This is a genomic window from Psychrobacter sp. S4(2024) (genome assembly GCF_036861305.1).
Classification (GTDB): Bacteria; Pseudomonadota; Gammaproteobacteria; order Pseudomonadales; family Moraxellaceae; genus Psychrobacter; species Psychrobacter cryohalolentis.
On sequence record NZ_JAZAQR010000005.1, the window covers coordinates 1 to 57,671 of the forward strand.

At 42.5% G+C, this 57,671-nt stretch carries 47 protein-coding genes (1 of these 47 running past the window's edge); 26 read left to right on the plus strand and 21 right to left on the minus strand.

What is annotated here, in order from left to right; genetic code table 11:
• Positions 1 to 736: 736 nt before the first annotated feature.
• On the minus strand, positions 737 to 1,303 hold the full coding sequence (locus VLA57_RS11750) for a DNA glycosylase (RefSeq protein WP_442968876.1): 567 nt from the start codon (positions 1,301 to 1,303) through the stop codon (positions 737 to 739).
• Positions 1,304 to 1,695: 392 nt separating this feature from the next.
• Between VLA57_RS11750 and upp the strand changes: the two genes are divergently transcribed.
• Both upp and VLA57_RS11760 read left to right on the plus strand, forming a co-directional pair.
• Entirely contained in the window at positions 1,696 to 2,343 is a 648-nt protein-coding gene (upp, locus tag VLA57_RS11755) for a uracil phosphoribosyltransferase (protein ID WP_011281223.1), read from the plus strand.
• A gap of 80 nt (positions 2,344 to 2,423) precedes the next feature.
• Positions 2,424 to 3,176, plus strand: coding sequence for an SDR family NAD(P)-dependent oxidoreductase (locus VLA57_RS11760; RefSeq protein WP_133104880.1), 753 nt, complete (start codon positions 2,424 to 2,426; stop codon positions 3,174 to 3,176).
• Positions 3,177 to 3,200: 24 nt separating this feature from the next.
• Here VLA57_RS11760 and VLA57_RS11765 read toward each other — a convergent pair whose 3' ends face one another.
• Positions 3,201 to 3,857, minus strand: coding sequence for a hypothetical protein (locus tag VLA57_RS11765; RefSeq protein WP_133104881.1), 657 nt, complete (start codon positions 3,855 to 3,857; stop codon positions 3,201 to 3,203).
• Between the two features lie 235 nt (positions 3,858 to 4,092).
• Here VLA57_RS11765 and VLA57_RS11770 point away from each other — a divergent pair, with 235 nt between their 5' ends.
• Both VLA57_RS11770 and VLA57_RS11775 read left to right on the plus strand, forming a co-directional pair.
• Complete coding sequence (locus VLA57_RS11770) at positions 4,093 to 5,049, plus strand: alpha/beta fold hydrolase (protein ID WP_133104882.1); 957 nt, start codon at positions 4,093 to 4,095, stop codon at positions 5,047 to 5,049.
• Between the two features lie 184 nt (positions 5,050 to 5,233).
• Positions 5,234 to 6,070 (plus strand): alpha/beta fold hydrolase, encoded by an 837-nt coding sequence (locus VLA57_RS11775; protein ID WP_133104883.1) that lies wholly within the window; start codon positions 5,234 to 5,236, stop codon positions 6,068 to 6,070.
• Between the two features lie 77 nt (positions 6,071 to 6,147).
• On the opposite strand, the gene VLA57_RS11780 is transcribed toward VLA57_RS11775, so the two are convergent.
• Genes VLA57_RS11780 through tyrS form a run of 3 tightly spaced genes read right to left on the minus strand, consistent with a single transcriptional unit; the run spans position 6,148 to position 8,368 of the window.
• Positions 6,148 to 6,375, minus strand: a complete 228-nt coding sequence (locus tag VLA57_RS11780) for a DUF1653 domain-containing protein (protein WP_133104884.1) — start codon at positions 6,373 to 6,375, stop codon at positions 6,148 to 6,150.
• A 13-nt stretch (positions 6,376 to 6,388) separates the two neighbouring features.
• Positions 6,389 to 7,153, minus strand: a complete 765-nt coding sequence (locus tag VLA57_RS11785) for a TIR domain-containing protein (RefSeq protein WP_133104885.1) — start codon at positions 7,151 to 7,153, stop codon at positions 6,389 to 6,391.
• Complete coding sequence (gene tyrS, locus VLA57_RS11790) at positions 7,154 to 8,368, minus strand: tyrosine--tRNA ligase (protein WP_133104886.1); 1,215 nt, start codon at positions 8,366 to 8,368, stop codon at positions 7,154 to 7,156.
• Positions 8,369 to 8,487: 119 nt separating this feature from the next.
• Between tyrS and VLA57_RS11795 the strand changes: the two genes are divergently transcribed.
• The 3 genes from VLA57_RS11795 to VLA57_RS11805 all read left to right on the plus strand — a co-directional run bounded on the left by VLA57_RS11795 (position 8,488) and on the right by VLA57_RS11805 (position 12,342).
• Positions 8,488 to 9,861, plus strand: coding sequence for an anhydro-N-acetylmuramic acid kinase (locus VLA57_RS11795; protein WP_133104887.1), 1,374 nt, complete (start codon positions 8,488 to 8,490; stop codon positions 9,859 to 9,861).
• A 168-nt stretch (positions 9,862 to 10,029) separates the two neighbouring features.
• Positions 10,030 to 11,361, plus strand: a complete 1,332-nt coding sequence (gene fabF, locus VLA57_RS11800) for a beta-ketoacyl-ACP synthase II (RefSeq protein WP_442968877.1) — start codon at positions 10,030 to 10,032, stop codon at positions 11,359 to 11,361.
• Between the two features lie 126 nt (positions 11,362 to 11,487).
• Positions 11,488 to 12,342: a hypothetical protein gene (locus tag VLA57_RS11805; RefSeq protein ID WP_333955008.1), complete on the plus strand. Its 855-nt coding sequence runs from the start codon at positions 11,488 to 11,490 to the stop codon at positions 12,340 to 12,342.
• An 80-nt stretch (positions 12,343 to 12,422) separates the two neighbouring features.
• Here VLA57_RS11805 and VLA57_RS11810 read toward each other — a convergent pair whose 3' ends face one another.
• The 5 genes from VLA57_RS11810 to VLA57_RS11830 all read right to left on the minus strand — a co-directional run bounded on the left by VLA57_RS11810 (position 12,423) and on the right by VLA57_RS11830 (position 19,820).
• Entirely contained in the window at positions 12,423 to 14,240 is a 1,818-nt protein-coding gene (locus VLA57_RS11810; protein ID WP_333955010.1) for an aminopeptidase P family protein, read from the minus strand.
• A gap of 361 nt (positions 14,241 to 14,601) precedes the next feature.
• Positions 14,602 to 16,164: a peptide MFS transporter gene (locus VLA57_RS11815; RefSeq protein ID WP_333955011.1), complete on the minus strand. Its 1,563-nt coding sequence runs from the start codon at positions 16,162 to 16,164 to the stop codon at positions 14,602 to 14,604.
• Positions 16,165 to 16,476: 312 nt separating this feature from the next.
• Complete coding sequence (locus VLA57_RS11820) at positions 16,477 to 16,902, minus strand: hypothetical protein (protein WP_020444390.1); 426 nt, start codon at positions 16,900 to 16,902, stop codon at positions 16,477 to 16,479.
• 135 nt (positions 16,903 to 17,037) lie between these two features.
• Entirely contained in the window at positions 17,038 to 18,612 is a 1,575-nt protein-coding gene (gene lnt / locus VLA57_RS11825) for an apolipoprotein N-acyltransferase (RefSeq protein WP_020444391.1), read from the minus strand.
• A 308-nt stretch (positions 18,613 to 18,920) separates the two neighbouring features.
• A complete protein-coding gene (locus tag VLA57_RS11830) occupies positions 18,921 to 19,820 on the minus strand; it encodes an HlyC/CorC family transporter (protein ID WP_011514586.1) in 900 nt (299 codons plus the stop codon).
• A gap of 276 nt (positions 19,821 to 20,096) precedes the next feature.
• Between VLA57_RS11830 and VLA57_RS11835 the strand changes: the two genes are divergently transcribed.
• The gene (locus VLA57_RS11835) at positions 20,097 to 21,440 is read left to right on the plus strand and encodes an Lnb N-terminal periplasmic domain-containing protein (protein WP_133104894.1); all 1,344 of its coding nucleotides are present in this window, start codon (positions 20,097 to 20,099) and stop codon (positions 21,438 to 21,440) included.
• Between the two features lie 52 nt (positions 21,441 to 21,492).
• Here the strand turns inward: VLA57_RS11835 and VLA57_RS11840 are convergent, their stop codons facing one another.
• Positions 21,493 to 22,056 (minus strand): YcgN family cysteine cluster protein, encoded by a 564-nt coding sequence (locus VLA57_RS11840; protein WP_133104895.1) that lies wholly within the window; start codon positions 22,054 to 22,056, stop codon positions 21,493 to 21,495.
• A gap of 160 nt (positions 22,057 to 22,216) precedes the next feature.
• On the opposite strand from VLA57_RS11840, the gene VLA57_RS11845 reads away from it, so the two are divergent.
• The 6 genes from VLA57_RS11845 (at position 22,217) to mutY (ending at position 30,235) form a co-directional block, all read left to right on the plus strand.
• Complete coding sequence (locus VLA57_RS11845) at positions 22,217 to 22,954, plus strand: dienelactone hydrolase family protein (protein WP_133104896.1); 738 nt, start codon at positions 22,217 to 22,219, stop codon at positions 22,952 to 22,954.
• A 152-nt stretch (positions 22,955 to 23,106) separates the two neighbouring features.
• The gene (locus VLA57_RS11850) at positions 23,107 to 23,451 is read left to right on the plus strand and encodes a hypothetical protein (RefSeq protein ID WP_333955014.1); all 345 of its coding nucleotides are present in this window, start codon (positions 23,107 to 23,109) and stop codon (positions 23,449 to 23,451) included.
• Between the two features lie 3 nt (positions 23,452 to 23,454).
• A complete protein-coding gene (locus VLA57_RS11855) occupies positions 23,455 to 26,211 on the plus strand; it encodes a DUF2339 domain-containing protein (protein ID WP_333955016.1) in 2,757 nt (918 codons plus the stop codon).
• Positions 26,212 to 26,367: 156 nt separating this feature from the next.
• Positions 26,368 to 27,324, plus strand: a complete 957-nt coding sequence (ylqF, locus tag VLA57_RS11860) for a ribosome biogenesis GTPase YlqF (protein ID WP_133104898.1) — start codon at positions 26,368 to 26,370, stop codon at positions 27,322 to 27,324.
• A 130-nt stretch (positions 27,325 to 27,454) separates the two neighbouring features.
• The gene (locus VLA57_RS11865) at positions 27,455 to 28,846 is read left to right on the plus strand and encodes a KAP family P-loop NTPase fold protein (RefSeq protein WP_133104899.1); all 1,392 of its coding nucleotides are present in this window, start codon (positions 27,455 to 27,457) and stop codon (positions 28,844 to 28,846) included.
• Positions 28,847 to 28,951: 105 nt separating this feature from the next.
• Positions 28,952 to 30,235: an A/G-specific adenine glycosylase gene (gene mutY / locus VLA57_RS11870; protein WP_333955018.1), complete on the plus strand. Its 1,284-nt coding sequence runs from the start codon at positions 28,952 to 28,954 to the stop codon at positions 30,233 to 30,235.
• A gap of 111 nt (positions 30,236 to 30,346) precedes the next feature.
• On the opposite strand, the gene VLA57_RS11875 is transcribed toward mutY, so the two are convergent.
• Both VLA57_RS11875 and rapA read right to left on the minus strand, forming a co-directional pair.
• Positions 30,347 to 31,249 carry an acyl-CoA thioesterase gene (locus VLA57_RS11875; RefSeq protein ID WP_020444398.1) on the minus strand — a complete coding sequence of 301 codons (903 nt, stop codon included), beginning with the start codon at positions 31,247 to 31,249 and terminating at the stop codon, positions 30,347 to 30,349.
• A 244-nt stretch (positions 31,250 to 31,493) separates the two neighbouring features.
• Positions 31,494 to 34,382 (minus strand): RNA polymerase-associated protein RapA, encoded by a 2,889-nt coding sequence (gene rapA / locus VLA57_RS11880; RefSeq protein ID WP_333955019.1) that lies wholly within the window; start codon positions 34,380 to 34,382, stop codon positions 31,494 to 31,496.
• Positions 34,383 to 35,090: 708 nt separating this feature from the next.
• On the opposite strand from rapA, the gene VLA57_RS11885 reads away from it, so the two are divergent.
• The 3 genes from VLA57_RS11885 to VLA57_RS11895 all read left to right on the plus strand — a co-directional run bounded on the left by VLA57_RS11885 (position 35,091) and on the right by VLA57_RS11895 (position 39,580).
• Entirely contained in the window at positions 35,091 to 37,403 is a 2,313-nt protein-coding gene (locus VLA57_RS11885) for an ATP-binding protein (protein ID WP_333955020.1), read from the plus strand.
• Positions 37,404 to 37,487: 84 nt separating this feature from the next.
• Entirely contained in the window at positions 37,488 to 38,456 is a 969-nt protein-coding gene (locus tag VLA57_RS11890; RefSeq protein WP_333955021.1) for a response regulator, read from the plus strand.
• 185 nt (positions 38,457 to 38,641) lie between these two features.
• Positions 38,642 to 39,580 carry a D-2-hydroxyacid dehydrogenase gene (locus VLA57_RS11895; RefSeq protein WP_133104903.1) on the plus strand — a complete coding sequence of 313 codons (939 nt, stop codon included), beginning with the start codon at positions 38,642 to 38,644 and terminating at the stop codon, positions 39,578 to 39,580.
• Between the two features lie 19 nt (positions 39,581 to 39,599).
• Here VLA57_RS11895 and VLA57_RS11900 read toward each other — a convergent pair whose 3' ends face one another.
• Both VLA57_RS11900 and VLA57_RS11905 read right to left on the minus strand, forming a co-directional pair.
• The gene (locus VLA57_RS11900; protein WP_133104904.1) at positions 39,600 to 41,222 is read right to left on the minus strand and encodes a flavin-containing monooxygenase; all 1,623 of its coding nucleotides are present in this window, start codon (positions 41,220 to 41,222) and stop codon (positions 39,600 to 39,602) included.
• A gap of 136 nt (positions 41,223 to 41,358) precedes the next feature.
• Positions 41,359 to 42,072, minus strand: a complete 714-nt coding sequence (locus tag VLA57_RS11905; protein ID WP_133104905.1) for an RluA family pseudouridine synthase — start codon at positions 42,070 to 42,072, stop codon at positions 41,359 to 41,361.
• A gap of 352 nt (positions 42,073 to 42,424) precedes the next feature.
• Here VLA57_RS11905 and trxA point away from each other — a divergent pair, with 352 nt between their 5' ends.
• The 3 genes from trxA (at position 42,425) to VLA57_RS11920 (ending at position 45,130) form a co-directional block, all read left to right on the plus strand.
• Complete coding sequence (trxA, locus tag VLA57_RS11910) at positions 42,425 to 42,751, plus strand: thioredoxin (RefSeq protein WP_133104906.1); 327 nt, start codon at positions 42,425 to 42,427, stop codon at positions 42,749 to 42,751.
• Positions 42,752 to 43,280: 529 nt separating this feature from the next.
• The gene (rho, locus tag VLA57_RS11915; protein ID WP_020444407.1) at positions 43,281 to 44,549 is read left to right on the plus strand and encodes a transcription termination factor Rho; all 1,269 of its coding nucleotides are present in this window, start codon (positions 43,281 to 43,283) and stop codon (positions 44,547 to 44,549) included.
• A gap of 341 nt (positions 44,550 to 44,890) precedes the next feature.
• Entirely contained in the window at positions 44,891 to 45,130 is a 240-nt protein-coding gene (locus VLA57_RS11920) for a hypothetical protein (RefSeq protein ID WP_011514602.1), read from the plus strand.
• Positions 45,131 to 45,418: 288 nt separating this feature from the next.
• Here the strand turns inward: VLA57_RS11920 and ypfJ are convergent, their stop codons facing one another.
• Positions 45,419 to 46,303 (minus strand): KPN_02809 family neutral zinc metallopeptidase, encoded by an 885-nt coding sequence (gene ypfJ, locus VLA57_RS11925; protein WP_011514603.1) that lies wholly within the window; start codon positions 46,301 to 46,303, stop codon positions 45,419 to 45,421.
• Positions 46,304 to 46,844: 541 nt separating this feature from the next.
• Between ypfJ and VLA57_RS11930 the strand changes: the two genes are divergently transcribed.
• Entirely contained in the window at positions 46,845 to 47,198 is a 354-nt protein-coding gene (locus tag VLA57_RS11930) for a hypothetical protein (RefSeq protein ID WP_133104907.1), read from the plus strand.
• 178 nt (positions 47,199 to 47,376) lie between these two features.
• Here the strand turns inward: VLA57_RS11930 and VLA57_RS11935 are convergent, their stop codons facing one another.
• The 5 genes from VLA57_RS11935 to rpmI all read right to left on the minus strand — a co-directional run bounded on the left by VLA57_RS11935 (position 47,377) and on the right by rpmI (position 52,534).
• The gene (locus VLA57_RS11935) at positions 47,377 to 47,676 is read right to left on the minus strand and encodes an integration host factor subunit alpha (protein WP_011514605.1); all 300 of its coding nucleotides are present in this window, start codon (positions 47,674 to 47,676) and stop codon (positions 47,377 to 47,379) included.
• A 248-nt stretch (positions 47,677 to 47,924) separates the two neighbouring features.
• A complete protein-coding gene (gene pheT, locus VLA57_RS11940; protein WP_133104908.1) occupies positions 47,925 to 50,330 on the minus strand; it encodes a phenylalanine--tRNA ligase subunit beta in 2,406 nt (801 codons plus the stop codon).
• Between the two features lie 104 nt (positions 50,331 to 50,434).
• The gene (gene pheS / locus VLA57_RS11945) at positions 50,435 to 51,490 is read right to left on the minus strand and encodes a phenylalanine--tRNA ligase subunit alpha (protein ID WP_133104909.1); all 1,056 of its coding nucleotides are present in this window, start codon (positions 51,488 to 51,490) and stop codon (positions 50,435 to 50,437) included.
• Between the two features lie 339 nt (positions 51,491 to 51,829).
• Positions 51,830 to 52,186: a 50S ribosomal protein L20 gene (rplT, locus tag VLA57_RS11950; RefSeq protein WP_011281252.1), complete on the minus strand. Its 357-nt coding sequence runs from the start codon at positions 52,184 to 52,186 to the stop codon at positions 51,830 to 51,832.
• A 150-nt stretch (positions 52,187 to 52,336) separates the two neighbouring features.
• A complete protein-coding gene (gene rpmI, locus VLA57_RS11955; protein ID WP_011514608.1) occupies positions 52,337 to 52,534 on the minus strand; it encodes a 50S ribosomal protein L35 in 198 nt (65 codons plus the stop codon).
• Between the two features lie 534 nt (positions 52,535 to 53,068).
• On the opposite strand from rpmI, the gene hisIE reads away from it, so the two are divergent.
• The 5 genes from hisIE to VLA57_RS11980 all read left to right on the plus strand — a co-directional run.
• A complete protein-coding gene (gene hisIE / locus VLA57_RS11960; protein WP_133104910.1) occupies positions 53,069 to 53,917 on the plus strand; it encodes a bifunctional phosphoribosyl-AMP cyclohydrolase/phosphoribosyl-ATP diphosphatase HisIE in 849 nt (282 codons plus the stop codon).
• Between the two features lie 189 nt (positions 53,918 to 54,106).
• Positions 54,107 to 54,349: a Sec-independent protein translocase subunit TatA gene (tatA, locus tag VLA57_RS11965; protein WP_011514610.1), complete on the plus strand. Its 243-nt coding sequence runs from the start codon at positions 54,107 to 54,109 to the stop codon at positions 54,347 to 54,349.
• Positions 54,350 to 54,375: 26 nt separating this feature from the next.
• Positions 54,376 to 55,071: a Sec-independent protein translocase protein TatB gene (tatB, locus tag VLA57_RS11970; RefSeq protein WP_133104911.1), complete on the plus strand. Its 696-nt coding sequence runs from the start codon at positions 54,376 to 54,378 to the stop codon at positions 55,069 to 55,071.
• On the plus strand, positions 55,071 to 55,955 hold the full coding sequence (tatC, locus tag VLA57_RS11975) for a twin-arginine translocase subunit TatC (protein ID WP_133104912.1): 885 nt from the start codon (positions 55,071 to 55,073) through the stop codon (positions 55,953 to 55,955). The genes tatB and tatC overlap by 1 nt, the downstream gene beginning before the upstream one ends.
• 218 nt (positions 55,956 to 56,173) lie before the next feature.
• Positions 56,174 to 57,671, plus strand: the 5' portion of a protein-coding gene (locus tag VLA57_RS11980; RefSeq protein WP_333955026.1) for a UvrD-helicase domain-containing protein. Its footprint extends 2 nt past the window's final position; 1,498 of the gene's 1,500 nt are visible here — the first part of the coding sequence; it begins with the start codon at positions 56,174 to 56,176; its stop codon straddles the right edge of the window (only 1 of its three bases is visible, at position 57,671).

The following is a 57,671-nucleotide window of genomic DNA, read 5'->3' on the forward strand; positions in this document are numbered from 1 at the left end:
TTTAAAGAGACTTCTAAACTTGGCTCATCTAATCTGGCAAAATCGCTAAAAATTATGTTCGTAATGAATTAACTTTGAGTTTTTTTACTGTCTTAAATGATAATTTTTATAGTTAGAATCCTATCGAAAAGATAGTCAACCAACTTTATTTTTTAGCATTCTGAATCAGCAAAAATCCACACAAGTTGTTCTTTAGTTATGCTTTTAAATAATGTCTCTACTGTCGTCCAGTAAGAGTATTCTTACTAAATATGCTAAACCAATCTGGCTTATCCTATTTAGCGAGCTGACCATCATATCATGTTTTAATAGTCTGTCAACTTCTTTTCTTAATTTGTTTCATTAAGTTAACTGGTTAGTTATTGTGTAATCACACAGTAGCTGATTCCGGTTCGTCTTAATGAGGTGCGTATTATAGACGCTTTAATTAGTAAGTCAAGAAGTAAATTATTTTAATTTGAGTTAACTTAAAAGTAATTTTTTCGGTTGGCTAAATTCTCTAAGCGATAAACCACTCCAACCCGCCTTCCTCTCCGACTGGGTGGCAGTATACTCGCTTTAGAGAAGGGGTCAAGGGGGTTTGCCTGATATTTTAGCGATTATCTACCCTTATCATCAATACCATCTATTTATCAGTCAGTTAGGGTTAAAAGTAGTTTTGCCTTTACCAAAATCAATTCTTGTCCTTAGTTAGTGCTTATATATAGCCTCATAGCTTCTTCTATATATAACACTTTTATAGCTTACCTATCTTTTTGAAGAAGTCTTTATAAGCAGAGACTTTTTTATCTAATGCTAAAGGATAGGCGCGCGAGGTAGAAGGCAGTCTATATAAGGTTAAACTATTAACATCAGATTTTTTATTATCTTTATCCTGCCACTTATAAGGATAGTCCATACTTTGATTGGTCTTAGGATGCTTTGACTTGGCAGGTGGTTCAGCTAATAAGTTCAGTAAGACCTCTGTTGCCTTACCACCAGTCGTGAATAGTGCCTGCACTTTTGGTACTTGCGGCAAAATTGTGTCTAGATCGACGGTGGTCACGACCGTAAGGTCTTTATCAGACGCATTGCCTGTTTCACGAATCGCTTGTACTACCGTGGGACAAGAGGCTATACCACGCTCAAACATAAAGGCTCGAATACGTTCAGGATCAAAGCGTTTTTCGTCCCCTACTCTAAAATAATCCGCATCATCAAAAAATACGCGTCCATAAATGCGCCACATGTCATTTTGAAAATTGGGATAATGGAACCTCATAGCCCATTTGTCGGCAGTGGGCGGAAAACTGCCCATCATCATGACGGTGGCATCAGGTGGTAGGACAGGACCAAAAGGATGGGTTTCGATATTTGCGCTATCGGTCTTTAATTTCTGTGTCCACACAAAGTCGTTAGCAGCTTTTTGTGGATGGGTGGGATTATTCAGTGAGGTTTTGGTCATAAGATTCTTCATCAGAAAAGCGGTTTTTTTGCTATCATAGCAGGGTTAAACACTACTTCATTTGTTATAGCGCTATATAGTCAAACATAGTCGGCTTAAACAAAACCGATCTCGTTGTAAATGCCTTTGGCTTACTTTTTGTTAAAGTATTAAGCTTACTATTGATGGGCTAAATATAGGGTTGAAATGCAGTAAGTGTTTGTATCTTTTATACTAATCAAGCATCAGACCAAAAAACCAAGAGAATACTTATGAGCGACTTAAAAATCACTGTTATCGATCACCCGTTAGTCCGTCATAAACTCAGCCTTATGCGCGAAAAAGACTGTAGTACTTATAAGTTTCGTACATTAACCAAAGAGCTTGCGCGCTTGATGGCGTATGAAGCTAGCCGCGATTTTGAAATTGAAACCTTTCCGATGGAAGGCTGGTGTGGTGAAATCATTGGTGAGCAGATCATCGGTAAGACGGCAACTATCGTACCGATTTTACGCGCAGGTATTGGCATGCTTGATGGGGTGCTCGATTTGATTCCTACGGCAAAAATCTCTGTCGTTGGTTTGCAACGTGATGAAGAAACCTTACAACCGGTGCCGTTCTTTGAAAAGTTTGTCAGCCATATGGACAAACGCCCAGCCCTTATCATTGACCCAATGTTAGCCACTGGCGGCTCTATGGTTGCAACTATCGAAATGCTTAAGAAAAACGGCTGTACCAATATCAAAGCCTTGGTATTAGTTGCGGCACCTGAAGGGGTCCGTGTAGTCAATGAAGCACATCCTGACGTGACCATTTATACTGCTGCATTAGATAGTCATTTGGATGAGCACGGTTATATTATTCCAGGTCTGGGCGATGCGGGCGATAAAATCTTTGGTAAGCAATTATTTAATAAGTAAGCCAAAGCAGATAAACTAAGACAAGCTTTCGTCTCAAACAACATGACATATGTACAAAACATCAATGATAAGGATATAAGATGAACGTATTGATTACAGGGGCAAGCGCGGGTTTCGGTAAAGCGCTGGCTGAGCGTTTGATTGCCAAAGGTCATCGCGTGATTGGCTGTGCCAGACGCTTAGACAAACTCAATGCTTTGGCAGAAACTTTGGGCGAGGCGTTTTTACCTGTGGTTATGGATGTGAGTGATACAGCGTCTATCCCGCAAATCATTGCAGATTTGCCTGCTGATTTTAAACAAATCGATGTCTTGGTAAATAACGCTGGACTGGCGCTTGGTACAGAGCCTGCGCACAAGGCTAGTCTTGATGATTGGATGCGTATGACCGATACCAATATTAAAGGTTTAATGGCGCTGACTCACGCGGTCTTGCCAGCCATGGTCGCATGCGATAGCGGTTATATCATTAATGTCGGCTCAATTGCCGGAAGTTGGCCTTATTTTGGTGGTAACGTCTATGGCGCGACCAAAGCCTTTGTCAAACAGTTTAGCTTAAATTTGCGTGCGGATTTAATCGGTACGCAAGTGCGCGTGACCAACCTTGAACCGGGTAATGTCGCGGGTACTGAGTTTTCAAACGTGCGTTACCACGGCGATGACGATAAAGCGGCCAAGGTTTACGACGGCTTTAAAACCATGACCGGCGATGATATCGGCGATATTTTATTATGGTTGATTGAATCGCCTGCCCATATTAATGTCAATCGCTTGGAAGTCATGCCTGTCGCGCAAACTTATAACGGACTAACGATTGCTAAGCAAGATTCTTAAAATTTTAGCTGAACGTTTGGCTCATTAACGCAGTTCATAAGACCGAAGCAATATAGTCGCATCTATATTGCTTCTTTTTTTGCTACTGATACTCTCTTCATTGACCAAGCGCAACTCTTGAAAATCCAAAATCAATAACTCATTGCGTAAGCGCTCGCTGGTACGTTTATTATGGCGTATCGGAAATCCTAATACCTGTTTACCCGTAATCACTATCTGATTGATAATCGTGGTCGAATTATTGATGATAGCTTTTGCACTTAGTTTCTGAGCATTAATGATGGCGGTAACAGGATTAACAGTTGTAATTAACACCTTTGTCTGACGTACACTTTTTGGTAAATCCCCTGCAAAAAACAATACCTGCTCTAATGGTAAATACTGCGCGTGACGCATCAATTCCTGACGAAACAGCGAAGGCATATCAATATTGAAACTGTCTTCTGTTTGCTGAGAGAACGCCGTAAAATTACGATGTAAATAACGTCCAAACACGCTGCTATTAATCCAGTCTTGATAAATATCATTGGCTAGCAATTGCTTGGTGAAAGCATCGGCGTCTAGTGTGGTATCTGCTGTTAACATCTCCATCAATAATGTCTGTGGACTAGCAAAGTTCTGCTGCTGCCAGATTTGCGGATATAGGCTACTATCAAGCAATGGCAAATTTGACTTGTTCATAGACTGATATCCTTATATTTTACTTGCTGATGTTTGATTCGATTGATCACAGTCTATGACAAGTCGCTACTTTTACCGCTCAACTGCTTTTAACCCTAAACAGCTTTTATGTTATGGTCAGTTACCTATTTTAATATAGCAGTCTTTTAGAAATGAGATAAAGACTTTTGCTACGATACATTTTGGCTAAATCGACTTGGTACAATCGCTTAATGAAAACAAGGTACATTGCCTTATGAAGAGAAACTTAATCAAACTGCCTGCTAACTATCAGTTGAAAACAATTGATATCGCTTTGACTGACGGTACGTTGCTACCAGTGTCAGTGATAGGAAATGGTAAACCCATGCTGCTCTTACATGCCTATGGTATGGATGCGCGTGAGTTTTTGCCGTTTATTTTACCTTTAGTTGGTAAGTATGCGTTTTATCTACCGCATCTGCGAGGGTTTGGAGCGGCAAAAGATATCAAGCTGACCCAGTTTGATTTTGTGCGTCAGTATGCAGATGATATTAGTGTCGTTATTGAGCAAATTTGCTTGGCGCGCAATATAGAATCCTTGCCAGTTGCCGCCATCTCGATGGGTGCGCAAGTGATGTGGGCGTATTTTGAGCGTTATGGTAGCGAAAGAGTCAGCCGTTATTTGAATATTGACCAAAGTCCTGCTATTCACAATCAACCTGATTGGCAAGGTGGCTTGTTTGGCACGCGCCAGCAAGAAGTATTCGATATCTTTCATGAGGTGATTGATAAGACTTTGCCTTATGCTGACATCAAAAGCTTTACCCATCTGCCTTTTGCCCTGAAACGCCGTGCAACGGATGTCGAACGACTGTTTTCGTTATTATCCGTCAATCGCACGCGCTCAAAAGCTTTTATACAAGTGATGACTTATAAAAATGACCCTAAACTTGCGCTTTATGACCACAGTATTTGGCATCATAAAATGCGCTGCTTACAAGCCTATTTGACCTTACCCTATGACTTTCGCGGCGCGATAGAGCGTGTCACTATTCCAGTTGTTAACCTCATCGGTGGTCGCTCCAAACTTTACGATGCTAAGTGGCAGCAAAAAGTCACCCAGATGCTACCCAATGCAACTGAGGTCGTGTTGCCGCGCTCAGGTCATGCAGTACCGATGGATGAACCTGTTGGGTTTTATAAAGTGTTAAAGAGTTTTTTGGAAACTTAAGCATAACATTACGATGTCACTTAAAAACTCTATAATCGACACTATAACTTTACAACACGTCATAGTAATTACTCAAACCTACTTTTATACTAAAAAGCTGACGTTCGCCTTCATTAACCAAAAAACCAAATCAAAAAAGTGCGTCATTATAAAAACTTTATAATAATATAAAAAGGATCTGAACATGCCATATGTAAAAGTTGCAACACAAAACGAGCAACCTGTCGAACTGTATTACGAAATCCAAGGTACCGGCAAACCTGTCGTGTTAATTCATGGTTGGCCATTAAGCGGACGGGCATGGGAGTCACAACTTCCTGCGCTGGTTAAGGCTGGTTATCAAGTGATTACGTATGATAGACGTGGTTTTGGGAAATCCTCCCAGCCATGGAATGGTTATGATTACGATACTTTGGCACAAGATTTAAAAGCCTTGATGGATGAGCTAGATTTAACAAATGCTACTATCGTCGGCTTCTCTATGGGTGGCGGCGAAGTGGCACGTTATCTTGGGAAATATGGTTCTGAACGTGTCAGTAAAACAGTATTAGCCTCTGCTGTGCCGCCTTATTTATATAAAGCAGATGACAATCCTGAAGGTGGTCTAGAAAAGCAAGATATTCAGCAATTCTTAGATGGTGTCAGCGGTGACCGTATTGCCTTCCTAAATGATTTTACTAAGAAGTTTTTTACCCCAAAAGATGGCACATTATTAGTTAGTAAACCATTACGCTTATATAACCGTGATATTGCTGCATTTGCCTCCGCCAAAGCTAGCTACGATTGTGTCAAAGCTTTTAGCTATACCGATTTCCGTGATGACTTAAAAGCATTTGATGTACCAACTTTGGTCATTCATGGCGATGCAGATCAAATCGTACCGTTAGAGGTCAGTGGTCAGCGTTCGCACGAAATGATTGCAGACAGTCAACTTCATATCGTTGAAGGCGGCCCGCACGGTATCAATGTGACGCATGCTAAAGAATTTAATGAAGCTTTAATTGCTTTTTTAGACAGCTAATGAATTTTGTATATAAATAAGAAAGCGACCTTAAATGGTCGCTTTCTTGTTTATCAGTTATCAGAAAATTCTTAGGTTTAATCAGCCAATTCTTTTATAAGCTCAAATCGAGGTAACTGCTTACCATCTACCGTGACAGTTTCAGAAAACATCACTAACGGTCTTACCCAAACGCTATACTCACCGTAGAGACAGCGATAAACGACTAACGCTTCTTCCGTTTCTGAATGCTGCGCGGTATGCAAAACTTGGTAAAGATTGCCCTTATAATGGCGGTAAATACCTTGGGGAATGGCTTGATTCATAAATATAGTATTCCTAGAGAAATTTACTCATATCAACATTGTAACCGGAAGCTATCATTTCTTTAACGAGACTTACCTTCCAACCATCTGACTCATCTAAAGAAATATAAACTACACCTGATATATCATTTGGTTTTTCAACATTGCCTTTGACAAGTGCAACAACATTGTCTCTGCCAATTTTACCTATCAAAAATCCATGTTCAAAAACAACGTTCTGTCTAGCTCTTGGATTAAGAGTTTGTGGATCAGCTTTGACACCACCAATGTCGCATTCGGTATAAAGAACTATTCCAAAACCAACATCTGAATATCTTATAATTTTCTCTATGATTGTATCTCCAGAACTGCTCTGCTCCTGAAGAATAATAGCTTCAAAACCTAGTTTCCCTACAAACCTTGCTACTTTATCTATAGCGCCATCATCGTGTCCATGAAAGATAAAGACTTTTGAATAATCTAAATTTTTACTTCCTTGTAAATTAGAACTTCCACTATTAGAAAATAATGAGAGCTCTTCGATTATGGTGTCTATTAAGTTAATAGCACTCCTTCTCCCTGATTTCCAACAAGCGATATCTTCATCTCTGTTGGCATAAAGCGAAATTGACAAATAATTGATACGCATCAACTCTTCTAAATAGTTAGAATTACTGCCATGAATATTTTTGATAAGCATATTTAATTGTCGAGTTAACCTATCTAGTTTATCCTCATCATCATATGTTAACTCTTCAAAACCAATTTTTACTTTCTTGAATAATTCAATATTATCCATCTACTCACTCACCGTTACTTTCGCGTAAGCCTTTTTGCCTGCTTGGATAACGACTGTCTGACCAGACGTTAAGCTAAAGCCCGCGTCGACGACTTCGCCATCTACTTTCACCGCGCCGCGTTTAATCATATCTTTAGCAGATGAGCTGTTTTTGGCAAGCTCTGCTTGGTTTAATATCTGCGTGATAAATAATGCGTCCTGCCCTTCTAAATCCAAGGTCACTTCTGGTAAATCAACTGGCAATTCGCCATCAGCAAGCACGTTACCCGCTGATTTGTGAGCATTAGCCGCAGCATCGGCATCATGGAAACGCTCAATCAATTCTTCAGCAAGAATGCGTTTGATTTCTTGTGGATTGCGACCGTTTTCCATCTCTGCCATTAACGCTTCGACTTCTTCCATCGGCTTAAAGCTTAAAAACTCAAAGTAGCGACGGATTAAGGTATCTGGCATCGACAGCAGTTTTTGATACATGGTACCCGGAGCATCGTAAATGCCGACATAGTTACCGAGCGACTTAGACATTTTATTAACGCCGTCTAGCCCTTCTAAAATTGGCACCGTGATACAAACTTGTGGCTCTTGACCATAACGACCTTGCAGGGTGCGTCCCATTAGGATGTTAAAGGTTTGGTCAGTACCGCCAAGCTCGACGTCGGCTTTTAGCGCGATAGAGTCATAGCCTTGCACCAACGGGTAGAGAAACTCATGGATGGCAATTGGCGTTTGCGCCGCGTAGCGTTTGGAGAAATCATCGCGCTCAAGCATACGTGAGACGGTCAACTGGCTAGAAAGCTGGATCATATCGCCTGCTGACATATCCTTGAACCATTCAGAATTAAAGACAATCTTGGTTTTTTCTTTATCCAAAATCTTGAATACTTGCTCAGCATAAGTCTGCGCGTTGACTTTGATTTGCTCATCGGTCAATGGCGGACGCGTGCTGTTTTTGCCAGAAGGATCACCAATCTTGGCGGTATAGTCGCCGATTAGAAAATAAATCTCATGACCCAAATCTTGAAAATGCTTCAGCTTATTAATCAATACGGTATGGCCCAAATGTAGGTCAGGCGCGGTGGGATCAAAACCTGCTTTGATACGCAGCGGACGATTGAGTTTTAGCTTCTTAACCAAATCATCTTCAGATAAGATTTCTTGTGTACCGCGTTGGATTATCGCTAGTTGTTCTTCTAAGGTGTAAGTTTGGGTGGTCATGATGCTCTCTTTATTGTCTTTATTTAAAGGGTAAAGCGTTTGGGCTATTTAGAATCTCGTAGCCATCAAAAAATGTTAGAATTTGACAGATATACTAGCGTTTTTTAAGGTAAATTGCCATGACCAACCCTGCATCGTTTGCTGATAGTCAGCATAATAATTTTTCAGATCTGAGTTTAGAGAATGATTTTGATAGCCGTCTAGATAATATGGACGATTTAAACTATGCCACCTTGACCGATGCGCTCGAACAAACGGTGTTTGAAAACTTCGATGATGGCTTATATATGGGTATGATGTCGGGCACTAGCTTAGATGGTATGGATGCGGTCCTTTGTCAATTCAGTGAGAAAGATAATACCCAGCAACCGATGCACTTGTTAGCGACTCATAGCCAAGATTTTCCACCGCGTCTGCGTGAAGTGCTATTAGCATTGTGTCAGCCTAATGGGATTCAAGCATTAACGCCATCCGATGATGAACCAAATAGCGAACTAGACTGGTTTGGCTGGGCAAGTAAAGAATATGCAGAATTTTCAAGCGACGTGGTTAATACATTATTGCAGCAATCAAATACTGATAGTGAATCTGTACTAGCGATTGGCTGTCATGGTCAAACAGTGCGTCATCGCCCGCAGATGGGTTTTAGCTTGCAATTGGTCGATGCCAATATCATTGCTGAACGTACGGGCATTAGCGTCGTCAGTGATTTCCGTCGCCGTGATATGGCAGTTGGTGGTCAAGGTGCGCCTTTGGTTCCAGCTTTTCATCAAGCATTGTTTGCGGTGCCTGATAGCACGCGCGTGTTATTAAATTTAGGCGGTATTGCTAATATCGCTGTCTTGCCAGCGATTTCTAATGACCTTGTAGATTCTAATGAACACTCAGAAAATCAACCATCTGATAGCGTGGTTGGTTATGATACTGGTCCTGCCAATCTATTATTGGATGCGTGGACAACATTGCACACGGACAAGGATTATGATGCGGGCGGTACATGGGCACAGTCAGGTCAAGTCGTTGAGCCTTTACTGAATCAGCTATTAGAGCATCCATTTTTTAAGAAAACCTATCCAAAAAGTACGGGGCGTGAAGATTTTAACTTAGCATGGCTACAAGATGAGTTACAAAAATTCGACCAGGCTTCTGCTGATGTTCGCTACTCATCCGCCGACGTACAAGCAACGCTCACTGAGCTGACCGCCATCAGTGCCAGTGCGCAAATCAATTTATTTATCAATGCTAGTAGCAATAATGCTGTTTATGTCTGCGGCGGCGGGGCGTTAAATAATTATTTAATGACTCGCTTACAAGTACATCTGCCACGATGCAAAGTAGAAACGACAGCCAGCTTAGGACTTGAGCCAACTTGGGTAGAAGCCGTTGCCTTTGCTTGGTTAGCAAGACAAACACTTATGGGTGAAACCGGTAACTTGCCTGCCGTGACGGGCGCAAGTAAAGGCGTGGTATTGGGACAAGTATGTTTTGCCTGAGCGGTCAAATTTTAGTTTACATGCGTACACCTATGTGTTTTATAATGGCTTTAGAAATACACTCCTCTTAGGATCTGTCAGTATAGGATATAGCGAATGAGCCAGCACAGCAGTTTACCGAACGACTCACTTATCGACCAAGCTACGAATAGTACTGTTAATAACCCTATTGCCACCGCTCAGACAAAAAAACGTCATAAGCCGCCACATTTCGAACGCACTGATGAGATGCGCGTTGTCGTGACAGGTATGGGCGCGGTCACGCCATTGGGATTAGATGTCGAAAGCTCGTGGGCGAAACTACTCAAAGGTGAAAGCGGCATCACCGCTATTAGTCATTTTGATGCATCTGGTTATCGTGCGCAAATCGCAGGCGTGGTCAAAGACTTCGATCCAAAGCAATACATGAACGCCAAAGACGCACGCCGTTATGATGATTTTATGCATTATGCGGTTGCTGCTTCCTCGATGGCGCTACAGCAAGCAGGTTTTATCAATGAAGTAAGCGCTGCTGACGCTCCGGTACAAGGTGTTGATCAAGAGCGCTTTGGTGTCATTATAGGCTCAGGTATTGGTGGTATTCAAAACATCGAAAATAGCCGTGATACTTTACGTGAAAAAGGTGCCAGTAAAGTCTCTCCCTTTATTATTCCAGGCTCTATCGTCAATATGGCAGCAGGACTGGTGGCAATCAAACATACTTTAAAAGGTCCAAACCTTGCAACGTCCACTGCTTGCACTACAGCAACTCATGCAATTGGTCTGGCAGCGCGCTTGATTGCTTATGGCGACGCCGATGTGATCCTAGCAGGCGGTAGTGAAAAAGGCTCAAGCCCACTTGGTATCTCAGGTTTTGGTGCCATGCACGCCCTTTCAACTCGCAATGACGAGCCAACTCGCGCTTCACGCCCATTTGATAAAGACCGCGATGGTTTTGTACTTGGTGATGGCGCTGGTGTCATGGTACTAGAAAGTCTTGCTCACGCAAAAGCGCGCGGTGCGACGATACTGGCTGAATTGGTTGGCTTTGGTATGAGTGATGATGCCAGTCATATTACTGCGCCGCCAGAAGACGGTAGTGGCGCAGCACGTGCTATGCGTAATGCTTTAAACGATGCCGGTATTGAGCCGTCAGTCGTAGGCTATGTCAACGCTCATGGCACTAGCACGCCTGCTGGTGATGTCGCGGAATCTATCGCCATTGAAACGGTATTTGCCCCTGTAAAAGATAGCATCTTGGTAAGCTCCACCAAATCAATGACCGGTCATCTACTTGGCGCTGCGGGCGGCGTTGAAGCCATCTTTACTGTTCTTGCTTTGCAACATCAGCAAGTACCACCAACGATTAATTTGGACAATGTTGAAGACAACTGTAATCTTGATTATGTCGCCAATCAATCACGCAAAGTTGAGAACTTGCAGTATGCCGTATCCAATAGCTTTGGTTTTGGTGGCACCAATGGTTCATTGATATTTGCCCGCTGGCCACTCAATGATTAAAGCATTAAGCTTATGAGTGAGACCTTGTAACCTTGGTGGCAGATTTACTACGATTGTCTACTTGCAGCCCCTTATCATCCTTGCGTATGATAAGGGGTAATTTTTGCAACATTTATGGACGATACCATGTCAAGCTATTCATTTTCTCATCAGTTTTATCAGCGCTGGACGTGTGCACCAGAGCCTATCCGTGCCTCAATCATCCAAGAACTCACCGATATCACAACTTTATTGAAAGCTGAAACGCCATTTGAAACTTTTGTTTTTAGCACCCATGACCTAGATGCACACCTTGATGATCTCTACGAGAATCACGAAGCTGAGCAAGCTATCGCCAAGGCAATCGCTGATAAACAAGCGGCAGAACAGCTAATTTTTGAACAACAGCGTTTAGAAGGAGAACAAAAAATCAAAGCAGCAGAAGAGATTAAACGTCAACAAGAAGCTCACTTAACAAAGGAAAGCAGGTTAAAAGAACAAGCTTCAGAAGAAAAAAATAAGCCTAAAGAAGCTGAAAATACTCAAAAAGAAGTAGAAAGAGAGACACTGTTGGCTGATGATAAAAATCGTTTAGAAGCAGCTATAAAACTAGAGACAGCTGATGCAGATGAAACAGAAATCGACGATAAAGTTGATACTATCATCAATGATGAGTCTGATAGTGAGAAACATATTGTTAGTAGTACAACCATTAGCGAACATGCTAATGCAATTGATGATGACAGCATCAAAAATGATAGCAGTATTAACGCCATCAACAATAAAGCCAGTTTAGCGATCAGCTTAGCCCTCAAAGATGCCAAACTCAGCGTCACTCATAAAGACTTAATTCATGAGCTTGAAATGCAGATTGACGATTATTTGAGCGATCAGATGATGCTGATGTCTGAAAACCTAAAATCTTGGCTACGTGCTGAGATGACTCAACATTTAAGCGAGCAAGACAAAACTCTTTCTAACGGTAATCCTCCAAAAAACTAAACGCATTATCTGAACAGAAAAAAGCCCCATAAATATTTACGGGGCTTTTTTCTATTTACCTAAAAACAAGCTACTTCCTCTTATATTGCTTGCGTACGCTCCGTTAGCCAGTCAAGTGCTGCGCCATCGACGCGATTTTTTAGCTCTGCATATACTTGGCGATGATAGTCATTCAGCCAATCGATCTCTACTTGACTTAATAATGACGGCTCAATCAAACGTGTATCAATTGGGCAGTAAGTAACAGTCTCAAAATTAAGGAAATTACCAAATTCCGTCTCTACTGGATGAGAAACACGTTTATTAACCATCAAGTTTTCGATACGGATCCCCCACTTACCTTCGCGGTATAGACCCGGCTCATTACTAGATATCATACCTTCTTTCATCGCGCGCTCTTTTGGCGTACTGGCACTATAAGCAATAACTTGTGGACCTTCATGGACATTGAGGAAGTAACCAACGCCATGACCCGTACCGTGACCATAATCCATTTGAGCTTGCCATAGTGGCGCACGGCAAATCGCATCAATCAGTGGTGAGGCAATACCATCAGGAAAATGTGCTTTTGCTAAAGCAATATGTGCTTTAAGTACGGTGGTAAAGTCGCGTTTGTGTTCCGTGCTTACTTGACCGATGCCAACCACGCGCGTGATATCTGTGGTGCCGTTTTGATATTGAGCACCTGAATCAATCAGTAGCAGTCCGCCTTCGCCTTCATTTACCTCTAAATAGCTGAATTTTTCTGGTGTTGCGCGGTAATGTGGCAAAGCACCGTTTTCATTGAAACCTGCGATAGTGGGGAAACTTGGCGACACATAATGTGGCTGCTGACTACGTACCTCAATCAGCATACTATCAACATCCAGCTCGCTTAAATGCTCACCGTCTGCTAAACGCTGCTCAAAGGTGGCAAAAAACTCACATAATGCTGCGCCATCTTGACGCATCGCTTCACGTACATGATCGATGTCAGCGTCAGATTTAACCGATTTTAGCAAAGTACTTGGCGCCATTTGCTCAATAAAACCTACGCCATCGGCCATTTTAGATAGCGTACCCACTGCCACTTTACTCGGGTCTAATAGCAATAAGTCATCGGCTGTGAGCGTACCCAATGCGTCTTGCACTGCCTCATAATCAGCGATTGTGATACCGCTATCTTTCAAGCTTTGTGCTATCTCGCTACTGACTTTATTATTATCAATAAACAATGTCGCGTCGTTTTCGCTAATGAGCATATGTGCCAAAAACACAGGATTATAATCAACATCAGCGCCGCGTAAGTTGGTCAGCCAAGCAATATCATCTAAGCTCGAAAGCAAATGATGCGTCGCCCCTGCCTCTGCCATACCCGCACGGACGGCGGCAAGTTTGTCGATAGCAGACTGCGCTAAAAACTGTGCATCATGTACATATAAACTGGCTGCTGGCAATGCTGGACGGTCAGTCCATACTTCCGTCAATAGATCACGCTCAGTAATTAAGGTAATATCATTGGCTTCAAAGGCATCAAGCAAGCGATCTTGCTCAGCGATAGACAGTACATTGCCATCGACTGCCACGCTATCACCTTCCGCCAGGTGCGCAGCGAGCCAATCGATATGGTTTGGCTGACCCGGTGCTAGCTTCTCTAAAGTAATACCCGTGCCATCCAATTGCTCAGCTGCATGTACCCAGTAGCGGCTGTCGGTCCACAGACCAGCAAAGTCAGCGGTAATGACCAATGTACCAACCGAACCGGTAAAGCCTGACAACCAAAGCCTCGCCTGCCAATATTCTGGTAAATACTCAGACAGATGCGGATCAGCAGAAGGGACAATAATCGCGGTCAGGTCTTGTGCTGCTAGGGTTTGACGTAAGCTCTCGATACGATCATGAATGGCTTGTTTATTCATTAGGTAATTCCTTATGAGTGTTTAAAAATTAGTATTTAAAAATCAGCGTTTAAAAAATAACGTGAGGCGACTATGGATAGCCGTCTTATTTGAGAAATTGCTTTGGTTCTTCATGTGAATTAAAAAATAACAAAGATTAGGCAAATGATATTAGGCAAAGTCATTTTGCATAGTAATCAGACAAGGTTGATGAAGCGTAAGAGTAAAAACAATACCCTTAGATGTTTGGGCAGACAGTCAGCTTTCAATAGCCTTAGGCAAATATCTTGCCAAGTTAAAAAATAAGACGTGCTACCCATAATGGTAACACGTCTTATCATCAGTCACTGACTTGGACCACTTCTAATCAATAACTGGTTATCTAGCTGGCTTGATCCGCATGCTCGCTTTGCTTGAGCATATTATTGATAGGTTTTGCCAATAATAGCAAGATAATTGCCGTTACTACCAAAAAGACAGTCATAGTGGTAAACAATCCGGGTAATCCTTCAATCTTATCTGCTGAGACATGACCACCAAAGAATGCCGCAACTAAATTGCCAAGTGCAACAGAAGCAAAGAACAGTCCCATCATCTGCCCTTGCATACCTTTTGGCGCAAGCTTCGTCATAGCAGACAACCCAACAGGGCTCAGTGCCAACTCACCAAGCGTCAGTAGTAATAGACTACCAACCAACCATAAAGGTGATGCCAAGCCGCCATCAGCGGTTAAGATGCTTTTTGATGCAAATATCATCAAGGCAAAACCAGCAGCCGCAAGTAACATACCAAGCGCAAACTTCGTCATACTACTTGGCTCAAGACCTCGATTGCCAAGCTTGACCCATAAAATACTAGCTATAGGCGCTAATATTAAGATAAACAACGGATTCAATGATTGAAACCAGATACTGGGTACTTCAAACCCTAAGACATTTAGATCTGTATAGCGATCGGCGAACAAGTTAAAAGACGTTGGTTGCTGCTCAAAACTTGACCAAAATAGCGTCGAGCCAATAATCAAAATAAAGCAAATCATCAAACGCAGCTTATCTGTTTTATCCAGTCTTGGTGAAATAGCCATTACTGCAAAATATAAGATGACCACTGCAGCAATGACATAAGTCATATATTCTGCGACCATTTCAGGGTTAAATGGCATGATACCAGTGGATACTAAAATCACAATGGCAACTAGCAAAGCTAAGAATCCTGCAACCCACTGACCGACGTTTTTAAACAGTCCTGTCGTTTGTTCCCATTCAGGGGTGATGTTTTTGGCACTGGCATAACGATTTAACGTCTTTTTAGCAGAAAAGCGGTAAATGATTAGCGAAGCCAACATACCAAGTCCACCAACGCCAAAACCTATATGCCACATCCCTTTTTCTTTAAATACACCCACAATCAGTGCTGCCAATAGCGCGCCAATATTGATACCCATATAAAATAAAGTAAATCCACCATCGCGGCGCGAATCGCCCTTAGGATATAAGGCACCAACCATCACTGAGATACAAGTTTTAAATAAGCCAGAACCCAAGACGATACAGATGAGCCCCATAAAGAACAGCGTCATACCGAACATAGCAGAAAGCGCGATACACAAATGACCCAAAGCAATAATAATACTGCCCCACCATAGCGCACGCTCTTGACCGAGCCAATTGTCAGCTAGCCAGCCGCCCGGTACAGCTGCTAAATACAACGAACCGGCAAAAATACCATAAATGGCAGAGGCAGTCACTTCATCAAAGCCAAAACCCCCACTATCGACAGTCGCTACCATAAACAATACCAGTAGCGGACGGATACTATAATAAGAAAAACGCTCCCACATTTCAGTGAAAAATAACGGGCGTAGCGGCTTAGGATGTCCCATAAAGCCATTTTCTAGCGATGCCAATTCGGCAGCACTTACCTCTGATTTTGATTCTATATTCATAAATCTATTCCCTTAAATTCCACTTAGATAATGCCCCAATTCCTAATTCTTTTAGTCAGTGGTTTTATAGGCGCAATATTGTTTCACCTGCTCGGAAGCAAGTAAAGAGAGAATTGGTCAATAATTACACAAACAACCATAAAAAAACCCCGCTCTCCATGATTGAGAACGGGGTTTTTATGGTTGTGCTGAGTCGTAATCATAGTGGCAATGGCAATGCCACTAAGTAGAGACTGAACGCTACATTGAGAGACTTAATTATAGACAGCTTGCTCATCGCTATATTTATACTAACACTCTAAAACAGCAAAATTACTGTGCAGCAGGCGCTTTTTCAGTAGTTTCCGCTGCTACTCCATCAGCAGGTTCTGCTGTTAAATCAGCATCGGCAACTGCCGCTTGACTTACTGTACCTTCAGCAGTAGCTGTACCTGCTTCTGCGCTAACAACGGCACTATCAGCGTCAGTTGCTGGAGTCACTGTCGCATCCGCGGGAGTAGCAGTCGCCGCTGCGGTATTATCTGCTGCTGGTGCAGTAGCAGTTGCTGCCTCTTCGGTTGCGGTTGCAGGTGCTTCTGCTTCAACTGCTGGCATAGTTTCAGCAGTGATATGCTCTCCCGCTGGGCGCAAAAAACCAGAAATACCGATCAATAAGACGATACCTAAAAATAAGGCGACACCGCCTAAAGTCAACAATAGCTCTTTTTTAGGGTTGTTTTCGACAATATGTTCTGACATACCTTATCCACCTTGCACAAAATATTTAAAATATTGGGCTATTATATCGCAATTTATGTCGATTTGTTAAAACCCTCACTAATTAAAGGTTTTATTATCGAAAAACATGATAGCCACCATATATTTACAGTGTAATTACTCAATCGTACGTGTTTGAGGCGTCGATCGTTTGCCAAGATAGCTCAATAACAATAGCAGCGCAATCACGATTAAAATAGGATAATTACCAAAGCGCATAAAAGGGGTATTACCGACACGCGCCTGAACATCGCCACGTAATACGGTACGCTCAAACTGCGGCGCACGTTTAACAATACGCCCTTTGTGGTCAATAATGGCGGTCACACCCGTATTGGTCGCACGCATAAACCAGCGTCCGTTCTCTAACGCGCGCATCTGTACCATTTGTAGATGTTGCAGCGGACCCGCTGAAGTGCCAAACCATGCATCGTTTGAGATGGTCAATAAAAAGTCAGTATCGATAGCGTTTTTGCGCGTGGTATCAGGATAAGCGACTTCATAACATACTGCTGCGCCCAGATTATGCCCACGTACACGCAGCGGTGATTGGCTATCACTACCGCGGCTATAGCTCATGATATCTTGGCTACCGGCAAGATTTGGCAAGATATCTAGCATACCCTCAAATGGAATATATTCGCCAAAAGGGACCAAACGCTGCTTTTTATACATCCCTTCCGCGTCACTACCAAGCGCAATCACACTATTATAAAACGGCGGGTACTTATCTATTTTTGGATCAAAGTCTGCTTGATCTCGATAAGGAATACCTGTGACCCATGTGGTATCGGTTTCTTTTGCCATCTTTACCATTTCATTGATAAAACCAACCGCTTCATCTTGAAACATAGGAATAGAAGATTCTGGCCATACGACAATATCACGTTCCCATTCTGTACTGGTCAAAGTTGCATATATTTTTAGCGTCTCTACTTGGTATTCAGTCAGCCACTTTAAGTCTTGGGGGATATTGCCCTGAATTAACGACACCGACAAATCAGGTGTGCCCTTTGGCTTCGTCCATTGTGGATTGATGAGCCATAAAGAAGTACTAATGATTAATAGCGCAAACGTAGCAATCAGATAACCACCGCGACGGCGAAATTGCTCCACGATACTGGCTGCTAATAATACGGCCACAAACGATACAGCAAACACGCCCGCGACTGGTGCTAATGACGACAGCCAATACTGCTCAGTAAACGCATAACCAACAAACAGCCACGGAAAGCCTGTGAACAGCCAAGTCTTCATCCACTCTTGCAATATCCATAGCGCGGCAAATGATAACGGCTGCTTGCCAACCAGCCGATTAAAAGTCAGCGCCAAAAAGCCATGGAATAACCCCATGCCCAGACCCATTAGCGCAATCATAATCAGCGCAAGCCATACTGGCGTATCACCATACACATGAATGGACGTATATAACCAAAACGCCCCCACACACCAAAGCCCTGTGCCATAAGCCTGACCAATAAAAAATGCTCGCTTACCACTCATCTGTGGCAATAATAAAGCGTATAAAATCGCCGGAGAGACCAAAGCCACGGGCCAAAAGCCATAAGGCGCGAGTGCAAATATAAATATTGCGCCTGCCAGCCACGCAATCAATATCGTCAGCACCAGAGGTAAGCCCTTTGGCTTCTCAGGGTTTAGACGTTTTTGCAAATCAACAGTAGACAGACGCATAGCAGTTATCCAAAACTTTATTATTCAGTAATTTCAAATCTTGATGATTCAATCGACGTTTCATATAAAAACAGGCATATTATGCTCAATACAGCCGTCAAAAATCAAACTTGCTCATAATACCAGTCTGTCCAAAATAATGGGTAAATTTGCGTGTTTTATCGATCAATTTATCGACCAAAGAGTGATTACAAATGCTAAAAAACAAAAAAACACGATCGCAATCGTGTTTTTTGTATGCTTATGACCTTTATTAAGCGTATCTTTAATAGCTCTAATCAATAGGCTCAACTTATTCAACAAAGTGTTTAATGGCTGCCAATCAAGATTTGTTGTTCAGGATTAATTTTAGTCAGCTCAAGATTTTGAATAAAACGCCCTTCGACATCAGTGATAGTGATTTGCCAATCGTCTATGACCACGCTCTCACCTTCTAAATCTCCGACATGACCAAGGGTCTGCATGACCAAGCCACCCATGGTATCGACATCAGTATCATCAAAATGACAACCAAGCTCATCATTACAATCTTCAATCACGGTAGAAGCTTGCACACGCCAAGTGTTGGGCTTTTCAGGGTCAGCGACGATATTATTAATGTCACTGTCTTCATCAAAATCATCATGCTCATCGACGATGTCACCGACGATTTCCTCAAGCAAATCCTCCATCGTGACCACACCACCAAAATTGCCAAATTCATCGACGACAATCGCCATATGAACTTGGGTACGCTGTAATGAGCGCAGCAAAGTATCAGAGCGTGCACTTTCACTGATATAGAGTGGCTGACGCACCAAATCTCTTAAGCGCTTGCTACTGATCTTCTCTTCTTCATCGCGCACCATGTGCACCAACAGAGGAATCAAATCTTTTGCCAACAGAATACCAATGACCGCATCGTCATCTTGGCTGTCAAAAACCGGATAGCGCGAATGGGTGGTTTCAAGGATGATGTCCATGACTTCAGCAAGGCTGGCGCTTTCATGTAACCCAACCACCTGCGGGCGCGGCGTCATGATTTCACGCACTTGTGTTGCAGGCAAATCAAGCACACCTTCTAACATATCCACGGTGTCAGGTTCTAGAAATTGGCGCGAGTCTTGCACCAAACGTATCAGTTCATCTCGGGTTTCGGGGGCGGTCGATAGCCAGCGTTTTAAGCCGCGCATCGACCAACTACTCGGGCTTGGAGCATCTTCAGACATGATGGTGTGAGTTAACCTCTTTAATTAATGTAATGGCAATTAGAATCATAAAAATGATAGATGGGGATAAAAAGGCTAAATAAAACAGTCAGCTTATCATTAAGAGGATATTAAAGCACAAATCATCCATCTTAATCAGGTTTACTTTATCGCAAGGCTTGGCGACATTCAACGTCAAATTCACTCAAATTGTATTGTCAGTGTGTTGCAATTTTTGCTATGGTCAAAGCCTGTTTCTTTCTTAATAAAAGCCAACACAAAGGCAAAATAAACCTTATGTCGCTACGTGCCTTTTTTTCTCACCTATTTTCGTCGCACTCAATTGGTCATCGTTCAGACAATGGCTTAGGCAATCATCAGTTAAATAATGACAAGGCAAATAGCACATTGAATAAACCATCGAATCGTAAGCCACTAAAAACTAAGTCGACCAAACCCAAGTGGCGATATTATTTGCTGCAATTTTTTATTGCGCTAACGCTGTTACTGTCAGCGGTTTGGCTATTGCTAGCGATTTGGTATCAATTCGGTGGTCATTCAGTTATCACGTGGTTCACAACCATTACTGTCATTGGGCTGCTGGCAGCACTGCTTGCTATTCGCTTGCGGACAAGCATGGCGGAAAAACTAATGAGCAGGCTCACTGGCACAAGGAAATTGAATAGTAAACGTATTTCTGCAAAGACTGTTGTTAAAAGCCTTATAGCCGCTTATACGACATTTTGGCTCATCGGTCTTGGCTGGTTTTTCTCTATTGAAGCAGAGCAATCACGTGACTGGATGCCAGAAGTCTCTGAAAGAGTCACTTATAGGCGCGATCCTAGCAATCCTGATCTGATTACACTCACCAATGTACGAAATTTTGATTGGCATACCGACACAGAAGCGACAGAGCGCTGGGAGACACGCACGATTGATATTTCTAAACTATCGGGTATCGATGTGAGTAATTCGTATTGGATGGGACCACTGATTGCTCATACTTTGGTGAGCTTTCGGTTTGAAGATGAGCGACCGCTTGCCTTTTCATTTGAGATTCGTAAAGAAAATGGCGAATCGTTTTCGGCATTGGCAGGATTTTTTAGACGTTTTGAATTGAGCCTGATTGCCGCTGAAGAGCGTGATATTATATACACACGTACTAACGCGCGCGGCGAGCAAGTCTATTTATTCCCCATTAGCCATCTACAGCAGCATGAAGTCAAAGCATTGTTTGAGTCATATTTGACAGCCGCTGATGAGCTCAATGCCAAGCCTGCGTGGTACAACACTTTAACCAGCAACTGTACCAATATTATCTTTTACATGGCGCGTCTGGTCAGTGATGATCGTCTGCCATGGGACTACAGAATTTGGGTCTCTGGTTGGTTACCCAATTATCTTTATGATGCTGGTATGCTAGATACCAATCCCGAAAATAGAGGACAACCTTGGTCGATGGATACGTGGTATGAGCGCACCCATATCAATCCGAAGGTTAAAGGATTTCAGAATAGCAGCGATATTCATGGCAGCGAATTTTCACGACAAATTCGACAAAGCATTCCTATTCCGCCATTGGCTGACTCACAAACTATTGCCGAAGCAAATGCTAAATCCGCCGCTCAGGCTTCACATTGATATTACTGCTACAAGAGATTAAAGATTTCAACAATAAAAAGGTCAGAGCTTATTAAGGCGTTACCCAATTCACCACGCGCGTTTCCATCTCTTCATCATCCATACCGATCTCAGTCACGCAGCGCCCTGCTACGCCGACATTGGCAGCGCGCATTTGTTGCTGAGTTGCCACTGCATCTTGAGTCAATAATAAATGCCAATTTGGCAAGCTTTGCCCTTTATATAAGCGTTTATAGGCACAGTGCGACGGTAGCCACATCATATTTGGCAGATTTTCAATGGTCAGCTGAATGCAATCTGGCACATGCTCTTGGCGTGTCGCATAATGCCTGCAATAGCCAGTCGCACAGTCCATTAGCTGGCAGGTTACATCAGTATATTCCACCAAATCTTCATCAACATTACCCTGCTCGTCCTCATCAATATATTTAATCAAGCAGCAACTGCCGCAACCATCACACAAGGCTTCCCATTCGCTAGGGTTTAATTCTGCTAGCGTATAGCGTGACCAAAACTGCGGGCGCAGTGATTCAGTCGAGCCACCTTCAAATAATAAAGGCGTGTCCGTAGAAGCTCTTAAGTGGGATTTATCGTTATTTAACAAATTTAGGGTCATAAAACTGCCGTATCATTTTGACAAAGAGCGTTACAGTATTATAGCTGTTTTTGACTAAGTTGGGCGTTATGGTAGTAAAGGTCAGCAAATAGATCACTCAAAAAATACAGATATCTGATACTTATAATGTAAATTTCATTACCTAAAAAAGGACAACACTATGTCAATCAAGACGTTTGAATTAATCAGTACCACTGAAAATGGTATTCAATTGATTAGCTATGTCGCATTACCAGAAAATGCGACAGATGATAATCCTGTCGCTGGCATTTTGGTCGCGCCCGAATGGTGGGGCGTAGTCGAGCATCCAAAGAATGTCACTGAACGCTTAGCAAAAGCAGGCTACGCCGCGGTCGCTATGGACGTATACGGTGAAGGTAAACTGACTTCTGATGCTGCACAAGCAAATATGTGGATGGAGCAAGTATTAGCCGATCAAGATATGCTAATGGCACGCTGCCGGTTGATTCTCAATGACTTTAGTGATCAGCTAGCCGTTGATAGCGATAAGTTAGGCGCAATTGGCTATTGCTTTGGTGGCAAAATCGTCCTCGATATGGCACGAGAAGGTATGCCCTTAAAAGCAGTGGCTACTTTCCACGGTAACCCATCAGCCAAGCAGCCTGCTAATGAAAAGTTCACTGCTAAAGTATTGGTCGCTCATGGTCGCGATGATTCGATGGTATCCATGGATGCGATAGAAGGTCTCAAATCAGAGCTAGATGGGGCAAACGTTGATTACACCATTGATGTCTATGATGGTGCTAAGCATGGCTTTACCAATCCAAATGCGGACGAGCGCGCTTCCAAAAATGATGTCGATCTTGGTTACAACGAGACGGCGGCTAAACAGAGCTGGGACAATATGCTAGAGTTTATGAAAGATAATTTGGCATAATAGCTTTTTATACTACTTTGACATTCAATAAGCTTATTTAAGCCTTTTAAATGTCTTTGAATAAGCTCATTTGTGGCGTGTTGGGCGCGTCACTCTTGTGCTTATAATCAAATAGCGTCATTATCACTCAATGACAGACAGATTGAGTGGGAATGATGCTATATTTTTTGATGGGTTCTTTAGGCTGGCTAGTTGTAATTACTTTAATAGTAATTATGATTGCCCTTTATATTAGGCTGCATCAGCAATTGGCACAACTGCGTCAAGACATGGCGCAGCTAAAGAGCGAGCTTGAGCAGCAAAAGAATAGTACCACTAGTATAGAAGATACTGCTGTAAAAAGTATCTTTGACATCGAATTACCTAGTGATGATGCATTGTCATCAACAGAAAAATCAATGCCGCCCCCGTTACCACTTAGTGCTTTATCCTCTAATCCTCTATCCAATAATTTTGTATCAACATCTGCAAAACAATCATCAGTTTCCAATAGTTAGCCTTTGACCGATAAATCTGCTAATGCGCCGATAGAACCTGACGAGCGCTCATTTCCTATGGTTACCTCACTTCTTTATTCGATTCAAAACTGGTTTTTGGGTGGCAACCTAGTAGTGCGTGTTGGAGTATTGGTTTTACTGATCGGCGTAGTTCTACTGCTGCGCTTACTAAGTGACTTAATCCAAGTGCCTATTAGCGTCAAGCTAACAGTCATTATTATCCTAGGATTAGGGCTGGCAGGATTAGGCTTGAAGCTAGCGGCAAAACGCTTTGCGTATGGTATTAGCTTGCAAGGTACTGGCTTAGCCATCGCTTATCTGACCACATTTTTTGCCTATAGGGTCTATCAGGTGATTGGTAGTCTGCCAAGCTTTATAGCGCTTGGCATATTATCAGCAGTCACGGTCGCTTTAGCGGTACGCCAAAACGCTTTTCCTTTAGCATTATTAGCATTATCCGGTGGATTTTTTGCACCGATTTTGACCAGTCAAGATACTGGCAGCTTAACGATACTCTTTAGCTATTACTTGTTATTAAATATTACCATTGCCATTATTGCCCATTATCGCCCATGGAAGGTGCTCAATTTATTTGGCGCGAGCGTCACATTTGGCTTGGCATATTATTGGGGGCTGACTGAAACCTTAACAGCCATGATTGATAATCAGCGCTGGGCATTGGTCTTACTCGTCGCGCTACATGTACTGCTGTATTTATTCGTTGTAATTCGCTATGCACAGCACATCATTGCTTATAACGATAACATCTCTTATAACGATAGTGATGCCGCTACCGTTACGGCTACTAATACTGATACTGACCAAACTGCTGATATTAAGAGTCAGCATGCCAGCTACGTGTTTCCTATTGATATTGGGCTGCTGTTCTCTGTACCGCTAATGGCATTTGGTTTATTTTCAGCGTTACTGTACGATATCAATCACGCTTTAACCCTAACTAGCGCAGTTTTAGCAGTTGTGTACTTAGGGCTTGGCTGGACGTTTATTCAGCGCAGTCAGCGTTATGCATTGATTACGGAAGGGATGCTGGCATTAGGCTTTGGCTTTTTGGCATTAGTGATTCCACTGGCATTAAATGCAGAATGGATTGCCTTCGGCTGGTCGGTTCAAGGATTAGCATTGGTATGGTTTGGCAGGCGTTCTCTTCGTGCATGGTCAGTATTATTGGGTTTAGTATTGCAGCTAATTAGCATTGGCATGTTATCAAATACCTTTGTCATTACCCTTGATTACTATCCAACGCTTGCATTAACCATTTCTGCCATCAGTGCAATTGCCAGCGTCTTTATCTTACGTGCCAGTAATTCGCCTATTTCATTACCTATGACAGTGGCGCAAGGCTCAACGCCATCTGTCCACGATTCTAAAAATCAGCTTAATGTCAATAATACGCTGTCCGAATACGGCAAAGCGTTAGGTATTAGCGAGACAGCAACTCAGCAATGGTTTGAAAGTATCAACAACCAAAGTATCGCGTTCAAAATCATTTGGCAACGTCCTTCTTTGATACGGCTGTTAACGCTCACTGCGGTGGGTTGGCTGCTGTATGTGTTAATCCTCGATTTTGAACAATGGCTTGCCAACTGGCAATTGGCAACATCGACGCTTATTGCCTTAGCAAGTATCGTTAGCATGATTATTTATCATTTTATCAATCAATATCGTTCATGGCGAGAAATCAGACAATTTAGCCATGGTTTGCTGCTGTTATTTTATGCGATGCTGATATTACAACTGCCACAAAAGTATGAATTTGACTATCAATGGACAGCCTTTTATTGGCCGATATTTACAACGTTGTTCATCGGCTGGCTGGTGCTTGGTCAATTATGGCTAAAGACGTGGCATAACAATGCTAATAACGACGACAATAACGGTGCAGAATTAAAAGGTTACGATAGCGCAAGCTGGCTTGGTACTGGCATTATAGTTTTGGCAGAAGCAGTACATTATGGATTGCCCGATTCAAAAGGCGTGATGACCATCCTTGTGCCGGTTGTGCTTATGCTAGCTGGGCTCTGGTTGACGTACCGTCAGCAAAATAATAATCTGACGAAAAATTCATCTTCACCGCCCCCTATGTATTGGTTTGACTGGCAACGTGCACTGTTAGGTTGCGCCAAAATATTCGTGCCATTAACATTGTGCTGGGTCATTTTTACCAATTTCACCTATGATGGCGTGATCTGGGGACTGCCCTATTTGCCCCTGCTTAACTTGTATGATGTAACGTTGTGGCTGGTGTTGTTTTACGGATTGGGCGTTTATTTATTGCGTCAACGTGGCGCGCACTCGCAAAATCTATTTAGCGCCATTCGTAAGAGTGACACGTTGTTGATCGTACTAGCGCTGATTAGCTTTTGGATACTCTCCAGTATGCTGGTCAGAACGCTGCACGCTTTTATTAATACCCCGCTGTGGATAGCGGAATTATATGATCATAATGGCAGCGCATGGGATAGTGAACAAGTGCAAACGGGTCTGACGATTTTATGGACGCTACTTGCATTGGTCGCCACCATTATCGCCAGTCGTTACCTCCAACGTGCACTATGGTTTATGGGCATTGGCTTATTGGGTATTGTGGTCTTAAAATTGGTCTTAGTTGATTTGTCACAGACTGAGGCGATTTGGCGGGTGATTTCTTTCCTCGGTGCGGGTAGCTTGATTTTATTGATTGGTTATTTGGCACCGTTGCCGCCGGCGCGTGATGAAACAGCAGAACAGGTCGAATCATAGTTTCTCATTAGAGCAAATTGAAATTATAGCGCAAGCACTGTTAGCATTATTACTTTTTAGCATCCGTACGTGGCTTATGTAGTAAACTGAACACCATGAAAAGTAAATGACGATCGTCTTACTTTGAGCATTTTTTATAAAAGGTTATGAAAGCAGATGGATAAGAGAGTAAGTATTCAGTGGTTCCCTGGGCATATGAACAAAGCCCGCAATGAAATCAAAGAAATTATGCCGCAGATGGATGTGGTTATCGAAGTGATTGATGCGCGTATTCCTTATAGCAGCGAAAACCCGATGGTCGCTGCATTACGCGGTGAAAAACCAGTTATCAAAATCTTAAATAAAGCTGATCTTGCTGATCCTGAGCTGACCCAAGCATGGATGGACTATCTTGAGCAGCAAAATGGTGTTAAAGCCATTGCTTGCGATACTGATAAAGCCAATGATGTCAAACGTATCATCGCCATCTGTAAACAACTCGTTCCTAATAAAGTCGGTACGGGTCGCCAAATCAAAGCCATGATTATGGGTATTCCAAACGTCGGTAAATCGACTTTGATCAACACTTTGGCTGGGCGCGCCGTGGCTAGAACAGGTGATGAGCCGGCAGTTACCAAGTCGCAGCAATTGATTAAACTTGACGACGATATCATGCTCTATGACACGCCCGGTATGCTGTGGCCAAAAGTCGAAAACGAAAACTCTGGCTATCGCTTGGCTGCAACAGGCGGCATTCGTGATACGGCGTTTGATTTTGCGGATGTTGCCGGTTATACCGCTGAGTATTTATTAACCGCCTATCCTGAGCTGCTAAAAACTCGCTATAAAATTGAAGAACTGCCTAAGACCGATTGGGAGTTCTTTGAAATAGCTGGTCGCAATCGTGGCTGCGTGCGCGCGGGTAATAAAGTCGATACCTACCGGATGTCTGAAATCCTAGTGAATGAGCTGCGTAGCGGTAAGATTGGGCGTATCACTTTGGAGACGCCTGCTATGACTGAGGCTGAAGAAGTCGTCGTCGCTGAGCAACGCATCGCGTCAGAAGAAAAAAGAATCGCTAAAGAAGAAGAGAAACGCTTGCGTCGATTGAAAACACGGAAGAATCGGAAGTAGGGTTTACCTAAAGGCTTATTACTCAAAAAGCTATTGTATATATAAAAGCCCTTATGGGCTTTTTTTATGTCTGTATTATCTGTATAACATAAGTATCGTATATCAAAATTATAAATATAGAGAATGCTTAATGACAGATTACAGCGTAATGAAAGATTTTACTTTTGGTAGTAGAGATGAATTCACACGTGAGCCTATCGCTGAAAAAATCATTAAGCTATTAGATTCTGCAATTGATGTTTCCCCAATGATTATTGATGGTAAATGGGGTACAGGCAAAACCGAGTTTTGTTTTAAATTGAAAAACTTAATAGAAGCAGATAATACGAATGATTACAAAATAGGCTATGTAAATGCCTTTCAAGCCGATCATGCTAATGAGCCGTTACTGACTTTAATTGCAGCGGTAGCAGGTTTATACGAACCTAAAGATAGAGTGAAATTTATTAAGAAGGCTATTCCATATCTACGCCTTGTAACAGGTATTGGCTTAAAATCAGGACTAAGTCTTATACTAGGGAAATACGGGTCAGAATTATCTGATGAATACTCAGAAGGTATGGAAGATATAAACGAAGGTTCGAAATCATTTATAGATCAATCTCTTGAGTCAATGATTAAAGACCAAATAGAAGCTGAAAAGAACCTACATACTTTGCAGACTACCCTTGTTGAGATTACAGAAAAAAATCCCGTCATTTTACTTATTGACGAGCTAGACCGCTGCCGACCAGATTTTGCAGTAGCAATGCTAGAGACAATAAAGCATGTGTTTGATATTGAAAATGTACAAATTGTCCTTGTTACTAATGTTGAGCAGCTCAAAGCTACTATCAAACATAGCTATGGTAGCGAGACCGACTCACACAGCTATCTATATAAATTTTTTAAGTATCAAATCAACCTACCCACGACCAGTAAAGGTGCGGAGAATCGAACTGTTGACAACAACGTCACGTACTTTAGAAAAGTAGTACAAGAAAGCAAGGTAATTCCGCAAAGCTTTAAAGATAATGAACTTATCTATGAGATTCCAACCTTTCTTGATGTTGGTACGCTGTCTCTACGAAATATTGAGCAAATCGTCCGCTGTATAGAGACTCTAGTAGTATTTGAAAATATTGAGCGGAGTAAATCATTGACTATTGAACAGATTTTGATGGTCTTTCTATCATTTGTTTATATGATGGATAAAGATTTACTAAATCAAATCGTAACAAGACATATAAATCCGACTAAATTTTCAAATTTTATCAGAGGCACTAGGTTAGATATGAGGCAACCGTATTATAGGTCTGACATCCTTAATGATTTGTCCGTCAAAAATCTTTTCTTGATTGCATTTGATAAGTATTTTGTAAATTCTTTTCTAGACCTACCAAGTAGTACTATTGATCAACAAGCAGTCAAGGCACATATTCAGATTAGTTTAGCAAAATATGATTATGTCAGCGATATGCATAACGATGAATATATTAAGCAGATAATCAACAACCTCTTACTTTTCGACATAGTTAAGTAGTTATTTTTATTATGTTATTCAATAGTATTACTTCAAAGTTGGGTCGAAGCAAATACGCATATCAGGTATAATTGTTTACCTTCAAAAAACTAAATAATAGAGCCTATGACTCAGCTAATTGCCAATTCAGACATCACATTATCAGATAACACAGCCAGCCACTCTACAACCTCTCTAAACTCCTTCGCACCCCGCCTTCTCGACTGGTTTAGTGAAAACGGTCGCCATGACCTGCCTTGGCAGCAGCACCAAACCGACACACCAAATCCTTATATCGTTTGGTTATCTGAAGTCATGCTGCAACAGACGCAAGTAACGACAGTGCTACCCTACTTTGCCCGTTTTATGGACTCCTTTCCGACCGTGCAAGATTTAGCAGCAGCAGAATGGGACACCATCGCGGAGCATTGGGCGGGGCTAGGTTACTATGCTCGTGCACGTAATGTGCATAAAGGCGCGAAGCAATTGGTCGCTGTGATTGATGAATCTGGCGACTTTCCGCAAACCTTGGCAGGTTGGGAAGCGATATCAGGTGTTGGTCCTTCGACCGCTGGGGCGATTATGTCAATGGGCTTGCATCGTTATGGCGTCATTTGTGATGGTAACGTTAAACGGGTACTGACACGCTGGGCAGCAATTGATGGTGACATCACTAAGTCCTCGACGACTAAAGAACTGTGGGCATTGGCAGAGCGTCTAACGCCTAGAGAACAATCAGGATTGTTTGCGCAAGCGATGATGGATATGGGTGCAACTTTATGCACGCGTAGTAAGCCTGCTTGTCTACTATGTCCACTACAAGACGACTGTTTGTCACATGCGCAAGGTCGTGAGACGGACTATCCAGTCAAGGCTAAGAAACAGCCTAAACCGAGTAAATTTAGTAATGCACTGCTTATTGAAAACGAAAATGGCGAAATACTTTGGTTACAGCGCCCTGATAATGGCATTTGGGGCGGACTGTGGAGTTTGCCGCTAGCATTTATAGAAAAAATTAGTGGAAAAGCTGCTGTGAAAGATGCTGACAAGAATAAAAATAAGAAACCAATTGCAGCGAATGATAATCAGCTTTTAGAAGTAGCTAGTAATGAAAAAATATACGAGTCAGAATTTACTACTGCTGAGCAAATTATTAATGAGTGGTTAGATAAGAATCAATTGGTCACAAAATCAATCAGCAACACATTACTCGATGACGCACCGATTAAACATTCATTAACCCATTTTCATTGGTATTTAACCCCGCAATCAGTAACTTTAAACAATAAACAGGTGACTGAGATAACCAAGGCATTACAAGCAGCTGAAATTAATATTAATTGGTTAAACGCTGATGATGCGCAAGCAACGCTAGGATTACCAAGAGCGATGGTAAAGATTTTAGAATAATAAATGATCCATTTATTTAAGCTAACTCCATAAAAGAGCAATTCATGAGCCACAAAAAAAGCGACTCAGAAGAATCCTGAGTCGCTTTTTTATTTATAGCAATATAAAAACTTAAGATTTCGGCACTCGCAGACGCATTAAGCCTTCTTGTTGTACGGTCGCGACCAACTTCCCATCTTGCCAAAACTGACCATGATTGAGCCCCATCGCATTGGATGTCGTATCACTCCACATGTCATATAGCAGCCAATCATTTAGGTCAAAGTGACGATGAAAATGCATCGAATGGTCGATACTAGCAGCTTGCAAGCCACTGGTCATAAAGCTAATACCATGTGACATCAGCCCCGTGCCAACCAAATAAAAATCAGAGGAAAATGCCAGTAATGCTTGCTGAATCGCGACGGGTTGATTGCCAAGCTCGCGGATACGCAGCCAGTTCGCTTGCTTAGGTTTCATTGGTTCCGGATGGATCGGGTCACGCGGTTTCACTGGTTTAATCTCGATATGACGACGGCGCATAAAACGAGATTTTAATGCCTCTGGAACTTTACCAACATAGTCTTCTTTTAGATCCTGCTCCGCAAGTAAGTCTTCAGGCGGCGGATAAACAGGCATATCTTCTTGATACTCTAAGCCCTCTTCCATCGGTGAAAAAGAGGCAATCATTGAAAATATCACTTGCTCAACCGGCGGCTTACCACGTACTTGCTTATACTGAATCGCCGTTACTTCGCGCGCGGACAAACTACGCCCATCACGTAAGCGGCGCACTTGATAAATCACCGGCTGGTTAATATCACCGCCGCGCAAAAAATACCCATGCAATGAGTGACAAGGCTTGTCTTCATCAAGCGTATGCGCTGCTGCCATGATCGCTTGTGCGAGCACTTGCCCACCAAAGATACGGGCACCAACATAGTCATGGCTTTTACCTTCAAATACATCAGGGCTGACTTCGATGAGCGCGACGGTAGCCAATAGCTCATCTATTAGTTGTGAATAATCAGACATGACGATTACTTTCCTTATTTTTATCAATAACGCCAAGCATCTAGATATAAGCGCCAAAGAATATCAAGACGATATGGCTTAAGCCGATAGGGCGTTTTAATTTAAATAATATGAAATCAATAGCAGTAATATACAAGATAAATCTTTAGATGAGCAATAAATGGATTATCGAAAACTCATGATAAAAAGTCATAAATAAAAACGAGATGCTTAAATACACCTCGTTTTTACTATTGTATTAAATTTATGGTTTTACTGCCACCAATACACGGATAGAATCTGGCACCAATGACAAGCCCGCCAATGCTTGCTCGCCTTGCATTTTTAGCTGCTCTAAACGCTCAATCTCTGCTGGACGCACGTTTGGATTGATAGTTTGTAGATGCTTAAGACGTTTGATCTCACGCGACCACTGCTGGCTAAAGCGGGCACTTGCTTGTTCACCAATCTCAGCCAACTGCTGACGAGCAATATCTTCCGCTTCATAATAACGCTGCTCGATGACATCGCCGCGTACTTTAATCACTTGGCGGGCACGGTTTTTATCCAAACGCTCAATGTGCGGCATGATCATATCGGCACTGATACGCGCTGACAAATCGCTGCCCTGCTCACTGATAAAGACGCGGATATTTTGCGTGCTCAAGGTTGCAGGCAAGTTAAGCAGTTTCGGTGCAATGGCTTCTACACGGAAATTCACTTCTAACATCACCATGCCCTGTGGTACCGCAGCACTTTTTAGCATTGCAACCGTGGTATTACCAAAGGTGCTGGTACTTGCTAGCTCATAAATCGCCTGCATCAATGGATGTTCATGCGTAATAAAGGCAATATCTTCACGTTGTAGCGCTTGCTCACGCTCAAAAGTCAACGTCATACCGTCTTCATCACCGAGTGGCAGACCATCGATATAATCACTGATCTCAGTGCTGTCAATCGGTGAAATCACCCACGAGCCATCGCGTTGGATATTGTGCTCGATATTGGCTGAGGCAAAAAAGCGCTCGATAAACTGCGGTAATAGATTGTGCCCATCAAAATCGCGCATGGCATCAGCGATACGTCCAGCAACGCGCGGACGGCATGAGTTGTATTCTAATAAACGATCACGACCAGCTTGCAATTGTGTTTCAAGTCCCAGTCGTGTCTGTGCTGCTTCTGCGATAATATCTGCCAATATTGCACGATTGACGTCGTTATCGGCACCCTCAAGCATCGGTTTTAGCTCTTGGATATACTGCTCTTGTACGCTCTGCGCTGTTGGTGAGATCTGATTGAACATATTTAGCGCATTGTTATACCACTGATACAGACGCTCTTGCGCGGTACCTTGCACATAAGGTACATGTAGCATAATTTGCTGCGTCTGCCCGATACGATCTAGGCGACCGATACGCTGCTCCAAAGTATCTGGATTGGCGGGTAAATCCCATAATATCAGCTGGCTTGCAAACTGAAAATTACGACCTTCCGACCCAATCTCTGAGCATAATAATATCTGCGCGCCTTCACTATCAGCAAAGAACGCCGCGGCTTGGTCACGCTCAAGCAAGGTCATCTGCTCGGTAAAGATAGCAGTCTTAATACCCGCATGTAGACGCAATACCGCCTCCAAGCTCTCAACGGTCGCACCACTACGGGCAATTAACAGTACTTTTTTGTGCTTAAGCTCACCCTTTAAGATATCAATCAGCCAAGGCACACGTGGGTCGTCTTCCAACCAGCCACCATCAGGTTGATTTTCTTCGCCCCATAGCTGTTCACGCAATTTACCATTGGTTTGATAGCTGTCGACCCATGCTTCAGGTAATGGCAGTGGATAAGGCTGGCTACTACGACCATAAAAACCTTTTACACTCTCACGAGTATTACGGAATAAAATACGTCCCGTACCATGGCGATCTAGCAATTCGTTTAGGGCATAAGTACGGAGTTTTTCGTCTTCGTTAATCGTTGCTAATTCATCGATACTAATCGTCAGTAAACTGCTCAGTGCGGCAATTTGACCATCACTTAAAGGTTTATCTTCTATTAATAGGCTGGCGACGGCTGCCGTTTCTGCAAAAGCATCTTGACCATCGATAAACTCATCTAAGTCATCAAAGCGATCTGGGTCTAATAGACGCAAACGGGCAAAGTGACTTTGCGCCCCAAGCTGCTCAGGTGTCGCCGTCAATAGCATGACTCCTGCCGTCTCTTCAGCAAAATCTGCAATGAGATCGTACTTATCATTGCCGCCTTGAGCTTCATCCCAATGCAGGTGATGCGCTTCATCGACAACCAGTAAATCAAACCCTGCTTCCATCGCCTGATCATACAAGTCAGGATGGTCAAGGAGTAAGTCCATACCAGCGATGACACATTGCTCAGTCATAAAGACATTTTGCTCAGGGTCATGCTCTTTAATCGCTGCGGTACGCACCAAATCAAACAAGGCAAAGTTGAGATTAAAGCGGCGGCGCAGCTCAATCATCCACTGGTATTGCAGACTGTCTGGTACAAGAATCAATACACGTTCAGCTTTACCCGTTAGCAGCTGCTGATGAATAATCAAACCTGCCTCAATGGTTTTACCCAAACCAACTTCATCAGCCAGCAACACACGCGGTGCGATACGTTTGCCAACTTCATGAGCAATATAGAGCTGATGCTCAATGATATCGACGCGCGCACCCATCAAGCCTTTGAGCGGGTGACCTGCAAGCGCTGATTGCATACGCAAAATATCTTGACGCAAATCGTACCAATCACTGCGCTCAATACGACCTGCTAGCAAACGCTCAAGTGGTTTCGCCAAAGTAATATTAGCAGCCAGACGAGTTTCCATGATGGCTTTCTCGTGCTCATTTACACTGTACTTGAGCACGCCCATTACTTCTTCAACAGCATTTACTGTATAGCTCTTACCTGCCTGATCAGAGATACTATCGCCGACTTTAAACACCACACGAGATAACGGCGCAGAGTTTTTTGCATAAACGCGCGTCTCTTCACTTTGCGGAAATAAAATGTGCACACATCGGTCGTCTACATCGATGACCACACCTAAGCCCAGCTCGGACTCCGTATCAGATAAATAGCGTTGACCAACGGCGAATTCGGTGCTGTGCAATGAAGCGATAGAGATAGTCATAGGGCGATGTCTTTTTGTACTCAGATGATAAGAAAATAGGTAGTTTACGATGCAAGCCATGCTTGCTGGCTCAGTCACATGGACGAACTGATAATTATTGGATATACGTTTATTCAATATACGGTCATTCAGTATATTGTCACGAGATATATCAGGCACATCAGCTTGTAAGCCAAATCCGTCGATAAAACAGATCATTATATAACGTTAGCGCTTAGATGAGTGCGTTAAGTTCACTTTTCAAGAGCAGATTTCTGCAAGATAAAGTCAAGGCTAAGCATAAGTTGGGCTTATAAACCAATAAGATAACGACTCGCAAGTAAACAAAAAATATTGTTATCGTAAAATTGTTACTGTATTGTTAAAAAATGCAATAGAACATCTCTCTTAATACCAAATCTATTCAATTTAACTAAGTCATTAGACTTTTAGCTAACTACTACTTATATAAAAAATAGCATAGACCTCATAACCGTTATCCATGCTTTATCAGCGGTTATAAGTATGCTATTGCCTGTGATAGTCCATTAAGTTATAAGTTGATTTTATTATCATAATTTTAAGTTATGTTAACACTATTTTCAGTTGACGTTTATGACCAGTGTTAACAAGCTATTTTGATGAAACTTAACCATATATTTCGTTGTAGCCAATCCATCCCATTGGCAATTCTTTTTGTGCTCCCTACTCCCAAGGACAAATCCCGTCATGAGTGCCTCTAAAAAAGTTGGCTTTTTTAATCAAGTCAGTACCCAAGTTACCACTATTTTGTTCATTGCTTTTGCGGTCGTACTTGCGGTCGTTGTTTATGTGGTTGATAAAGAAGGCCATGATAAAATCCGTCTTGAGTCAGCAAAGCTGGTCGCTGAACGTGGTAATACCGCGGTTAATAGTATCTCAGCCGACATCAATCGTGTCATGCGTAGTGCCTTGCTGTTACAGCGAAGCGCGCAAACGCTGCCACCGCAAGAGAATATTTTGCAAGTCAGTACCGCCAATGCATTCGATAAACGCGACTATAACTTATTGGGTAGTGGCGGCATTTGGCCAGAAAAAGGCGCTCTTGGTGCCAATACTGCAACCCATCCGTTTTTGATGGTACGCCAAAACGGTGATTATCAAGCGGTACTAAGCGATCCAAACCCAACCAATCCTTATTATCAAGAAGATTGGTTTAGCGTCTTAAAACTACTCAAACCTGACAGCTGTATCTGGAACCATGTTCGCGCCAGCCAAACCAAAGGCGAGCTTGCCATGAGCTGCGGTGTCGCAATCGAGCGTGACAATCAGTTTTGGGGTGCCAGTACGGTCAACTTTACCCTAAACCAGTTGCAAGAGAACATCGTCAAGTTGAGTGAGAGCTCTGGTTCAGGCTACATTTTATTATTAGATAACAGTGATAAGGTAATCGCCTCATCTAACCCTGAACGCTTAAGCTATATTGATGAAGCAACCGGCACACCACTTGATATCAAACAAGTTATCAACTCTGACCCTGCTTGGAATCCGGTATTAAACTTCTTGGAAGCTCAGCGTAACGAGATTATCGAGCAAGTTGCAGCTAGCGTGTCACCGCAAGTTCAGCAAGTATTGAATACGATTGATAAAGCAGAAACAGGTGATTCCAAAGGTTATTATTTGGTCAACTATGCTGCTTACCTAAATAACGGTGAAAATAAGCAAAATGCTATGGATAGCCGCTTGCTACAAAGCTTTGAGCTGACCAATGATGACTTTTATAACGGCAGTCAAGCCTATGTCTTTGAGATTCCTGAAACCTATTGGAAACTTATCGTTGTCCAACCTGATGCTGAGATTAACGCCATTGCCGATAATTTAAGTGAAAACTTGATTAACTGGATTGCGTTAGCGCTCCTTATTACCGCTGGTATTATCTACTTTATGCTAACTTTCTTAGCATTCAAGCCATTGAAAGAAACCACTGATAAAATTTCTCTCGCAGAAAACATCATTAATAACAAGCAGTACAACAAGCTAAGCTCTGTTAAATTTAAGACAGGTCGCAACGAGATTGGACTGGTAAACGGCTCTATTAACGACCTATTAAATCGTATCCAATCTAATGAAGGTAAGCTTGCCAATATTAACCAGCAGCTAGAGATTAAAGTCGAAGAACGTACCGCTGAGCTGCAAGATACGCTAAAAGAGCTGAAAAACTCACAGCTACAATTGATTCGTTCAGAAAAAATGGCAACGTTGGGGCAAATGGTTGCTGGTGTTGCCCATGAAGTAAATACGCCATTATCTTATGTACAGAATAACCTCGAGATTATCGGTCAGTTGACTGAGCAATATGAAGAGCTGATTGAACTGGTACAAGGGTTAAAAGCTATCAAGTCTGACGCCGCATCTGACGGCAAGATTGATAAATTATTAGCAGATATTGTCCGTGCTTCTGATGAAATTCAAGAAGATGATTTGTCCGCTGAGCTAAAAGAGCTGATTAAAGACTCGCTATTTGGCGTCGAGCAAATCACCGAGATGGTATTAAACCTACGTAACTTTGCCCGTCTTGATGAGTCAAAAGTGAAGACCATTGATGTGCGCGAATGTATCGAAGCCTCGCTGAAAATCGCGGGTAACTCTATCAGACATCAAGAGATTGTCACTGATTTTGCGCCGACACCTGAAATTAAATGCTCACCGTCACAGATTAACCAAGTCTTGGTGAACTTGCTTAATAACGCCGCACAAGCCATGGGTGAAAAATCTGATGGCAAAATTGAAGTGCGTACCCGCGCCGATGACAGTAATGTCTATGTTGATGTTATCGATAACGGTAAAGGCATGAGCTCAGAAGTGCTCAGTCAGATATTTGAGCCGTTCTTTACTACTAAAGGCGCAGGCGAAGGTACTGGTCTTGGTATGGCAATCAGTCAGCAGATTATGGAGCAGCATAATGGCGACATTAACGCCGTATCGACTGTAGGCGTTGGCACCACCTTTACCTTAACGCTACCCATTAATAATGATCTGACAGAAAAAAGCCTAGCGGCATAATCGCTAGGTTCTGCTGTTATTTTAATTGCTATTTTAATGATTATATAAAGCTATATCACTGTTATTCATCATAAGGATACCATCATGAATGAATTAGAAAATGACACCAGTAATAAAATCAGTACCGCTGAGTTAGGGGTTGAAGCGAAACCGAAATTGGCGTTCATTGACGATGAACAACGTATTTTACGTTCTATGAAACTGTTATTTCGTAAAACGCATGACGTTTTTATTACCACTGACCCGGCTGAATACATCGACTATATCAAAAACAACCATGTACACGTTGCAGTCAGTGACCAACGTATGCCTGAGCGGGTTGGCGTTGATATCTTGCGCGAAGTAAAAGACGTATCACCTTCTACCATGCGTATATTATTAACCGGCTATGCTGATTTGAACGCGATTATTGGCTCTATTAATGATGGTGAAATTTACCGTTATTTAACCAAGCCGTGTAAATCTGAAGAACTGCTCGCTGTCGTCGGACGCGCCACTGAAATCGCTTTGACTTATAACCCAGACGAAGACGCCGAGCAGTTCGATAGTTCAGGCAATAAGCAGACTTTATTGGTCATTGATGAGACCAATGAGTTGATTGAGCAAATACGTAAGCAGTTCTCTAACAACTATAAAGTGCTGCATGCTAAAGGCTTAGAAGAAGCTTACGATTATTTAGCGAATGAAGATATCGGTGTTTGTATTACCGACATCAATGTCAGCGGCGAAAATATCGCGCCGATTATCTTTACCTTAAAACAAGATGCGCCGCATCTGGTGGTCTTGGTACAGACCGAATTCCAAGATGCAGGACTGCTGATTGATTTGATTAATAAAGGTCAGGTCTATCGCTGCCTACCGAAGCCAATGCGCGCAAGCCTCCTTGAAATTAGTGTCAATCGTGCATTCCAGCACCATGCAAAACTAAAAGCCAGCCCTGAATTGGTCAAACGTTATGAAGTCGAGCACGATCCTGAAAACGATGTGCGCATTGACTTGAGCAGTCGTGTACGTAGTCTGATCGGTAAATTGCGTAAGCGTTTTTCTTTATAAGCGCAAAAAAATAAGTAAGCGCAAGAAACTAGTGTCTCAATAAATAAAACCTCTATTTCAGCTTGAAGTAGAGGTTTTTTGCTTTGCGCTTTTTGACATGTTTTTTGACTAAATGCAGCAACGTGCTACATTAAGCCGATAATAAACAAAACCTATTTACGATAACAACGAGATAAGGAATCATCATGCAAGCGGTTTTTTTAGATAAAGGCACTTTTTCTGATAACGTCGATTTGCCAGCACCCGCTGGCGTTACTGATTACATTATTTACGATGATACGCCTCAAGCGCTAATTATTGAGCGCTGCAAAGACGCCGATATTATTTTTACTAATAAAGTGCAAATCAATGCCGAAGCGATTGCTAAGTTGCCAAAGCTAAAACTTATTCAACTGACCGCTACGGGTATGAATAACGTTGACCAAGATGCTTGTGCTGAGCGTAATATCGCGCTCTATAACGTCGCTGGTTACGCGGTGAAAAGCGTACCTGAGCATACCTTTATGCTGATGCTAAATGCCATGCGTGCCGGCCTGTATTATCATAATAAAGTCACCGATGGCACGTGGGCAGATAATGGTAATTTTTGCCTACTTGATATCCCGCTTATAGATTTGGAAAATAAAACGCTGGGTATTATTGGCATTGGTACCATTGGCAAACGTGTCACTGATATTGCGCGTGCTTTTGGCATGACGGTATTGTGGGCTGAGCACCAAGGGCGTATGCCGCGTAATGATGACTATACAGCGTTTGAAGACGTGCTGGCGCAGTCCGATGTACTGAGCTTGCATTGCCCGTTAAATGAGAAAACTCAGCACCTTATCAATGCAGACACCTTGGCTAAAATGACTAAAAAGCCTCTACTTGTCAACGTCGCTCGTGGTGGTATTGTTGATAGCCAAGCGCTTGCTGATGCCATTAACAATGAGCAGATTTTAGGATATGGCAGCGACGTTTTTGAGCAAGAACCCATAGCTGCCAATGATCCTTTACTGGCTCTTGTCGAGCATCCACGCGTAATATTTAGTCCGCACAATGCATGGGGCAGCAAAAGCGCGCAAGAAACCTTGTGGCAGATGCTTAGTGAACAAGTCAGTGATTTTATCAATCAAGCGCAGTAAGATTAATAATTAGCAAATTCTAACGACTAAACTGTAGCCACTCATCTTTGATTTTACGGTATTTGAGCATGATGTGATCGGTGACATAGTTATTGTTCACCCGCCAAGGATAGCGATCACCTTGTTTTGGCAGCTCATCCTTGGCACGGCTGACATACCCTGCCGATAGTGCCCCAAGTACCGTATCTGCCTGCATTTTCACTTGTTCGTGCTCAGTCTCAGCCTGCGCACATACTGTTTTGTATCCTTCTTTATTCATATAACTCAGTAAACGCAGCATATACTGACAAGCCAAATCAATCTTCAATGTCCAAGACGCGTTGGTATAGCCGAACATGATTGCCATATTTGGTACATTCTCAAGCATCACTGCTTTGTAGATCATTCGTGCGCCCACATCGATCGGCTCCCCGTCGACATATAAAGCTGCACCGCCTAGCATCTGTAATTTTAGACCCGTCGCAGTAATGATGATATCTGCGTCCAAACGCTTGCCTGATGCTAGTGCAATACCAGTTGAGGTAAACTGGCTGATGCTATCGGTTACCACTTCAGCGCGCTTGCTATGCAAAGCTTGAAACAAATCGCTATCAGGTACCGCACACAAACGCTCTTCCCAAGGATTATAAGCCGGCTTAAAATGGGCAACATCCACGCCACTACCTTTAAGCTCTTTTTTGACTTTATGGTTTAATAGCGCTTTCATCATCTTTGGCGCATAAATCGCCACCCGATAAACACCTTGTTGAAACATCACATTGCGCGTACGCAACAAGGTGTACGCCTGTGATTTTGATAAAGGTGAGAATTTACCTGATAGCCAGTCAAGCGCATGATCATCGCCCGGTACGCTTGCAACATACGTCGGTGAGCGTTGCAGCATGGTGACATGACGGGCACATTGTTTACTACTTTCATCGACCAATGCCGGTATCAGTGTCATCGCCGTCGCGCCACTACCAATGACGACGACCTTTTTATCGTCGTATTGTGTGTCTTGCCAATGCTGCGGGTGGACTATTTCACCTTTGAAATTTTCTTCATTTTTAAAATGTGGTCTATAACCAGTTTCATAGTCATAATAACCGGTCGCCCCAACGACAAAGTTTGCCGTTAAGCTCAATACTTCACCGGTAGCATGATTTTTAATCATCGCCGTCCATTGCTGACTGTCGCTTGACCATGATAACTGCTGTACTTCATGCTGATAGCGAATATGCTCTACCACCTTAAACTCGCGTGCTGTATCAGCAATATAGTTTTTAATGTCTGCACCTTTTGCAAGCATCTTATGATCCAGCCACGGACGGAAACTATAGCCAAAAGTCAGCGCATCCGAGTCAGAACGAATACCGGGATAGGTAAACAAATCCCATGTACCGCCCAAATCCTCACGTTTTTCTATGATTAAAAATCGTTGGCTATTAAGTTTGAGGCGTTTTTTCTGCTTAACACTTTTACTATCAAAAAGACTTTGATGACTTTTTTGCGAGCTCTGCTGCTGCAAATGGCAAGCCATGCTGATGCCTGCGATACCCGCACCAATAATCAGTACCTCATAATCTGCAGGAACATCTGATGAATAAGGTTTAGCTTTAAAGCGCTTTTTAAGCGCCTGCTTGGCAGTAGTCATATTAAGCATAATACAATCCTTGTTTTTGCAAGTTGGCTGACCTATCAGAGCGCAGGATGCCTTACTAATTTTCCATAGCAACTTTACCTAGTAACTTTATCTAGTAATTTGCAAAAATACTAGATTTTAGTTTATTTTAAAAATACTAAAAAGGCGTTGGACTTTCCCAGTCCATCCACGCTCCAAGCGTTGGATGTTTTAGGCGCAGTTGCTGCGCATGTAGATTTAGTCTTGGCGCAATATCCAATGCAATACCTTCTGCATAAATCGGGTCACCAATCATCACATGTCCGACATGTACCATATGGACGCGCAGCTGATGACTACGACCGGTGACTGGTTTTAATAGGACGCGAGTTACTATTTGACCATCACATTCTTCATGCGCCAATACTTCATATAAAGTCAGTGCATGTTTTGACCAATCATGGTCGACGATATGACGCGGTTTGGTTGCAGGCTCATAACGTACTGGCACTGATATCTCACCTTTGGCACCGACGATGTCCCATTGACCAAACACTCGTGCTTGATAACTTTTTTGCGGTAGTCGGTCAATAAACTGCTTACTGATATTGGTTTGTGCCGCTGCATTTTTGGCGAAAATAAGCAGGCCAGAGGTATCCATATCGAGGCGATGAATCAGTTTGACGGCAGGATTGGCACGTTCAAGGCGAGCTAGCAAGCTTACTTTCAAGCTCTTACCGTCGACACTCAATAGTCCTGCTGGCTTATCGACTACCCAGATATCGTCATCTTCATAGACGGTAACCTGTTTTGCAAACGCTTGAAAAAACTCAGGCGAACGGGTCTTTTCTTCAGCATTAAGGACGGCGATTTTTTCATCAGTAAAGGGCATAAATGTGGGCTACTTATAGTAATGGGCTTATATTAATCCGTTCGGATATAAGAATCAGCATCCGCTATAGAATCAAAATGCAGATAATCTCAACGCGCAGCTAAAGGTAGAAATACATACAGCAGGTGACAGATAAAACCCAACCTGTATCCTTATGTGTCGATTTATTGTGCTAATCGTAATTGTTAAACAATTTAACCAGTCTACGTCTGTCAACTTTGGGCAAACATGTTAATATAATGGCAGATTTTCACCCCTTCTTAGCATTTTTTAGCCTGTCATCATTTTAGTATGACGTTTATCGTTTTATAGGTAAATGGTGACACAAATAATAAAACAAGAGAGAAAAATTATGTCAGACCTTATTGTTAATACCACCGATGCCAACTTTGACCAAGACGTTCTACAGTCTGACGTGCCAGTTTTAGTCGATTTCTGGGCAACGTGGTGTGGTCCTTGTAAAGCCATCGCGCCTATTTTAGAAGATTTAGCGGCCGAGTACCAAGGTAAAGTTAAAATCGTTAAAGTTGACGTTGATAACAATCCACAAGCAGCCAGTCGTTTTGGTATCCGTAACATTCCAACTCTATTTGTTTTTAAAGCTGGCGAAAAAGTGGACTCTGTTATGGGCTTACAGCCAAAAGCTGAATTGGCAAAAGTACTAGATAAGCATTTGTAAATTAACACTTGCTTGCTTTGAGCACTCTTGGTAGGCATGTTGAAAATAGCACGAACGCTAAAGCCATTATCTGTACCAGATAATGGCTTTTTTGTTGATTTTATAAGCAAAAAATTGGATTACATCACTTTTTTAGCAAAAATTATTGACAATACTGTCTTCAAGCCCGTATAGTCTGCTGATAAGAGAAAACTAATGGTTTTCCTAAATATCTTGTCGCTATTCTCCTCGTGTTTATCAACAAAAACACCATCGTCATTATTAAATACCACTACTGACTGAATGACTAAACACAATGACTGATATTGAGTTTTTGACGCAGACTCTTATGTAGATTTCTTTATCTTCACCTTTTATAACTTGTCTGCCTCTCTTGCGACAAGCTCATAAACTGACACATAAAATCAAAACTACATAAATTTTAACTCTGTATATATACCCTCTATCGCCCTAATAACATTGTTTTAATCACTGTCGTGATTTGTGAATAATGGCATCTCTCATCTTATCAACTGCTAACGACCTATCTATGAATCTTACTGAATTAAAGAAAAAATCAATCGCTGAGCTACTGGCCATCGCTAAAGAGATGGGTCTTGATAATATGGCACGTAGCCGTAAACAAGACATTATCTTTGCCATTCTAAAAACTCATGCCCGTAACGGTGAGGCCATCTATGGTGATGGTGTGCTTGAAGTGCTCCCTGACGGTTTTGGTTTTTTGCGCTCATCTGAAGGCTCTTATTTAGCAGGTCCTGATGATATCTATGTCAGCCCAAGCCAAATTCGCCGTTTTAGTCTAAAAACCGGTGACAGTATCGCAGGCACGATTCGTCCACCAAAAGACTCTGAGCGTTATTTTGCACTATTGAAAGTCGGTGAAATCAACTTTGATACGCCAGACCGCTCACGTCACAAGCTTATCTTTGAAAACTTAACGCCATTATTTCCAACTGAGCAGCTAAAACTTGAGCTAGGTAATGGTACGACTGAAGATTTGACTGGTCGTATTATCGACCTGATCGCACCGATTGGTAAAGGTCAGCGCTCTATTATTGTGGCACCGCCCAAAGCGGGTAAAACGATGCTGCTACAGTCAATAGCACAATCGATCACTCGTAATAATCCTGAGTGCTACCTCATTGTACTGCTGATTGATGAGCGTCCAGAAGAAGTCACCGAGATGGAACGTACCGTACGCGGTGAAGTAGTTGCCTCAACTTTCGATGAGCCGCCACAGCGCCATGTACAAGTGGCTGAAATGGTCATTGAAAAAGCCAAGCGCTTGGTTGAGCATAAGCAAGATGTGGTCATTCTGCTTGACTCGATTACCCGTCTTGCCCGCGCTTATAACACTGTTATTCCTTCATCAGGTAAAGTGTTGACCGGTGGTTTGGATGCCAATGCGTTAGAGCGCCCAAAACGCTTCTTTGGTGCTGCTCGTAATATTGAAGAAGGCGGCAGCTTGACCATTATCGCCAGTGCCCTTATTGATACTGGTAGTAAAATGGACAGCGTTATCTTTGAAGAATTCAAAGGTACCGGTAACCAAGAGATTACCCTTGAGCGTGATCTGGCAGAAAAGCGTGTCTTCCCTGCCATTAATATCAAAAAATCGGGTACACGCCGTGAAGAACGTCTGCTTGATGAAGATAAGCTGCGTAAAGTTTGGATCCTGCGTAAATTGCTACAGCCGATGGATGGTGTACAAGCAACTGAGTTCTTATTGGACCGCTTAAAAGAAGCCAAAACCAATGATGAATTTTTTGAGCAAATGAAGCGTAAATCACAAAATTGATTTTAAATCTTTTACGACAATAAAGTTATATAAATAATTGACGTTTTACTCATAAAGGCTGCCTACAAGGCGGTCTTTTTGTTTTTATTACTATTGGCTCTATCATTAGAAATAATTCGCGTCGAAAACAGTTAGCTTACTATCAGGATAAATACAATAACCCTAAGCAAAGGCACTACCAATGACACAGTGAGGCAACATAATTTACAGCTTACTTGCAAAGCTTAGCGTTTTTACTACGACCAGATTTATATATAAGGGCTACTATAAGGGTTAAGAACATACTGAAATATATACTGTATACTTAGTATTTTAAACTTGACGATTTAATAGGTGATATTATGAAACTTGCTAAAACTATCGCAATGACGGCTCTAACTAGTTCTGCTCTTATCATGGGTGGCTGTGCTACTAACGGATATAGCACTGGTCTAAGTAATACAGCTAAAGCTGCCACTGCTGGCGCTGCTGCCGGTGCACTGATCAAAAGTAAAGGCGATAGCAAAGATATCGCTCGTGGTGCAATCGCTGGTGCTGCTATTGGCGGCGCTGGTGGTTATATCTATGATCAAACTAGATAATCAGTTTTAAGCAGCTCTTTTGGCACATACATTTTAATGAATGATATTACCTAGCCAACTAGCTGACAAAAAAAAGCCTGCAATCAATTGCAGGCTTTTTTGTGTCTAACCATTACTATAGTCAGGGAAAAGTAATATCAATACATCAAGTGCTGCTGATATTAATTTTTCTTGCTTGCTGTGTCTATGCAGACAGAGGCTGCAAAAAATTTATACCAGCAGCACTGTAGCGTTTTTGAGATATTTTAACTATACCAATCAATATAACTGATTTTATAATAGTCAGTGCTATAAAGCACCACTAAACGTATCACAAGTTTGCACATTACCGCTCTCTAGACCGCGCGTAAACCACTCTACACGCTGTTGGCTAGTACCATGAGTAAAGTTATCAGGTACTACCGCCCCGCCTCCTGCACGTGCTAAGCGATCGTCACCAATCTGACCAGCAGCATTGATAGCTTCATCAATATCACCTGCTTCTAAAAACTGTACGCGCTCTTGATTGCGCTGCGCCCAAACACCAGCAAAGCAATCAGCTTGTAGCTCTTGTAGTACAGACAATTTATTTGCTTGTGCACGAGTCACTTGACGGCTGGCTTCATTTACTTGTTGAGTAATACCAAGCAAAGTCTGTACATGGTGACCTACTTCATGGGAGATCACATAGGCTTGGGCAAAATCGCCCGCTTTGTTCTGATTGTCACTATCCCCTGAGTTTTGGATATCACCAGATATACCAAGCTTTTGACGCATCTCTACGAAAAACGACGTATCTAAATAGACCGTTTGATCACCTGGGCAATAAAAAGGACCAGTCGCTGAGCTGGCACTACCACAAGCAGAACTGACTTGCCCATTAAACAAAATCAGTGACGGCTCTTTATATGTACTACCACCCTCATTGAATATTTGATGCCAAACCTCTTCAGTGTCCGCTAGGACAACTTTGACAAACTGTGTATCCCGATCGTCACTGGTAGCTGGTTCAGTAGAGGTATTACCACCGCCTGCGACCTCTTGACCTGTTTGCAATGCGGTCATGGGATTTACCCCAAACACTAGCCATAAAATACCAGCAATAATGATACCGCCGATACCGCCGCCCATTAGCTTACCGCCACCACTACTAGTACGCACATTAGTACTGCCACGTCTGCCTTGCCATTTCATAATCCTTCTCCCAAAAAATACGATATCTTATGCCACTCATATCGATCATGATTCATGTTATATAGTTTTTAGCTCAATCCTTTGATGTCATATCTTGATAACCTTTGCTAATTTCATCTGCCACAGACTACAAACTGCTTTAAAACACTTAGCGCTTTTTTATATTTACAGCCAGTTATTGCGACTACCATTTAGCATTACTTATGTATCCGCTATCTTCTTTATTATGCTGTCATAAATAGCGCAAACAGATACAAAGTACCAGACATAAGAAATTTCTCTGCAATAAGCAGATGTCGTTGATTATACGTCGATTAATTTGACTTTTTGTATGGATAATTATGTAAAATAAGTAAAATAAAACCCTATTTACAATTTTATTGTAACTTAATTGTACAACCTCTTTCTATGCAGAAAGAAATCATATAGAATGCGTGAAAGCTGAGTAGCTGTGACTAAGACTAGTTGAATATCTGAGACATCTCGGATGTTCAACCTTTTTTGCTGCTACTGCTCATTTAATTATCCCGGAGAAAACCTTATGAACTTAAAATTACTTGCTCTAGCTGGTATCATGACTGCAACTATGGGCTTAACTGCCTGTGATAGCAACAAAGAAAACGCTGCTGAAGATTTATCTGACGCTCAAGAAGAAGTAACTGACGCTAAAGAAGAGCTAAACGAAGCTGCTGCTGAAGGCGAAGCTACTGCTGAAGCTGATGCTGCTGTTGCCGGCGCTGAAGCTGATATCGCTGATGCACAACTTGCTACTGCTACTGACGAAATCGATGCTGAAGTACCTGTAGACGGTACTACTACTAGCGTTGACGTAGCTAGCGAAACTCCAGCTGTAGACGCAGCTGACGAAGTTGTAGTTGAGCAACCAGCTCAGTAATTTTTATTTTTATAAATAAAAATACTGTACTAAAAAAAAGAGAGCTTATGCTCTCTTTTTTTATGCCTGCAATTTATGTTTTATATAACTGAGACAATGTCGCATAAAAAAATGATGGCTATAACAGTCGATTTAATAGACAACTGCGAACCATCACTTTTAGTCTTACTCACTACTATTATTGGTCAAATAGGCGCTCATCGACCTGTTGACGGAATTTTTGTCCTGTTTTAAAGGTCACAACGCGGCGCGCTGATACCGCGACGGGCTCCCCTGTCTTAGGGTTGCGTCCTGGGCGACTATTTTTGTCTTTAAGCTCAAAGTTGCCAAAGCCTGAAAGCTTGACCTCTTTGCCATCAATCAAACTCTCTGACAGTTCGTCAAAAAAATTCTCTACCAAACAGCGACCTTCTTGGCGCGTTAGGTTTAGATGATTCATCAAATGCTCAATCATGTCAGATTTGGTTAAGGTGCTCACAGTACGACTCCTATGCTATGTCGTGATGTCGAATATCATGGTTTAGCGGTATGAGAATTAGTGTTAGCTATTATAAAGGTTTTTGTGCGTCTTTTTAATAAAGTCTGCATTAAAATCCTTTATTAATAACCACTTAACTTACTCTATGAATAAAATTCTTCTATCAGTTAATAATTTTTATAAATAGCAAAAATCCATAGCCTCATTTATATTGAGGCTATAGAGTATTTGTCTTTTTCGATTAGAGGTTAGCTGTCACGTAGCTGTGCTGAATGCTCAACCGTTAATGCTTGTACCACTTTATCAGTGGCCGTTTTTACAGCGTCATCCGATAAGGTTTGCGTTTTATCTTGCCATATCAAGGCAAATGCTAATGAGCGTTGACCTGCTGGCACTTTTTCGCCTTGGTATACATCAAACAACCAAAGATCAGTCAAGAGTGCACCTGATGCCTTACGTATAGTTGACTCTAGGGTTTGAAGGCTGATATCGCTGTCTACTAATATAGCAATATCGCGGCGTACTTGCGGGAACTTACTTGGAGTAGTAATGGCATGCTGTTCACGAGCAAGCGTTAGTAATGGTGCCAATGACAACTGCGCAACCCACGTAGCTGGCAGATCCAACTGTTTAGCGGTATTAGGATGCAATTGCCCCAACCAGCCAACATACTGATCATCGATATAAAGCTTGGCACTTTGACCTGGATGCAAGAAAGCTAGTTCACTACGCTCATAGCGGATACGCGCACCATCCACTTGCGCAGGTAATAACTGCTCAATATCATGCTTAAGATCATAAAAGTCTAACGCACGGTTTTGATACGCTTGCTCGTCCCAAACATCTCCGACTGCTACTAATGCAATACTTGGTGTTTGTACCAACTCGCTAATGCTTTGACCAACAAAACTAAGACCCGTCTCAAAGAACCGAACGCGTGGCTGCTGACGATTGAGATTGTACTGCACGCAAGGTAATAAGCTTGATAGCAAAGTACGGCGCATCACGGCTAAGTCACTAGAGATAGGATTGGCCAGTGCCAACACTTCTCCTAGTGCTTTATCATCAAGCAAGGCTTCTATTTTTGCGTCACTAAAGCTAAAGCTAATGGCTTCCATATAGCCATTATCGACTAGCGCCAGCTTCATCTCGTGTGTCAAGTCTGCGGTATCGTCATAATCCATGCTGACTTGCAGGTGTGGCAAGATGCTTGGAATATTGTCATAACCATAGATACGAGCAATCTCTTCGATCAAATCCTCGCGGATACTCATATCAAAGCGATATGATGGCGGCATGCAAATCAGGCTATCTGCTTGCTGCTCTACCTTAAAGCCTAATTGAGTCAAGATACGTACCATGACTGCAGGCTCAATCTCAATACCGATGACATCACGGACTTTAGTAATCGGCAGTGTAATAGGTGCACGAGCCGGTAAATGCTTGCTACTTTCGACTGTGATTATTTGCCCCGCTTGAGAATTCGTTACACTGGTAATCAAATCAACAGCACGCGCTAAAGCAAGCGCTGGCAATTCAAAGTCTACCCCACGCTCAAAGCGTTGTGAGGCATCAGTATGCAGACCAAAACGGCGTGCGCGTGCAGCGATAGCCAATGGATTAAAGAATGCGCTCTCTAACACAATATTGGTGGTGCTATCAGTCACACTACTGCGTTGACCGCCCATAATTCCGGCAAGTGCAAGTGCGCCTTTATCATCAGCAATGACCAATTCATCACCGGTTAAGGTAATAGTTTGCTCATTCAACAAAGTAATCGTTTCTTCAGACTGTGCCAAACGCACAACGATATCGCCCTCGATAGTATCAGCATCAAAAGCATGTAGCGGCTGACCCAATTCCATCAAGACATAGTTGGTCACATCAACCAAAAAGTTGTGCGAGCGTAGTCCTGACTGAACCAGCGCATCTTGCATCCACTTTGGCGTATCGATACTACGATCGATATTGCTTATCGACTGTAAAAGGTAGCGTGGACAAGCTTCTACAGCACTGACTGTTACAGCTGGCATCACTTCGTTTTGAGTGAAATCGATATTATCAGGGATATTTGGCATTTGTAACGGCAAATCGTTAATGACGGATATCTCACGCGCAATACCACGTACGCTAAAACAATCACCGCGATTTGGCGTAATAGAGATATCCAGTATTTGATTGTCTAAGCCTAGATATTCACGGATATCCATACCGATTGGCGCATCAGCTGGCAGCTCAAGTAAACCATCAATGCTGTCGGTTAAATCAATCTCAGACGCACCGCAAAGCATACCGTTAGAGTCGACACCACGTAGGTTACCGTTTTTAATTGTGAAGCCTTTTTTGTCATCACTTGGCAAAACTGCATCAACAGTCGCAACAGGCACTTTCATACCAATAGTCACATTGGGCGCACCGCAAACGATTTGTAACCGCTCAGCTGCACCAATATTAACCTGCGTCACGCGCAATTTATCGGCATCTGGATGCTGCTCAACGCTGATAACTTCACCAACGACCACACCACTAAAGGCACGAGCGACTGCAAAGCGATCATCAATCTCTAGCCCTGCCATCGTGAGTTGTTCAGCCAATTGCTCACTGCTATTGTTGGGGTTTACCCATTGACGTAGCCACTGTTCGCTAATTTTCATAAGTATCTCGGATCAGAATTTTATAATAAATATTTTGAAGTAAAGGTTGGCACATTAACTTGTTATATTAACAAGGAGCACTTTTTATATAAACAAAGAGCACTCTAGCCAAACTGCTTTAAGAAGCGTACGTCGTTTTGGAAAAACAGGCGCAAATCATCGATACCGTAGTACAGCATCGCAAAGCGCTCAATACCCATACCAAAGGCAAAACCAGTATATTTTTCGGCATCAATACCGCAGTTGGTCAGCACTTGTGGATGCACCATACCGCAGCCCATGACTTCAAGCCATTTACCATTATCATCTAGGATATCGACTTCAGCTGACGGCTCGGTAAATGGGAAAAATGACGGGCGGAAACGTACGGTTAGCTCTTTGGCAAAAAACGCTTCCAAGAACTCACTAATCAAGCCTTTTAGCTCAGCAAAAGTGCTCGACTCGGTAACCATTAAACCTTCTAGCTGATGGAACATCGGCGAATGGGTTTGGTCCGAGTCATTACGATAGACGCGACCGGGACAAATAATACGAATCGGCGGCTCATTCTTTTCCATAGTGCGAATTTGCACGGGGCTGGTATGCGTACGCAGTAAATAATGCGCATCAAAATAGAATGTATCGTGCATCGCGCGTGCTGGATGATGCGACGGAATATTGAGCGCTTCAAAGTTATAGTAATCGCTCTCAACTTCAGGACCAGTAGCAACGTTGAAACCCGCTTGTATAAAATACTGCTGCATACGTTGGGTAATCATGGTCACGGGATGCAAATGACCTTTTTGACCACCGCGAGCAGGCAAGGTGATATCAATGCTCTCGCTTGCAAGCTTGGCATTTAGTGCAGCCACTTCTAGCTGCTGCTGCTGCTCTGTCAACGCATCTTGAATACGGCTACGGACTTGATGCAACCAGCCGCCGTAGGTTTTTTTATCGTCGCTGCTGAGTTTACCCATCTGCTTTGACCAGCCAGTTAAGGGACTCTTTTTACCGGTCAATTGCACCCGCAAATCTTGCAACGCACGCACATCGGTTACTTGTAGAATCAAGGCTTCAGCGGCACTGGCCAACTCATTTAGCTGAGCTTCATTAAGCTCGCTTAGCTCTGTGGACAAGGTCGGTAGCGCCGACAAATCGGTGGTAGCAGCAGGGGTAGTCATAAGACGCATTCTTCCTGATTTAAACGGACTATTAATAATAGTGATAGGTAATTGTAGGGATTTGACCAAATATTGCAAATCATTTACCCATTCATGTGACGATAATTTCAATGATATGAATGGCTTGAATATTTAGACGATGATAAACGCTATCCTATAACAGCGTATGTGATTCTGGTACTAAAAGTAGGCAGTCAGATAATGTGATATAAAAAAAGCCACCGACCAGCGGTAGCTTTTATTAATATCAACCTATTAATCAATATTATTCCTATCCATGTAGATAACTACTTATCAATAATGATTTAAAAAGCAGCCTACCTAAAGGAAGGTTAATATTTATGCTAGTTCCGCTTTAGCTTTTTCGACCAACGCTGTGAAAGTCGCTGCATCATGCATAGCGATGTCAGCAAGTACGCGACGATCGATTGCAATGTTAGCTTTTTTCATGCCATTGATAAAGCGGCTATAGCTTAAGCCGTTTAAGCGTGCACCAGCATTGATACGTGCAATCCAAAGACGACGGAAAGTACGTTTTTTGTTGCGACGGTCACGATAAGCATATTGACCAGCTTTGGTCACTGCCTGTACCGCTACGCGGTAAACACGTGAACGGGCACCGTAGTAGCCTTTTGCACGCTTTAAGATTTTTTTGTGACGACGATTCGCCTGTACACCACGTTTTACACGGGCCATAAATTACTCCAAGATATTTTTAATCATTATTAAACGAATCACGATGTCATCAGATAATAGACATCGTTATCAAATTGCAAAGTCATATACTTTTAATTCAGTAGCTATTCATTAAACAGCGCTTAATTAAAGATAAATGACGATAGCCTATTAAATGTATGGGCACATACGACGAACTGCTGCTTCGTCAGACTTGTGCACCAACTTAAGACCACGCAACTGGCGAATACGCTTAGGTGATTTCTTGGTCAAAATATGGCTTTTGAATGCTTGCTTACGCTTAAAGCCGTTCGCTGTTTTTTTGAAGCGTTTAGCTGCACCGCTTCTGGTTTTCATCTTATTTTTCATGATGATTTGCCTCTTTTTCTGTTTTAGAACCTGGTCGTCAAATAGTCAATAATGATTAGTGGCTGTAAAAACAGGCACCAAACCTCTATTTGCCTCGAGGTGGGAGGCGACATTTTAACAGATTATGCGCTGTTTTGCCAAGGAAAGTTTTAACGCTGTTTAGCGTATGTTGTTCTTTCTAATCACAAATACCTTGCTGCTTATTTTCGTCTTCCAAACCTTGATTATTAGCCACTTAAAGCACACGCTTAGCAGCAAAAATTGAGCAGCCACAAGCGATAGCTAGCTGAAAACAAACTAGGCGAATTAAAAACACTGTTAATTTGCAATTCTTGCTGTATCAAAATTCAGCTCGAGTATAATTGTGCTGTATTTACTGATTTAACATATTGAATGTCAGCTTAAGCTGTGTTTAAGTAGAGACTGCGTGTTGATAAAGCGCTCGCATAAATGACAGATAGGCTGAATAACTATTATTTAGCGAATACTTAGCGACTTTTTATTATTTTCTACCTATAAGATGGCAACAAGATTATGACTTCACCTGCTTGGCTGGCTGCCATAAAATTTAATGATGATGGTTTGATTCCTGCAATTGCTCAAGATCATAAGTCTGGGCGTATTTTGATGATGGCGTGGATGAATGCCGAATCCCTACAATTAACCGCACAAACGCAGACAGCGGTTTATTTTTCGCGTTCGCGTGGCAAGTTATGGCATAAGGGCGAATCCTCTGGACATACCCAACGCATACATGATATTCGTCTAGATTGCGACGCCGATGTGATTGTCCTTAGCGTCACTCAATCCGGTGGTATTGCTTGTCATACTGGCCGCGAATCTTGTTTTTATCAGCGTTTGGATTTATCAGGGCAAACGCCTGAGTGGCAAACGGTTGATAAAGTATTGAAGGATCCTGCTGATATTTATCATTCAAATACAGCAACACAAGCCACGCCTGATATTAACGAAGCACCATCTCATAATATAGTCGATTCTGATACCAATCAGAATGACCACAGCCCCATCACTCTCTCCATTTTGCAACAGCTTGACGGTGTATTGGCTGAGCGCAAACAAGCGGATGCCGATAGCTCATATGTAGCAAGCTTATACGCCAAAGGTCTTAATAAAATATTAGAAAAAGTGGGCGAAGAAAGTATAGAGAGCATTATCGCTGCTAAAGACTTTGCTAATTGCAATGAAAATACGGATAAAGCCCAATATGACGAAGCGCGTCATGAGCTGATCTATGAAGTCGCTGATGTTTGGTTCCATACCTTAGTAGGTTTGGCTTGGTTCGACATCGAGTCAGAGGCAGTATTAAATGAGCTAGGTCGACGCTTTGGTCTCTCAGGTATTGATGAAAAAGCCGCTCGATAGCGTTTTATAAGATTAGCCATTACCCTGTTTGATTATTGTTGCTTTCACCTTTTTGTCATAACAGCAGGTTATAATATAGTGACGTGTTACTTCGCATAAGCGGTCGATAGCTTTTGTGTACGATCATAATACTCTATACACTCAACGTATTCCTATAAAGACTGAAAACTAAGACATAAGGATAGCATTATGGGCAGTTTTTCCATTACGCATTGGCTGATTTTATTGGTGGTGGTGGTTGTCGTATTTGGCACCTCCAAACTGAGAAATGCTGGTAAAGATTTGGGCGGTGCGGTCAAAGGTTTTAAAGAAGCCGTCAAAGATGAAAATACTGAACATGCCAAAAAGCAAGTGGTGCTCGACCATGATGGCAACGCACACACTGAAGAGCGCCCAACAACCACTAAGGTTGATGACACGCATAATGTATAGCATCTAGACAGTGACATCGAAACATTATGTTTGATATTGGGTTTTCTGAATTATTGCTTTTTGGCGTCATTGCCTTAATCGTCTTGGGGCCAGAAAAGCTGCCCCAAGCGGCGCGTACCGCTGGGCAATGGTATGCCAAAATTCGCCGCACGGTTTCTACTTTGCAATCTGAAATCGAAGCGGAACTTGACTTAGCTGAGACGCGCCAGCAAATGCAAAAAGAGCTGGCCAAAATTCGCCAGACTGAAGCAGAAATGCGCCGTGAAATGGCAGAAATGCGCGGCAGTATGCAAGAGTTTGAATCCTCGAAAAACCAGCATTTAAAAGCATCGCGTGATCCAGTCGATGGCAATACGCCTAGACAAAGTAGTCAAGCCAGTAGTGAGAATGATGATAATCGATCAGTACAGCCAAAAGAGTTTGACTACGCCTATGACAGTAATAGACAGGCTGAGAAACCAGAAAGCCCTGAGCAGTCATCGGCACAAGGTGATAACGACAGTCTAAAAACTGACTTTAATGATAACCCCAATCAAGTGATTCAAACGATCACAACTAGACCGTGGGAAAATATGTGGTTTCGTCTTGGTGCTTATGATAAAGCGCGTCGTTTACCGCAACCGCCTTATTTACCAAACTATAAAGCCGATATCTTACTCAACAGCCATCTAGACAGTCCTTTACCTAAACAGGCTTCTGTTAATAAGCAGGAGAGCAATTAGTGGGTTTATTTAAACGTAAAAAAAGCCGTCAAGAAAAAGTCGCGGATTCAGATATCGAGACCTCAACAGCTACCATTAATGGTAATGTCGACAGCAATATTGATGACTCTGGCGATATTCTAAGCTCACTTGGCGATATGCCGATTACCGAGCATTTGATTGAGCTGCGTCGTCATTTGATTAAGATATGTGTTGCCGTACTGGTAATATTCTTAGCCTTGGTCGGATTTTCACGCGAGCTCTATGATTTTTTGTCCGACCCATTGGTTGCTCAGTTGCCTGCCAACTCAACGATGATCGCGACGGATATCACCTCCAACTTTATGGCACCGATACGTCTGACTGTCTTTGTCGCAGCATTCTTTGCAATGCCCTACATTTTGTATCAAATCTGGTCGTTTGTCGCACCCGGTTTATATAAGAAAGAGAAAAAAATCGCCATTCCCGTTTTGATGTCCTCTATATTTTTATTTTATGCGGGTGTGGCTTTCTCTTATTTTATTGTCCTTAAAGGGGTTCTAAAATTCTTTATTATGTTCGCGCCGCAGAACGTCTTGCCAATGACCGACATCGACAGTTATTTAAGTTTTGCACTCAAACTCTTTATGGTATTTGGTTTAACCTTTGAGATTCCAGTCGTCACCTTGCTATTGATATTGACTGGCGTCGTCTCCATTCAGAGCTTAGAAGATAAACGCCGTTATATTATTGTCGGCTGTTTTGCCGTTGCTGCGGTCGTTACACCGCCTGATGGGGTGTCGATGTTGATGCTCGCCATTCCGATGTGGCTACTATTTGAGCTAGGATTATTTTTAGCAAAAATTTTAATTAAAGAAGAACATAGTCCTACCTTAGCAAGCGATACAGGGTTAAATAAAGAATAACATCACTAATCAGACACTTATTCCAAAAACAGCCAATGCGCTAATCTGTTAATATAACCAGCTTATTTGTACCTTTATTTTCTATCAGTTTTTTTATTATTGTCATGTGCACTTGCAAGTATTTTGCAATTTCATATGACGAGCCAGCCATTGTCTATGCAGTGGCTTTTTTTACCCCCGTCATTTTTGATCCGTTTTACTCTTTTAGGTAATTTTTTATGTCCGCATCTATGCCAGCTTATATGAGCGATCCCACTGATGAGCAGCTGAGCGCGCTCAACATGGCGATGGATCACAAGTCATTTAAAGTGGTGGCTTATGCGGGTGCAGGGAAAACGACGACGCTCAAATTAATCGGTGAGCGTCTGCGTGGCCGCGGCTTATATTTAGCCTTTAACAAAGCAATTGCCAACGATGCGCGGCAAAAATTCCCCGGTCACGTCGATTGTCGGACGTTTCACTCACTGGCTTATCGTCATGTACCACGTGATATCACCGCAAAATTGTCGTTGCCAAGATTTTCACCCAAACGTCTGGGTGATGATTTGGGTCTGCAACCGGTACAAGTCCGTCGGCAAATGGATGGGATGAACAAATATATTACCCTCACGCCAGCGCGCTTGTCGCGGTTTGTCAGTGATGCGGTGAGCAATTTTTGTAGTACGCACGCCAGCTATCCTGCGCCAAGGCATATTGAGTTTCCAAGCTGGCTCGATGATTCTGATGCTGAGCAGCTGCGTGAAATGCTCTACCCCGCCGTTGAGCAGCGCTGGCTACAGTCAATTGATGCGCGCCATCCTGCTGGTATCGGGCATGATATTTATCTTAAATTGTGGGCATTATCGAAGCCCAGTATTCCCGCAGATTTTATCTTATTTGACGAAGCGCAAGATGCCGATCCCTTGATGATGGGGATTTTGACCCAGCAGCCACGGCAAGTGATTTATGTAGGTGACGCCCATCAGCAGATTTATGAATGGCGCGGCGCAGTTAATGCAATGAAAAAATTGCCATTGCCACAAACCTTATTGACCCAGTCGTTTCGTTTTGGCGAACCGATTGCTGAAATTGCCAATACCTTACTCAAAGCATTGCAAGAAGATATCCCGTTAAAAGGCAATCCGAATAAGCAATCCTCCACCGACAAAGGCATGGTACACAGTAAAAAAGACGCCATTCTTTGCCGCACCAATGCTGCAGCAATGTCGCAACTATTGACTGGACTCAAGCTCGGTCACCGCGTGGCGCTACAAGCTGATACCGATCGTATGCTTAAATTTTGTCAGGCCGCCGAAAACTTAAAAAATGGCAAGTCTGCTTATGGCGTGCCTGAACTGGCATACTTTTATAATTGGGGCGATGTACAAGAGTACTCTGAAACCAATGAAGGCAGCGATCTAAAAACACTGGTGAAATTGGTCGATGATCATGGCACCAATGTCCTAAGCCAAGCTGTCAATAGTCTTACCAGTATCGAAAATGCTGACTATGTTATCTCCACTGCCCATAAGGCGAAAGGGCTTGAATGGGGAAAAGTGCAGCTGGATGATGACTTTTATTATGATGTCACCACCAATGCCGTCAAGATAAGTCCAGAAGAGTTGCGTTTACTATACGTCGCTTGCACGCGTGCCCAGAGCAATTTAGATATTCATAATATTAAAGACTTGATATCAGGCTTACAGACAGGCAAAAAAGTGATTTTTGGCAATACTT

Excerpts from the sequence above, each read along its gene's own strand:
- rplT (WP_011281252.1), bottom strand. The coding sequence starts at position 52,186 with ATGGCCCGTGTAAAACGTGGTGTACAGGCGAATCGTCGTCACAAAAAA.
- VLA57_RS11760 (WP_133104880.1), top strand. The coding sequence starts at position 2,424 with ATGAACGTATTGATTACAGGGGCAAGCGCGGGTTTCGGTAAAGCGCTG.
- VLA57_RS11920 (WP_011514602.1), top strand. The coding sequence starts at position 44,891 with ATGAAACTTGCTAAAACTATCGCAATGACGGCTCTAACTAGTTCTGCT.
- pheT (WP_133104908.1), bottom strand. The coding sequence starts at position 50,330 with ATGAAAATTAGCGAACAGTGGCTACGTCAATGGGTAAACCCCAACAAT.
- VLA57_RS11840 (WP_133104895.1), bottom strand. The coding sequence starts at position 22,056 with ATGACCCTAAATTTGTTAAATAACGATAAATCCCACTTAAGAGCTTCT.
- tatB (WP_133104911.1), top strand. The coding sequence starts at position 54,376 with ATGTTTGATATTGGGTTTTCTGAATTATTGCTTTTTGGCGTCATTGCC.
- VLA57_RS11775 (WP_133104883.1), top strand. The coding sequence starts at position 5,234 with ATGCCATATGTAAAAGTTGCAACACAAAACGAGCAACCTGTCGAACTG.
- rapA (WP_333955019.1), bottom strand. The coding sequence starts at position 34,382 with ATGACTATCTCTATCGCTTCATTGCACAGCACCGAATTCGCCGTTGGT.
- ypfJ (WP_011514603.1), bottom strand. The coding sequence starts at position 46,303 with ATGAAATGGCAAGGCAGACGTGGCAGTACTAATGTGCGTACTAGTAGT.
- upp (WP_011281223.1), top strand. The coding sequence starts at position 1,696 with ATGAGCGACTTAAAAATCACTGTTATCGATCACCCGTTAGTCCGTCAT.
- VLA57_RS11820 (WP_020444390.1), bottom strand. The coding sequence starts at position 16,902 with ATGTCAGAACATATTGTCGAAAACAACCCTAAAAAAGAGCTATTGTTG.
- VLA57_RS11810 (WP_333955010.1), bottom strand. The coding sequence starts at position 14,240 with ATGAATAAACAAGCCATTCATGATCGTATCGAGAGCTTACGTCAAACC.
- hisIE (WP_133104910.1), top strand. The coding sequence starts at position 53,069 with ATGACTTCACCTGCTTGGCTGGCTGCCATAAAATTTAATGATGATGGT.
- VLA57_RS11770 (WP_133104882.1), top strand. The coding sequence starts at position 4,093 with ATGAAGAGAAACTTAATCAAACTGCCTGCTAACTATCAGTTGAAAACA.
- VLA57_RS11845 (WP_133104896.1), top strand. The coding sequence starts at position 22,217 with ATGTCAATCAAGACGTTTGAATTAATCAGTACCACTGAAAATGGTATT.
- VLA57_RS11895 (WP_133104903.1), top strand. The coding sequence starts at position 38,642 with ATGCAAGCGGTTTTTTTAGATAAAGGCACTTTTTCTGATAACGTCGAT.
- mutY (WP_333955018.1), top strand. The coding sequence starts at position 28,952 with ATGACTCAGCTAATTGCCAATTCAGACATCACATTATCAGATAACACA.
- VLA57_RS11830 (WP_011514586.1), bottom strand. The coding sequence starts at position 19,820 with ATGTCTGAAGATGCTCCAAGCCCGAGTAGTTGGTCGATGCGCGGCTTA.
- VLA57_RS11865 (WP_133104899.1), top strand. The coding sequence starts at position 27,455 with ATGACAGATTACAGCGTAATGAAAGATTTTACTTTTGGTAGTAGAGAT.
- VLA57_RS11900 (WP_133104904.1), bottom strand. The coding sequence starts at position 41,222 with ATGCTTAATATGACTACTGCCAAGCAGGCGCTTAAAAAGCGCTTTAAA.
- VLA57_RS11785 (WP_133104885.1), bottom strand. The coding sequence starts at position 7,153 with ATGGATAATATTGAATTATTCAAGAAAGTAAAAATTGGTTTTGAAGAG.
- VLA57_RS11885 (WP_333955020.1), top strand. The coding sequence starts at position 35,091 with ATGAGTGCCTCTAAAAAAGTTGGCTTTTTTAATCAAGTCAGTACCCAA.
- VLA57_RS11835 (WP_133104894.1), top strand. The coding sequence starts at position 20,097 with ATGTCGCTACGTGCCTTTTTTTCTCACCTATTTTCGTCGCACTCAATT.
- trxA (WP_133104906.1), top strand. The coding sequence starts at position 42,425 with ATGTCAGACCTTATTGTTAATACCACCGATGCCAACTTTGACCAAGAC.
- VLA57_RS11905 (WP_133104905.1), bottom strand. The coding sequence starts at position 42,072 with ATGCCCTTTACTGATGAAAAAATCGCCGTCCTTAATGCTGAAGAAAAG.
- VLA57_RS11765 (WP_133104881.1), bottom strand. The coding sequence starts at position 3,857 with ATGAACAAGTCAAATTTGCCATTGCTTGATAGTAGCCTATATCCGCAA.
- VLA57_RS11890 (WP_333955021.1), top strand. The coding sequence starts at position 37,488 with ATGAATGAATTAGAAAATGACACCAGTAATAAAATCAGTACCGCTGAG.
- rpmI (WP_011514608.1), bottom strand. The coding sequence starts at position 52,534 with ATGAAAAATAAGATGAAAACCAGAAGCGGTGCAGCTAAACGCTTCAAA.
- VLA57_RS11780 (WP_133104884.1), bottom strand. The coding sequence starts at position 6,375 with ATGAATCAAGCCATTCCCCAAGGTATTTACCGCCATTATAAGGGCAAT.
- ylqF (WP_133104898.1), top strand. The coding sequence starts at position 26,368 with ATGGATAAGAGAGTAAGTATTCAGTGGTTCCCTGGGCATATGAACAAA.
- VLA57_RS11750 (WP_442968876.1), bottom strand. The coding sequence starts at position 1,303 with ATGATGATGGGCAGTTTTCCGCCCACTGCCGACAAATGGGCTATGAGG.
- VLA57_RS11875 (WP_020444398.1), bottom strand. The coding sequence starts at position 31,249 with ATGTCTGATTATTCACAACTAATAGATGAGCTATTGGCTACCGTCGCG.
- lnt (WP_020444391.1), bottom strand. The coding sequence starts at position 18,612 with ATGCGTCTGTCTACTGTTGATTTGCAAAAACGTCTAAACCCTGAGAAG.
- VLA57_RS11805 (WP_333955008.1), top strand. The coding sequence starts at position 11,488 with ATGTCAAGCTATTCATTTTCTCATCAGTTTTATCAGCGCTGGACGTGT.
- tatA (WP_011514610.1), top strand. The coding sequence starts at position 54,107 with ATGGGCAGTTTTTCCATTACGCATTGGCTGATTTTATTGGTGGTGGTG.
- VLA57_RS11930 (WP_133104907.1), top strand. The coding sequence starts at position 46,845 with ATGAACTTAAAATTACTTGCTCTAGCTGGTATCATGACTGCAACTATG.
- VLA57_RS11795 (WP_133104887.1), top strand. The coding sequence starts at position 8,488 with ATGACCAACCCTGCATCGTTTGCTGATAGTCAGCATAATAATTTTTCA.
- rho (WP_020444407.1), top strand. The coding sequence starts at position 43,281 with ATGAATCTTACTGAATTAAAGAAAAAATCAATCGCTGAGCTACTGGCC.
- pheS (WP_133104909.1), bottom strand. The coding sequence starts at position 51,490 with ATGACTACCCCTGCTGCTACCACCGATTTGTCGGCGCTACCGACCTTG.
- VLA57_RS11850 (WP_333955014.1), top strand. The coding sequence starts at position 23,107 with ATGATGCTATATTTTTTGATGGGTTCTTTAGGCTGGCTAGTTGTAATT.
- tyrS (WP_133104886.1), bottom strand. The coding sequence starts at position 8,368 with ATGACCACCCAAACTTACACCTTAGAAGAACAACTAGCGATAATCCAA.
- VLA57_RS11815 (WP_333955011.1), bottom strand. The coding sequence starts at position 16,164 with ATGAATATAGAATCAAAATCAGAGGTAAGTGCTGCCGAATTGGCATCG.